General features: G+C 66.3%; 53 protein-coding genes, 1 other RNA gene and 1 pseudogene (1 of these 55 cut by a window edge). 27 read left to right on the top strand and 28 right to left on the bottom strand.

Annotation, left to right across the window (positions count from 1 at the left end; all coding sequences use genetic code 11):
* Positions 1–192: the end of a cobalamin biosynthesis protein gene (locus tag AWC27_RS20165; RefSeq protein WP_085672107.1), read on the top strand. Its footprint begins 741 nt before the window's first position; only the last 192 of its 933 coding nucleotides appear in the window; the start codon falls outside the window, past its left edge; it ends in the stop codon at positions 190–192.
* Here AWC27_RS20165 and AWC27_RS20160 read toward each other — a convergent pair.
* Genes AWC27_RS20160 through AWC27_RS20150 form a run of 3 tightly spaced genes read right to left on the bottom strand, consistent with a single transcriptional unit; the run spans position 174 to position 2153 of the window.
* Entirely contained in the window at positions 174–989 is an 816-nt protein-coding gene (locus AWC27_RS20160; protein ID WP_085672106.1) for an SURF1 family cytochrome oxidase biogenesis protein, read from the bottom strand. The two genes, AWC27_RS20165 and AWC27_RS20160, sit on opposite strands and share 19 nt — an antisense overlap.
* Positions 989–1480 carry a low molecular weight protein-tyrosine-phosphatase gene (locus AWC27_RS20155; protein ID WP_085672105.1) on the bottom strand — a complete coding sequence of 164 codons (492 nt, stop codon included), beginning with the start codon at positions 1478–1480 and terminating at the stop codon, positions 989–991. Before AWC27_RS20155 ends, AWC27_RS20160 begins: the two co-directional genes overlap by 1 nt.
* Complete coding sequence (locus AWC27_RS20150) at positions 1473–2153, bottom strand: HAD-IA family hydrolase (RefSeq protein ID WP_245847332.1); 681 nt, start codon at positions 2151–2153, stop codon at positions 1473–1475. Before AWC27_RS20150 ends, AWC27_RS20155 begins: the two co-directional genes overlap by 8 nt.
* 166 nt (positions 2154–2319) lie before the next feature.
* Here AWC27_RS20150 and cobC point away from each other — a divergent pair, with 166 nt between their 5' ends.
* The 4 genes from cobC to AWC27_RS20130 are packed head-to-tail and all read left to right on the top strand — an operon-like array spanning position 2320 to position 6330.
* On the top strand, positions 2320–3348 hold the full coding sequence (cobC, locus tag AWC27_RS20145; RefSeq protein ID WP_085672104.1) for an Rv2231c family histidinol phosphate aminotransferase CobC: 1029 nt from the start codon (positions 2320–2322) through the stop codon (positions 3346–3348).
* A complete protein-coding gene (locus AWC27_RS20140) occupies positions 3345–4484 on the top strand; it encodes a Nif3-like dinuclear metal center hexameric protein (RefSeq protein WP_085672103.1) in 1140 nt (379 codons plus the stop codon). The genes cobC and AWC27_RS20140 overlap by 4 nt, the downstream gene beginning before the upstream one ends.
* On the top strand, positions 4481–5218 hold the full coding sequence (locus AWC27_RS20135) for a zinc ribbon domain-containing protein (protein ID WP_085672102.1): 738 nt from the start codon (positions 4481–4483) through the stop codon (positions 5216–5218). Before AWC27_RS20140 ends, AWC27_RS20135 begins: the two co-directional genes overlap by 4 nt.
* A complete protein-coding gene (locus AWC27_RS20130) occupies positions 5215–6330 on the top strand; it encodes a bifunctional RNase H/acid phosphatase (RefSeq protein ID WP_085672101.1) in 1116 nt (371 codons plus the stop codon). The genes AWC27_RS20135 and AWC27_RS20130 overlap by 4 nt, the downstream gene beginning before the upstream one ends.
* A 38-nt stretch (positions 6331–6368) precedes the next feature.
* On the opposite strand, the gene AWC27_RS20125 is transcribed toward AWC27_RS20130, so the two are convergent.
* The 4 genes from AWC27_RS20125 to AWC27_RS20110 form a co-directional block, all read right to left on the bottom strand.
* The gene (locus AWC27_RS20125; protein ID WP_245847330.1) at positions 6369–7952 is read right to left on the bottom strand and encodes a phospholipase C; all 1584 of its coding nucleotides are present in this window, start codon (positions 7950–7952) and stop codon (positions 6369–6371) included.
* A gap of 113 nt (positions 7953–8065) precedes the next feature.
* A complete protein-coding gene (locus AWC27_RS20120) occupies positions 8066–8776 on the bottom strand; it encodes a 2OG-Fe(II) oxygenase (protein WP_085672099.1) in 711 nt (236 codons plus the stop codon).
* Complete coding sequence (locus tag AWC27_RS20115; protein ID WP_085672098.1) at positions 8776–8970, bottom strand: ferredoxin; 195 nt, start codon at positions 8968–8970, stop codon at positions 8776–8778. The genes AWC27_RS20120 and AWC27_RS20115 overlap by 1 nt, the downstream gene beginning before the upstream one ends.
* A complete protein-coding gene (locus tag AWC27_RS20110; RefSeq protein WP_085672097.1) occupies positions 8967–10157 on the bottom strand; it encodes a cytochrome P450 in 1191 nt (396 codons plus the stop codon). The genes AWC27_RS20115 and AWC27_RS20110 overlap by 4 nt, the downstream gene beginning before the upstream one ends.
* A 107-nt stretch (positions 10158–10264) precedes the next feature.
* Between AWC27_RS20110 and rnpB the strand changes: the two genes are divergently transcribed.
* Positions 10265–10682, top strand: an RNA gene (gene rnpB / locus AWC27_RS20105) — RNase P RNA component class A.
* A gap of 161 nt (positions 10683–10843) precedes the next feature.
* On the opposite strand, the gene AWC27_RS20100 is transcribed toward rnpB, so the two are convergent.
* On the bottom strand, positions 10844–12358 hold the full coding sequence (locus AWC27_RS20100) for a CYTH and CHAD domain-containing protein (RefSeq protein ID WP_085672126.1): 1515 nt from the start codon (positions 12356–12358) through the stop codon (positions 10844–10846).
* Between the two features lie 208 nt (positions 12359–12566).
* Here AWC27_RS20100 and AWC27_RS20095 point away from each other — a divergent pair, with 208 nt between their 5' ends.
* Positions 12567–12860, top strand: a complete 294-nt coding sequence (locus AWC27_RS20095) for a heme-binding protein (RefSeq protein ID WP_245847335.1) — start codon at positions 12567–12569, stop codon at positions 12858–12860.
* A 2-nt stretch (positions 12861–12862) separates the two neighbouring features.
* Here AWC27_RS20095 and panB read toward each other — a convergent pair whose 3' ends face one another.
* The gene (gene panB / locus AWC27_RS20090) at positions 12863–13717 is read right to left on the bottom strand and encodes a 3-methyl-2-oxobutanoate hydroxymethyltransferase (RefSeq protein ID WP_085672124.1); all 855 of its coding nucleotides are present in this window, start codon (positions 13715–13717) and stop codon (positions 12863–12865) included.
* A gap of 148 nt (positions 13718–13865) precedes the next feature.
* Here panB and AWC27_RS20085 point away from each other — a divergent pair, with 148 nt between their 5' ends.
* From AWC27_RS20085 to AWC27_RS20055, 7 genes are all read left to right on the top strand, one after another.
* Complete coding sequence (locus tag AWC27_RS20085) at positions 13866–15257, top strand: WS/DGAT/MGAT family O-acyltransferase (protein WP_085672096.1); 1392 nt, start codon at positions 13866–13868, stop codon at positions 15255–15257.
* Positions 15258–15305: 48 nt separating this feature from the next.
* Positions 15306–16862, top strand: a complete 1557-nt coding sequence (locus tag AWC27_RS20080) for an alpha/beta hydrolase (RefSeq protein ID WP_085672095.1) — start codon at positions 15306–15308, stop codon at positions 16860–16862.
* 101 nt (positions 16863–16963) lie between these two features.
* On the top strand, positions 16964–18514 hold the full coding sequence (locus AWC27_RS20075) for an alpha/beta hydrolase (protein ID WP_085672094.1): 1551 nt from the start codon (positions 16964–16966) through the stop codon (positions 18512–18514).
* Between the two features lie 95 nt (positions 18515–18609).
* Positions 18610–19950 (top strand): type I glutamate--ammonia ligase, encoded by a 1341-nt coding sequence (gene glnA, locus AWC27_RS20070; protein WP_085672093.1) that lies wholly within the window; start codon positions 18610–18612, stop codon positions 19948–19950.
* 55 nt (positions 19951–20005) lie between these two features.
* Positions 20006–22990 (top strand): bifunctional [glutamine synthetase] adenylyltransferase/[glutamine synthetase]-adenylyl-L-tyrosine phosphorylase, encoded by a 2985-nt coding sequence (locus tag AWC27_RS20065; RefSeq protein ID WP_085672092.1) that lies wholly within the window; start codon positions 20006–20008, stop codon positions 22988–22990.
* 11 nt (positions 22991–23001) lie between these two features.
* Complete coding sequence (locus AWC27_RS20060) at positions 23002–23634, top strand: PaaI family thioesterase (protein WP_085672091.1); 633 nt, start codon at positions 23002–23004, stop codon at positions 23632–23634.
* The gene (locus AWC27_RS20055) at positions 23631–24491 is read left to right on the top strand and encodes a TIGR03619 family F420-dependent LLM class oxidoreductase (RefSeq protein ID WP_085672090.1); all 861 of its coding nucleotides are present in this window, start codon (positions 23631–23633) and stop codon (positions 24489–24491) included. The genes AWC27_RS20060 and AWC27_RS20055 overlap by 4 nt, the downstream gene beginning before the upstream one ends.
* A gap of 112 nt (positions 24492–24603) precedes the next feature.
* Here the strand turns inward: AWC27_RS20055 and glnA (AWC27_RS20050) are convergent, their stop codons facing one another.
* Positions 24604–26040: a type I glutamate--ammonia ligase gene (gene glnA, locus AWC27_RS20050; protein ID WP_083113519.1), complete on the bottom strand. Its 1437-nt coding sequence runs from the start codon at positions 26038–26040 to the stop codon at positions 24604–24606.
* A 196-nt stretch (positions 26041–26236) separates the two neighbouring features.
* On the opposite strand from glnA (AWC27_RS20050), the gene AWC27_RS20045 reads away from it, so the two are divergent.
* Positions 26237–26659 (top strand): RDD family protein, encoded by a 423-nt coding sequence (locus tag AWC27_RS20045; RefSeq protein ID WP_085672123.1) that lies wholly within the window; start codon positions 26237–26239, stop codon positions 26657–26659.
* A gap of 8 nt (positions 26660–26667) precedes the next feature.
* Here AWC27_RS20045 and AWC27_RS20040 read toward each other — a convergent pair whose 3' ends face one another.
* From AWC27_RS20040 to lipB, 3 genes are read right to left on the bottom strand one after another with little or no spacing between them, the layout of a single operon-like run.
* A complete protein-coding gene (locus AWC27_RS20040) occupies positions 26668–27420 on the bottom strand; it encodes a DUF4191 domain-containing protein (protein WP_085672089.1) in 753 nt (250 codons plus the stop codon).
* 5 nt (positions 27421–27425) lie between these two features.
* Positions 27426–28352 (bottom strand): lipoyl synthase, encoded by a 927-nt coding sequence (gene lipA / locus AWC27_RS20035; RefSeq protein ID WP_085672088.1) that lies wholly within the window; start codon positions 28350–28352, stop codon positions 27426–27428.
* Positions 28353–28362: 10 nt separating this feature from the next.
* On the bottom strand, positions 28363–29049 hold the full coding sequence (gene lipB / locus AWC27_RS20030; RefSeq protein WP_085672087.1) for a lipoyl(octanoyl) transferase LipB: 687 nt from the start codon (positions 29047–29049) through the stop codon (positions 28363–28365).
* Positions 29050–29102: 53 nt separating this feature from the next.
* Here lipB and AWC27_RS20025 point away from each other — a divergent pair, with 53 nt between their 5' ends.
* A complete protein-coding gene (locus AWC27_RS20025) occupies positions 29103–29447 on the top strand; it encodes a DUF1622 domain-containing protein (RefSeq protein ID WP_085672086.1) in 345 nt (114 codons plus the stop codon).
* Here the strand turns inward: AWC27_RS20025 and AWC27_RS20020 are convergent.
* The 5 genes from AWC27_RS20020 to sucB all read right to left on the bottom strand — a co-directional run bounded on the left by AWC27_RS20020 (position 29444) and on the right by sucB (position 34917).
* Positions 29444–31120, bottom strand: a complete 1677-nt coding sequence (locus tag AWC27_RS20020) for an acetolactate synthase large subunit (RefSeq protein ID WP_085672085.1) — start codon at positions 31118–31120, stop codon at positions 29444–29446. The two genes, AWC27_RS20025 and AWC27_RS20020, sit on opposite strands and share 4 nt — an antisense overlap.
* Positions 31117–31347, bottom strand: a complete 231-nt coding sequence (locus AWC27_RS20015; protein ID WP_085672084.1) for a hypothetical protein — start codon at positions 31345–31347, stop codon at positions 31117–31119. The genes AWC27_RS20020 and AWC27_RS20015 overlap by 4 nt, the downstream gene beginning before the upstream one ends.
* 3 nt (positions 31348–31350) lie before the next feature.
* The gene (locus tag AWC27_RS20010; RefSeq protein WP_085672083.1) at positions 31351–32103 is read right to left on the bottom strand and encodes a flavodoxin family protein; all 753 of its coding nucleotides are present in this window, start codon (positions 32101–32103) and stop codon (positions 31351–31353) included.
* A gap of 85 nt (positions 32104–32188) precedes the next feature.
* Positions 32189–33100 carry a TIGR01777 family oxidoreductase gene (locus AWC27_RS20005; RefSeq protein ID WP_085672082.1) on the bottom strand — a complete coding sequence of 304 codons (912 nt, stop codon included), beginning with the start codon at positions 33098–33100 and terminating at the stop codon, positions 32189–32191.
* A gap of 35 nt (positions 33101–33135) precedes the next feature.
* Entirely contained in the window at positions 33136–34917 is a 1782-nt protein-coding gene (gene sucB, locus AWC27_RS20000; protein WP_085672081.1) for a 2-oxoglutarate dehydrogenase, E2 component, dihydrolipoamide succinyltransferase, read from the bottom strand.
* Positions 34918–35130: 213 nt separating this feature from the next.
* Between sucB and AWC27_RS19995 the strand changes: the two genes are divergently transcribed.
* Positions 35131–36903 carry an SDR family oxidoreductase gene (locus AWC27_RS19995; RefSeq protein WP_085672080.1) on the top strand — a complete coding sequence of 591 codons (1773 nt, stop codon included), beginning with the start codon at positions 35131–35133 and terminating at the stop codon, positions 36901–36903.
* A 2-nt stretch (positions 36904–36905) separates the two neighbouring features.
* On the opposite strand, the gene AWC27_RS19990 is transcribed toward AWC27_RS19995, so the two are convergent.
* Positions 36906–37250 carry an aminopeptidase gene (locus AWC27_RS19990; protein ID WP_085672079.1) on the bottom strand — a complete coding sequence of 115 codons (345 nt, stop codon included), beginning with the start codon at positions 37248–37250 and terminating at the stop codon, positions 36906–36908.
* 162 nt (positions 37251–37412) lie between these two features.
* On the opposite strand from AWC27_RS19990, the gene AWC27_RS19985 reads away from it, so the two are divergent.
* Positions 37413–37877: an SRPBCC family protein gene (locus tag AWC27_RS19985; RefSeq protein ID WP_085672078.1), complete on the top strand. Its 465-nt coding sequence runs from the start codon at positions 37413–37415 to the stop codon at positions 37875–37877.
* Entirely contained in the window at positions 37820–39466 is a 1647-nt protein-coding gene (locus AWC27_RS19980; RefSeq protein WP_085672077.1) for a phytoene desaturase family protein, read from the top strand. Before AWC27_RS19985 ends, AWC27_RS19980 begins: the two co-directional genes overlap by 58 nt.
* Before the next feature lie 7 nt (positions 39467–39473).
* On the opposite strand, the gene AWC27_RS19975 is transcribed toward AWC27_RS19980, so the two are convergent.
* Positions 39474–41030 (bottom strand): leucyl aminopeptidase, encoded by a 1557-nt coding sequence (locus AWC27_RS19975; RefSeq protein WP_085672076.1) that lies wholly within the window; start codon positions 41028–41030, stop codon positions 39474–39476.
* 30 nt (positions 41031–41060) lie between these two features.
* On the bottom strand, positions 41061–42176 hold the full coding sequence (locus AWC27_RS19970; RefSeq protein ID WP_139837109.1) for an adenylate/guanylate cyclase domain-containing protein: 1116 nt from the start codon (positions 42174–42176) through the stop codon (positions 41061–41063).
* Between the two features lie 153 nt (positions 42177–42329).
* On the opposite strand from AWC27_RS19970, the gene gcvT reads away from it, so the two are divergent.
* The gene (gene gcvT / locus AWC27_RS19965) at positions 42330–43433 is read left to right on the top strand and encodes a glycine cleavage system aminomethyltransferase GcvT (protein WP_085672074.1); all 1104 of its coding nucleotides are present in this window, start codon (positions 42330–42332) and stop codon (positions 43431–43433) included.
* 53 nt (positions 43434–43486) lie between these two features.
* Positions 43487–44593, top strand: coding sequence for a branched-chain amino acid aminotransferase (locus AWC27_RS19960; RefSeq protein WP_085672073.1), 1107 nt, complete (start codon positions 43487–43489; stop codon positions 44591–44593).
* On the opposite strand, the gene AWC27_RS19955 is transcribed toward AWC27_RS19960, so the two are convergent.
* The 5 genes from AWC27_RS19955 to AWC27_RS19935 form a co-directional block, all read right to left on the bottom strand.
* The gene (locus AWC27_RS19955; protein ID WP_245847326.1) at positions 44590–45996 is read right to left on the bottom strand and encodes an MFS transporter; all 1407 of its coding nucleotides are present in this window, start codon (positions 45994–45996) and stop codon (positions 44590–44592) included. The two genes, AWC27_RS19960 and AWC27_RS19955, sit on opposite strands and share 4 nt — an antisense overlap.
* 113 nt (positions 45997–46109) lie before the next feature.
* Positions 46110–46850 carry an adenosylcobinamide-GDP ribazoletransferase gene (locus tag AWC27_RS19950; RefSeq protein WP_085672072.1) on the bottom strand — a complete coding sequence of 247 codons (741 nt, stop codon included), beginning with the start codon at positions 46848–46850 and terminating at the stop codon, positions 46110–46112.
* Positions 46847–47896: a nicotinate-nucleotide--dimethylbenzimidazole phosphoribosyltransferase gene (gene cobT / locus AWC27_RS19945; RefSeq protein ID WP_085672071.1), complete on the bottom strand. Its 1050-nt coding sequence runs from the start codon at positions 47894–47896 to the stop codon at positions 46847–46849. The genes AWC27_RS19950 and cobT overlap by 4 nt, the downstream gene beginning before the upstream one ends.
* The gene (locus AWC27_RS19940) at positions 47893–48429 is read right to left on the bottom strand and encodes a bifunctional adenosylcobinamide kinase/adenosylcobinamide-phosphate guanylyltransferase (protein ID WP_085672070.1); all 537 of its coding nucleotides are present in this window, start codon (positions 48427–48429) and stop codon (positions 47893–47895) included. Before AWC27_RS19940 ends, cobT begins: the two co-directional genes overlap by 4 nt.
* 27 nt (positions 48430–48456) lie before the next feature.
* The gene (locus tag AWC27_RS19935) at positions 48457–49146 is read right to left on the bottom strand and encodes a DUF3043 domain-containing protein (RefSeq protein WP_085672069.1); all 690 of its coding nucleotides are present in this window, start codon (positions 49144–49146) and stop codon (positions 48457–48459) included.
* Between the two features lie 169 nt (positions 49147–49315).
* On the opposite strand from AWC27_RS19935, the gene AWC27_RS19930 reads away from it, so the two are divergent.
* Both AWC27_RS19930 and AWC27_RS19925 read left to right on the top strand, forming a co-directional pair.
* The gene (locus AWC27_RS19930; RefSeq protein WP_139837112.1) at positions 49316–50392 is read left to right on the top strand and encodes a glycerate kinase family protein; all 1077 of its coding nucleotides are present in this window, start codon (positions 49316–49318) and stop codon (positions 50390–50392) included.
* Between the two features lie 91 nt (positions 50393–50483).
* Positions 50484–50840: an iron-sulfur cluster assembly accessory protein gene (locus AWC27_RS19925; protein WP_085672067.1), complete on the top strand. Its 357-nt coding sequence runs from the start codon at positions 50484–50486 to the stop codon at positions 50838–50840.
* Positions 50841–50850: 10 nt separating this feature from the next.
* Here AWC27_RS19925 and AWC27_RS19920 read toward each other — a convergent pair whose 3' ends face one another.
* The gene (locus AWC27_RS19920; RefSeq protein ID WP_085672066.1) at positions 50851–51516 is read right to left on the bottom strand and encodes an Rv0361 family membrane protein; all 666 of its coding nucleotides are present in this window, start codon (positions 51514–51516) and stop codon (positions 50851–50853) included.
* A 208-nt stretch (positions 51517–51724) separates the two neighbouring features.
* On the opposite strand from AWC27_RS19920, the gene AWC27_RS19915 reads away from it, so the two are divergent.
* The gene (locus AWC27_RS19915) at positions 51725–52699 is read left to right on the top strand and encodes a carbohydrate kinase family protein (protein WP_085672122.1); all 975 of its coding nucleotides are present in this window, start codon (positions 51725–51727) and stop codon (positions 52697–52699) included.
* Here the strand turns inward: AWC27_RS19915 and asnB are convergent.
* Entirely contained in the window at positions 52696–54663 is a 1968-nt protein-coding gene (gene asnB / locus AWC27_RS19910; RefSeq protein WP_085672065.1) for an asparagine synthase (glutamine-hydrolyzing), read from the bottom strand. The two genes, AWC27_RS19915 and asnB, sit on opposite strands and share 4 nt — an antisense overlap.
* A gap of 208 nt (positions 54664–54871) precedes the next feature.
* Here asnB and ctaC point away from each other — a divergent pair, with 208 nt between their 5' ends.
* From ctaC to AWC27_RS19895, 3 genes and pseudogenes are all read left to right on the top strand, one after another.
* Positions 54872–55963 carry an aa3-type cytochrome oxidase subunit II gene (gene ctaC / locus AWC27_RS19905; protein ID WP_085672064.1) on the top strand — a complete coding sequence of 364 codons (1092 nt, stop codon included), beginning with the start codon at positions 54872–54874 and terminating at the stop codon, positions 55961–55963.
* 8 nt (positions 55964–55971) lie between these two features.
* Positions 55972–56391, top strand: coding sequence for a cytochrome c oxidase subunit 4 (locus tag AWC27_RS19900; RefSeq protein ID WP_083113496.1), 420 nt, complete (start codon positions 55972–55974; stop codon positions 56389–56391).
* Positions 56392–56557: 166 nt separating this feature from the next.
* Positions 56558–57055, top strand: a pseudogene (locus AWC27_RS19895) (MmpS family transport accessory protein); the annotation flags it as partial.

Here is a 57055-nt window from a genome sequence, read left to right as displayed (position 1 = left end):
TTCGCCGGGGCTTTGGGGGTGCGACTCGGTGGTCCCACCCGCTACCACCATGAGCTGCAAATTCGGCCGAGTCTCGGCGACGGGCGGGTCCCCTCGGTGTCCGATCTGCGCCGGGCGGTGATGTTGTCTCGCTTGGTGCAGCTGGCGGCCGCGGCGCTACTGGGATTGTTCAGTTACCTGCGGCGCCCGTAGCGGTCGGCGAGCTTCTCCTCAACGGTCATGGGCTGGTCAGGCGGCGCGGCCAACTCCTTCTCGCGGCGCCGGACCCGGATCTCGGAATAGACGAAATAGCCCAGCCCGATGGGCGCCAAGATGCCGAACGAGATCCATTGGATGCCGTAGGACAGGAATGGGCCTGCGTCCAGATGCGGGATGCCGAGCACGCCCAGCCCACCCGGCTGGTCTTCGACCAGCTGCAGATACGAGCCGGTCAACGGGATTCCGGTGAGCGCCGAGACTTGTCCGGTGCTGATCGAATACACCTGCTGGACACCGTCTCGGGTAAACGGCTCCTTGTCCGGCAGGGTCGGCTCAGAGTCGCGCAGCCGCGCGGTGATGGTCACCGTTTGATCCGGCGGGCGGGGGATCGGCGGTACATGCGAACCCGGCTCGGGCCGTACGTAGCCACGATCGACCAGGACGGTTGGCCCCCCGTCGACGACGAATGGGGCCAGCACCTCGAACGCCTGGTCTCCTTCGACCGCGCGCAGCCGGGCCACCACCTGTACCTCCGCCAGGTAGTGGCCGGTAGCGTTCACCCGGCGCCACTGTGCTGCGGGTGCCGACGAATCCTGTTGTGGTAGAAGGGTTTTCAGCGGAACCGGGGGAGTGTTGAGCGAGGTTGCGATTTGGTCGTTCTGCCGCGAGGTCCTGCTGTTCTTCCCGAGCTGCCAGGGTGCGAGCACCATGAAGCACAGATAGGTGAACGCGATGACCACCAGGGCCAGCGCCAGCCAGCCTGGCCGCAGCAGGAAGGCCAGTCGCCGCATCAACCACTCCCGTTTTGGGCGAGTCGCTGATCGACCCAGTCGTGCAGGCCGGGCAGGGCCGCCTCGATGACTTCGAAAACCTGCTCGAAGTCGTCGTGCTCGCCGTAGTAGGGGTCCTCGACGTCGAGTGCGTGGGCGCCGGAGCGTGGGTCGAACGAGCGGAGCATGCGGATGCGGTCACTGTCGACGCCGAGCTGTCGCAGCAACCGAACATGGTTGCGGCCCAAGGCTATTACCAGATCGGCCGCCAGGTGGTCGGTGTCGAGCTGAGCGGCGCAGTGGTCGGTGGGATAGCCGTGCGCACGCAAGACCCGCGTTGCGCGTTCGTCGGCGCAGTTGCCGACGTGCCAGTTGCCGGTACCCGCGCTGGTGACCCGCACCGCGCCGGCGAGCCCACGCTCCTGAATCTGGTGGGCGAACATCTTCTCGGCCATCGGCGAACGGCAGATGTTGCCGGTACACACGAACGTCACGTGCAGGGGGTCAGACACCCAGCGTCCCCCTCAGGTCGGCCATCGTCGCGGCAAACGTCACGCCGGCGGCATCGATCAGGTCGGCGAAGTCGGCCTGTCCGTAGCCCCAGCCGACGACCACCGTGTCGATGCCGTGCGCGGCCGCCCCGTCGACGTCGTGGCTGCGGTCGCCGACCATCAGCACCCGCTCGGGCAGGGGCTGGAGCTGATCGAGCGCATGGGCTAGCACCTCGGTCTTGCTCTTCCGCGCACCGTCGGCACTGGCCCCGGCGATCACCTCGAAGTGGTGGTCCAGCCCGAAGTGGTGCAGGATGCGCCGCGCCGTCGTCTCCAATTTCGAGGTCGCCACCGCGAGCCGGACGCCGGAGGCCTCCAGGTCGGCGAGCAGCGGCGCGATGCCGTCGAACAAGGTGTTCATCGCCCAGCCCCGGGCGCCGTATTCGGCGCGGAAAGCCGCGATCGCCTCGTCGGCACGTCCGCCGAGTTCCATCGCGTGGAAGGTGTCGTCCATGGGTGGTCCGACGATCTGTGCCGCCAGGTCGCCCTGCGGCACTTCGGCCCCGATGTGGGTCAGGGCGTGCAGAAAGCAGGCCACGATCCCTTCGGCGGAGTCGGTGAGGGTGCCGTCGAGATCGAAGATCACCAGCTGCGGAGTTGCGGTCAGCGCTGCTGCGCGGATCGAGTCGGTCACCGCTCCATTGTCTCCATAAGCCCTCGTCGCGGCGTCGGGGGGCCGCGCTAGCGGTGAGTTTGGTTCAATCGCCACACAGCCCGCTGCGCATTGCCTTTACTTTGGGCACTGATTCTTGGAGGCTGGGCGATTCATGTCGGTGCCGCGGCCCACTAGTGTTTCACGGATGGCGGGTCTGCAGATGAGCCTTGCGGCGGCGCGCTATCACGGTGATCAAGACGTGGTACCCGGCATGCTGGATTTCGCCGTCAACGTCCGCCATCCGCGGCCGCCGGCGTGGTTGGTGCAGCGCCTGGCCGAGCGATTGCCGGAGCTGGCCCGCTATCCCAGCGTCGAGGACGTCCACCGCGCGCACGCGGCGATCGCGGACCGGCACGGTCGAGCCCACGACGAAGTGCTGCCGCTGGCCGGCGCGGCGGAGGGATTTGCGCTGCTGAGCAACCTGCGGCCCACCCGGGCGGCGATCGTCGCCCCCTCGTTCACCGAGCCGGCGGTGGCCCTGCGGGCGGCCGGCGTCCCGGTGCATCACATCGTGCTGCAGCCACCGTTTCGGCTGGACGGGGTGCAGGTGCCCGACGACGCCGACCTGGTAGTGGTCGGCAATCCGACCAACCCCACCTCGGTGCTGCACACGCGTGCACAGCTGTTGGCGCTGCGCCGGCCCGGCCGGATTCTGGTGGTCGACGAGGCGTTTGCCGATGCCGTCCCCGGGGAGCCGGAGTCGCTGGCCGGAGACCCGCTGCCCGATGTGCTGGTGCTGCGCAGTCTCACCAAGACCTGGTCACTGGCCGGGCTGCGGGTGGGCTATGCGCTGGGCTCGCCGCAGGTGCTGTCCTTGTTGACCGCGCAGCGCGCGCACTGGCCGGTGGGCACCTTGCAATTGACGGCCATCGCCGCTTGCTGCGCTGCGCCCGCCATCGCCGAGGCCGCGGCGGATGCGGTGCGGCTGGCCGCCGTGCGCACCGACATGGTGGCCGGTCTGGAATCGGTGGGTGTCGCGGTGGTCGACGGCCGTGCGCCGTTTGTGTTATTCAGCATGCCCGGAGCAGACCGACTTCGAAACATGCTGCAGTGCAACGGAATCGCGGTACGCCGCTGTGACACGTTCGTCGGGCTGGACGAACGCTACCTGCGGGCGGCGGTGCGCCCGGAATGGACCCAGCTGGTTGACGCGATCGCAGGGGTGCTGTCGTGACTGTGCGGCTGCGCGATGTCATCGAGGTGCTCGACGAGGCCTACCCGCCGCGGCTTGCCGAGTCGTGGGATTCGGTGGGACTGGTCTGTGGCGATCCCGCCGACGTGCTGGAATCGGTGACTATCGCGGTCGACGCGACGCCGGCTGTGGTTGACCAGGTTCCCGAGGCCGGGTTGTTGCTGGCTCACCACCCATTGCTGTTGCGCGGGGTCGACACGGTTGCGGCCAGCACCCCCAAGGGAGCGTTGGTGCACCGGCTGATTCGTACCGGGCGGTCGCTGTTCACCGCCCATACCAACGCCGACTCGGCATCGCCTGGCGTGTCCGACGCCCTGGCGCGTGCGCTTGGCCTGCGGGTGGACGCCGTGCTCGACCCGGCGGCGGGTGCGCCCGATCTGGACAAGTGGGTCGTTTACGTGCCGCGGGAAAACTCAGAAGCGGTGCAGGCAGCCGTTTTTGCGGCCGGCGCCGGACATATCGGCGACTATTCGCACTGCAGCTGGAGCGTCACCGGGACCGGACAGTTCCTGCCGCACGACGGGGCGTCGCCGGCGATCGGCAGCGTCGGCACCGTCGAGCGAGTGGCGGAGGACCGGTTCGAGGTCGTCGCGCCCGCGCGAGCGCGGGGCGCTGTGCTGGCCGCCATGCGCGCCGCCCATCCCTACGAGGAGCCGGCCTTCGACATCTTCGCGCTGGTGCCGCCGCCGGGCGACGTCGGACTGGGCCGCATCGGCACACTTCCGGCACCAGAGCCATTGGGCGCCTTCGTTTCTCGGGTGAGCGCAGCATTGCCGCAGACGTCCTGCGGAGTGCGCGCGGCGGGCGATCCCGACCTGCTGGTGTCGCGGGTCGCGGTCTGCGGAGGCGCCGGGGACTCGTTGCTTGGCGCCGCGGCCGCCGCGGAGGTGCAGGCGTACGTCACCGCCGACCTGCGCCACCATCCGGCCGACGAGCATTGCCGGGCATCGCAGGTGGCCCTGATCGACGTCGCGCACTGGGCAAGCGAATTCCCGTGGTGCGGCCAGGCGGCCGATGTGTTGAAAGCCCGGTTCGGCGCGTCGCTGCCGGTGCATGTATGCACGATCCGCACTGATCCGTGGAACCTCGACAACCAGACGGGGAGTAATCAGTCATGAAAGCCGAAGTAGCACAGCAACGTTCGCTACTGGAACTGGCGAAGTTAGACGCTGAATTGTCCCGGATCGCGCATCGGGCCACCCATCTGCCGCAGCAGGAGGCCTATCAGAAGGTACAGGCCGAGCACGGTGCCGCCAGTGACCGGCTGGCCGCCGTTCGAATCGCGTTGGAGGACTTGGACGCTCAGATCGCCCGCTTCGAATCCGAGATCGACGCGGTGCGCAAGCGCGAAGACCGGGACCGGTCGTTGCTCGCGTCGGGGGCAACAGACGCCAAGCAATTGTCGGATCTGCAGCACGAGCTCGAGACGCTGGAACGGCGGCAGGCCAGCCTGGAAGATTCCTTGCTCGACGTGATGGAGCGCCGCGAGGAGCTGCAAACCCAAGAAAGCACCGAAGCGCGGACCATCGAGGGCCTGCAGGCCGACCTGGTCAGTGCTCAGCAGGAACTCGACGCGGCCCTGGCCGAGATCGGCCAGGCCCGCGCTGAACATTCGGCGCGGCGCGACGAGCTGAGCACGACGCTGGACCCCAATCTTTCGGCGCTCTACGAACGTCTGCGGGCCCGCGGCGGAGCGGGCGCCGGCCCCCTGCAGGGACACCGGTGTGGCGCCTGCCGTATCGAGATAGGCCGCGGCGAGCTGGCTCGCATCACCGCGGCCGCCGAAGACGAAGTCCTGCAGTGCCCGGAATGTGGAGCAATCCTGTTGCGGGTCAAAGGGTTTTCCCAGTGAAGGTTGTCATCGAGGCGGACGGCGGGTCACGGGGAAACCCCGGGCCGGCCGGGTATGGCGCCGTGGTGTGGACCGCGGACCGCTCAACCGTGCTGGCCGAGACCAAGCAGGCCATCGGCCGGGCAACCAACAACGTCGCTGAATACCGCGGCCTGATCGCGGGTTTGGACGACGCGGTGAAGATGGGCGCCACCGAAGTGTCCGTTCTGATGGATTCCAAGCTGGTGGTGGAGCAGATGTCGGGGCGCTGGAAGGTCAAGCACCCCGATCTGGTGGAATTGCACGCCCAAGCTCGGGTGTTGGCGTCGAGGTTTCACCGGATCAGCTACACGTGGGTGCCGCGGGCCCGCAATAGCTACGCCGACCGGTTGGCCAACGAGGCGATGGATGCCGCCGCCCGCGCTAACAGCACGGTGGACAAATCCCCGGTGCCGATCGCCGAACCCGTCAGAGTCCCCCGCGCCGATCCTCCACCGGCACCGGGCTGGACCGGCGCACGCGGCACACCGACCCGGTTACTGTTGTTGCGGCACGGGCAGACCGAGTTATCGGTGCAGCGCCGCTATTCCGGCCGCGGCAACCCGGCTCTCAACGAAGTCGGTTGGCGCCAGGCCGGTTTGGCGGCGCGGTATCTGGCGCAGCGCGGCGGAATCGCCGCGGTGATTTCCTCGCCACTGCAGCGGGCTTACGACACGGCGACCACGGCGGGGCGAGCGCTGGGCCTGGACGTGGCCATCGACGACGACGTGATCGAGACCGACTTCGGTGCCTGGGAGGGACTGACGTTCGCCGAGGCTTCCGAACGCGATCCCGAGCTTCATCGCCGTTGGCTGCGCGACACCAGTACGACGCCACCCGGCGGTGAAAGCTTCGATGCGGTGCTGCGGCGCGCGCACCGGGTGCGCGACCGGGTGATCGCGCGCTACGAAGGCGAGACGGTGCTGGTGGTTTCGCATGTCACGCCGATCAAGATGTTGCTGCGGATGGCATTGGACGTCGGGCCGGGTGTGCTGTACCGGTTGCATCTTGATCTGGCGTCGTTGAGCATCGCCGAGTTCTATCCCGACGGAGCGTCCTCGGTGCGGCTGGTTAACCAGACCGGCTACCTATAACGTCGCCCGGGGCCGCATCGAGGGTAACCGACGCTGATTCAGCACAGACCGCTGGGAATCCCGCGCGCCGGGCCAGTTTCCTGTCCTGGCATCACCTGCGGGTAGGGCACCCGATAGGGAATGGCATACGGCACCTGGGTCACCGGATCGGGATTCAGCCCAGTGGTTCCCAGCAACACGTTGGGTATGCATTGCGGCAGTTTCGGTATCGCGTCGAGCACGGGGTGATCCAACTTGGGGCGCGACGGGTTGGGCGGGGAGGCGAAGTTGAACGTCGAGGTCATATCGCCGACAACGCCGTCGCGCCAAGCAGTTTGGTTGGGCACCGGCACACCGAAGCGCTTGGTGATGAACTTCAGTTGCGAAGTGTGGTCGAGCACGTCGTGGACCATCAGCGGGCCGCGGCTGTACGGCGAGATCACGAAACACGGGACACGGAAGCCCAAACCGACGGGTCCACGTATGCCGCCAGATCCCGACACACTGTCGACGTCGGCGACGGTCAAATATTCACCGGGTGTCCCCGGCGGCGCGGTGGGCGGTGTGACGTGATCGAAGAAGCCGCCGTTTTCGTCATAGGCGACGATCAGCGCGGTCTTCTCCCACACCGCCGGATTGGAAAGCAGGATCTTCAGCAGTTGCACGATGCCGATCGCGCCGACGGCCGGCGGAAATGCCGGATGTTCGGACTCGGGGGTGTTCGGGACGATCCAGGACACCTTCGGCAGCCGGTTGGCTTTGACGTCGGCGGCGAAGTCGTGCGGATAGGTCGGGGCGATGCCGAAGCGAGCCAAGTCCGAGCGCGGGTTCTGGGCTTGCTTGAAGTACATCAGTATTCGGTCGTAGGTGTAGTTCAAGTAGTTGCTACCGATGGCCCCAAGGCCCTTGTTGCGATACAGCTTCCAGCTGACACCCGCGGCGCTGAGATTGTCCGGCATGGTCGCCCAGCTGAACTGACCGATCGGTTCGGAGGCTGGACTGGTGAGTTGCGGCCCACCATTGGTGCCGGCGGGGTCGATCGAGGCGCTGATCCAATACAGCCGGTTGGGCAGGGTGGGGCCGAGAACCGAGCAGAAATACTGGTCGCACATGGTGAACGTGTCGGCCAGCATGTAGTGGATCGGAATGTCTTTGCGCGTGTAGTAGCCCATCACCACGGGGACGTTGCCGTTCACCGGGCTGTTGCCGACCTGCGCGGGCAGCCAGCCGTCGTTGGCGCCGTTGTTCCAGGACTTGTGCATCCCCTTCCAGGAGTGGTCGGGGTCGTTGAGGCATTGGCCGTCAAGGACGAGCCGGGTGGTGTCTAAGCGGAAGGGGATGGTGACGCCGGCGGGGTCGAGCTGCTGCGTCTGCGGATTCCAGCCCTTCTGCTGGAACGCGGGCGACGCGGTGTTGAAGCCGTCGGTGGCCGACAGCGTCCCGAAATAGTGATCGAAGGATCGATTCTCCTGCAGGAACAACACTATGTGCTCGATGTCGGACAAATGACCCGAGCATGGGCCGGCTCCGTAGGCCTTTTCAATAACCGGACCGGCGAACGACATTAGAGCGCCAGTACTCCCGGCGGCGACTTTGGCCAAGAACTCTCGACGAGACATTCCGCCGAATGGGCCTTTGCTCACCCTAATCCTTTCCGCTGCGCATTTGCGCTCACGGTATATTTGCCAGGATGATTATTCGCGACACGCCGACCGGCGTGTCGGTGTGAATTTTAGGTGTCGCAAAGGGACGGCAGTCATGCCGCGTCGTGAAAAATTAACCCCAGGGCATAACGTTCGCCAGAACGGATCATCGAAATGCCGTGCCGCACTGGCGCAGCCGACCAGCCCCGCGCCGAGCGCACCGGCCGCTCACGGGTGGTGAATACATAACCCCGCCCCTGCGTCAATTGCGTTGCCGTGCCACGGGATTGAGCCCGGTAGCGTTGTTCGACGAGGAGAAATTCGCCGCCGGTGTAGTCAACGTCGGGGCGGCTCAAGTTGATCACCACTTGAAGCGGAAACACCAAGTGTCCGTAGAGATCCTGGTGCAGGGCATTCCAATCGTTGGGGCCGTACTTCAGCATCAGGGCAGTCGATTTGGTTTGGCCGGCGGCATGGCACGCGGCCAGCCAGTCGTCGAGGCCGTCCGGCCACAGCGCGTCGCGGCCAAGCTTGGCCCACCAGTCCCGGGCGATGGGCAGCAGTCTGGGATACAGCGCCTGTTTGAGTTTTTCGATCGGCTCGGGATAAGGGGCATGAAAGTAGCGGTATTGTCCGGCGCCATAACGTTTTGGCGCCATATTGACCGTCGAGCGGAACAAGCCCTCGTCGGCGTAAAGCTCGCGCAACCGCAGCGCTTCGCTGGGGCTGATCAATTGCGGCAATAGCGCGCCACCGTATTCATTGAGCTCGGCGGTGATGGCGTCCCAATCACCGGAGTCGACGCGCTTTTTCCAACGCGACATCAGCGCGACAGCGTAATCGCCTGTTCCGGGCAGTTCTGTTCGCCGGCCGCGGCTTGGGCCTCGAGGTCGCCGCTGACGTCCTCGACGAGCACGACGGCGTGGCCGAACTCGTCGGAATCGAAGACGGCGGGGGCCAGGGTGTAACAGCGTCCGTGGCCGACACAGCGGTCCGCGTCCACGAAGACGCGGGTCATCGAGCCGACACCGGGAACATCAGTGGCAGCGCTTCCACCGAGCGCAACGCGGCGGTGTAGGTCAGCTGGGTGCCCGGCTTGATCTCGTACTCCGGTATGCGGCGGTGGAATTCGCGCAGTGCCACCCGCAGCTCCATGCGGGCCAGATGGGAGCCCAGACAGCGGTGCGGACCGCCGCCGAACGCGCGGTGGCGGTTGGGGCTGCGCTGGAAATCCACGAGTTCAGGATCTGGGAACTCCGCCGGGTCGGTGTTTGCCGCGCCGAGCAACGGGCTGACCCGGTCGCCTTTGTGGATTGGGCACCCGGACAGCTCGACGTCTTGCATCGCGACGCGAGCGACCCCGGGCACCGGCGTCTCCCAGCGCAGTAGCTCCTCGACCGCGTGCGGCAGGATGTCAGGCTGCTCGACGAGCTGGCGGCGGTGCTCGGGGTGTCTAGCCAGATACACGAAGAAGCAGTCGAGCGAGTCGGTGACGGTGTCCAGACCCGCGATCAAGAACAGGAAGCAGATATCGAGCAACTCCTCGCGCGATAGGGGCCGGCCTTCACTGGCCACGTTTGCCGCGATCATCGCCGACAGCACGTCGTCGCGGGGACTGGCGATGTGATCGTCGATGGCACGCTCGAAGTAGTCGTAGATCTGGTGCGCTACCGGCGCCGAGGACTCGTGGCGGCGGTCGTAGCCGGAATCGCCCTCGGGGCGGATAACGCCGTCCTTCCATTCCAGGAACTTGTCGAGGTCTTCCAGCGGCAGGCCGAGTAGCTGCAGAAAAACCGTGCAGGGCAGCGGTACGGCGAACTCGGCGTGGAAGTCGCATTCGCCCCGGTGGGCGAATCCGTCGATCATCTCGTTCACCAGCGCGGTGACGCCCGGTTCACGCCGGGCCATCTCGCGCGGCGTGAACAATGGATCGAGGACGCGACGGTACTTCGCGTGCTCGGGTGGGTCGACCTGCAAGGGGATCAGCGGCCTGATGGTGCCGAGATCGACCGCGTCCATGTTCGACGAAAAGAGCTCGGTGTGCTTGAGTGCCATCTCGATGTCGGCCAGGCGGCTGAGCACCACGGCCTGCGGCGAGCGGAAAACCGGGGCCGATTCGCGCAGCGCCTTATACATCGGTTGCGGCTCGGCAAGACCGACGACGGCCTGGTCGACGAATCCTTGGGCTGGCGAGGCTTCGGTCATCTCGTCAGCCTGGCACCAGCGTCGCGGCAGGGCAATAACTTTGCCTGGCTTACTGAGGCTCACCGCTGGCTCCGGCATTGCGCAGCGAGTACCGTGTTCGTCGCGGACGAGTTGGCCGGGCGGCCGCGGCTCGAGTCGGTTCGCGAGAACCGGCGGCGGGTCGAGGAAAGTCCGGACTTCACAGAGCAGGGTGATTGCTAACGGCAATCCGAGGTGACTCGCGGGAAAGTGCCACAGAAAACAGACCGCCACCCTCGCGGTGGTAAGGGTGAAACGGTGCGGTAAGAGCGCACCAGCATCCCGGGTGACCGGGGTGGCTAGGCAAACCCCACCCGAAGCAAGGCCAAGAAGGCCGCGCCAAAAGTGCGGCCGCGCAGGCGTTCGAGGGCTGCTCGCCCGAGCCTGCGGGTAGGCCGCTCGAGGCACCCGGCAACGGTGTGTCCAGATGGATGGTCGCCGCCGTGCCGCCGCTGGTTCAGCCGCGGCGGTGGGGAACAGAATCCGGCTTACAGGCCAACTCGTCCGCCTTCGAAGCCGCATCCGCCATAGCCACTCCAGTCCAGGCGTCGGCGGGCATGTTGCGATCCGAAAGGCGATATCGCATGCGGTATCGCGTTTGCAGTTCGATCCTGGAAAGCCTCGCCGGTGCCACTGTGACCAATGTGACTGAGATTGGCTGAGGACCGTCAGCGCCGCGCTCGGCGCACCGATTTGTCGAGCTTGCGCAGCGCGGCGTCGAGCTGTGCATGGCACTGCTCGGCGAGGTCGGCCTCCTGCTGATACAGCAGACCGTAGGTGAAGGTGTCCTCGCCCGCGGCGTGGGCTGCCTCGACCTGGTGGATCAGGTGTTGGCGGCTGACCACGCTGTCCTGATGGTCACCGAGCAACGTCTGGATGGCCTTGGCCTGCTGGGAAACCTCGTTGGCGCCGGTGGCCGAGGCGGTGTAGCGCAGGCTTTTCGCGCGCTTGCGGATTCGGTGCAGCGCCTCGTCGGCGTCGTTCTCGGCGGCAGCTGCCCGGGCGGCCTTGCGGACGCGCCGGTAGGCCGCGTCAATCGTCAGCGGTGCCCGGTCTTGGCCGACAACGGTGACCGGCTCTTCGGCCACCAGTGAATCGAGGGCGTCGAGCAGCCGGAAGTACCGCTTCGACCGCATGGCGATCAAGGAGCGCCGCAGGCCGGCTTGATAGCGGCGCTGGGCTCCGGCGACCAAACGTTCCCGAACCGGCCCGCGCACCAGGTCCGGTGCCAGCCGGTCCAATTCGCGCTGGTAGCGCTCGCCAAGCACCTCGGCATCGCGCGCTAGACCCAATACCGCGGCGAGCTCACGTAGCTCGTCGATGACCCACGCTCCGTCGGCCAATCCGAACGAATCCTGCGAGTCCTTGAGCAGGCTGCGGATCTTGCGGGTAATAACCCGCATCTGGTGGACCGCGTCGAAGACGTCGGCGCGCACGGCGCGATCCCACACCAGCAACTCCTCGACCTGCTGGGCCACCGCCCGATGTACCGGGTCCGCCGCCGGCGCACGCGGTGCCGGGGATGTCGTCCCCATGACATGTGCGAGTTTCGAGCCGTGTCCGGCCGGGGCTGCGCCGGCGTCGAGGAGCCGGTTGCTCAGTCGGTTCAACAGCTCGTGGTCAGCGCTGCCATTCGCGGCGACCAGCTCGAGTTCCCATTCACGCCATTGCTGTTCGGCCGGGCCCTCGTCGGCTCCTTCCGCACTGGGCGCGCCGTGAGCTGCCCGCCAAGCGGTGACCCGGTCGTTGCTGAACTCCGCCAGGGCAGTGCCGTCGATGCTGTAGAGCACCTGGCTCTGGCGTTCGGTGGTGATTCGCGCAACCGGCTCAATCGGGCGATCGCGCACGATCGCCAGCACCACATCCAGCAGCTCGGCAGGCACGTCGTCCCCGGGGCCGGTGATCGGGGCGTGGATCTCGGTACGCGCGTCGGGTCCTGCCGGCAACTTCAGGTGCCAACCCGCGTCGGCCCCGCCGGTGCGCCGCCGTAGCGTGATCCGGTTGCGCGACAGGTCCTGCGTCGCGGTGTCGAAGTACACCGCGTCTAGCGATTGAGTCGGTGATTTCTCGACGCGCGCTACCGCGGCGATGCCCTCGAACGAGGGTGACACGGTCGATTCGACAACGTCGAACTTGCGCTCGACCTCCAGATGGCGCGCCGCCTTTGGCGCTTTTGCAGGCATTTTCGTCTCCGGTGAGACCGCGCCGCCGCGGTCATGATGGTGATAGGCCTCCATAGAGTGCCATATCAGGGTTACGCGTCCGTCACCTATCCGCTTATCGTGTCCGGTGCGGGATACCGCTGTGGTGACGGCTTTTGGATATCTGATGAAGGAGCTGTGCATGTTGTTCTTCGGTCGTGCCCTGATTGGCGGCGCGGTAAGTGGCGCAATGCTTTTCGGGGCCACTGGGCTGGCCTGGGCGGATGAGGATCCGGTGCCGCCGCCACCGAACTGCACCGCCGCGGACCTGGCCGGAGTGTCGGCCGGCGTTGCCGCAGCGACCTCGGCTTACCTGTTCGCCCATCCGGACGTGAACGATTACTTCACCAGCTTGAAGGGTCAGCCCCGCGACAACATCCGCGACCAGCTGCAGCAATACATGGATGCCAACCCGCAGACCCACTCAGATCTGCAGGGCATCCGGCAACCACTGATGGATTTCCGTGCCCGGTGCGGGCAATAGAGCTAGAAGCAGTGCTCGTCGGCCGGGAACGTCCCGGCGGCCACCTCGGCTGCGTATTGTGTTGCAGCGCGGCGTAATTCAGCTCCGACGTCGGCGAACTGCTTGACGAAGCGCGCGGTCTTGCGCCCGCTCATTCCGGTCATGTCCTGCCAGACCAGGACCTGGCCGTCGCAGTGGGGACCCGCGCCGATCCCGATCGTCGGGATGGTCAGCTTGCCGGTGATCTGGGTGGCCAACTCGGCCGGCACCATTTCCATCACGACGGCGAACGCGCCGGCTTCGGCGACGGCGATCGCGTCGGCAACCGTCTGTTCGGCGGCGTCGCCGCGGCCCTGCACCTTGAAACCACCCAGAGTGTTGACGCTTTGCGGGGTGAAGCCGATATGAGCCATCACCGGAATGCCCGCCGCGGTCAGACACGCGATCTGTTCGGCTACCCGCTCGCCGCCCTCCAGCTTGACGGCATGTGCGCCGCCTTCCTTCATGAAGCGGGTGGCCGAGGCCAGAGCCGCCTGGGGTCCGGCCTCGTAGCTGCCGAAGGGCAGATCGGCGACGACCAGCGCGTGCGGGGCGCCGCGCGCAACGCCGCGCACCAACGGGATCAATTCGTCAATCGAGATCGGTACGGTGGTGTCGTAGCCGTACACGACGTTGGCGGCCGAGTCGCCGATCAACAGCACCGGGATGCCGGCGTCGTCGAAGATTTGGGCCGTCGAATAGTCGTAGGCCGTGAGCATGGCCCACTTATGGCCTTCGGCCTTCCATTTCTGCAAGTGGTGGGTGCGCACCTTGGTGCGCGGCGCCGAACTGTTTCCAGCGCTGATGGGATTAGCCCCATAGACATGCTGTTCAGACATCATTGTCCCTAGTGGTGGTCGGGTCGATCCTCGTGGCCCTCAGGTTTTCGCCTGGACAGGGTCCCCGGGTTCGTCTGACCCCAACAGTCTGCCATCTTGTCGATACAAATGCACCGTGGGGTGTGCCACGGGGGCATACCATCTGCGGATGCAACGGCTCAGTGGCCTCGACGCCAGCTTCCTGTACCTGGAAACCTCCTCCCAGCCGATGCATGTTTGCTCGATCATGGAGCTGGATACCTCGACCATGCCCGGTGGCTACACCTTTGACCGGCTGCGCGATGCAATGTCGCTGCGCGTCAAAGCGATGCCCGAGTTTCGGGAAAAGATTGCCAACAGCCCGTTGAACCTGGACCATCCGGTCTGGGTCGACGACGAGAACTTCGAACTCGACCGCCATCTGCACCGCATCGGGCTGCCGACGCCCGGCGGGCGAGCGGAGATGTCGGAGATCTGCGGCCACATCGCCTCGCTGCCGCTGGATCGCAGGCGGCCGCTGTGGGAGATGTGGGTCATCGAGGGCGTCGCCGGCACCGATTGCCATCACAAGGGCCGCATCGGGGTGATGACCAAGGTGCATCACGCCGGGGTCGACGGGGTGACCGGCGCGAACCTCCTGTCGCAGCTGTGCACCACCGAACCCGACGCGCCGGCGCCGGAGCCCGTCGACGGCGTCGGCGCTGGCAGTGGCTGGCAGATCGCCGCGGGCGGCCTGCTCAGGTTCGCCACCCGGCCGCTGCAGCTGGCCAATGTATTGCCCGAGACGGTGAACTCCGTGGTCGCCACGGTGCTGCGGGCCCGTGACGGCCTGACCATGGCACGCCCGTTCGCCGCGCCGCGAACCGTTTTCAACGCCAGCGTCAGCGGCCGTCGCAACATCGCCTATGCCCAACTGGACCTCGCGGACGTCAAGACGGTGAAGGACCAGTTCGGCGTCAAGGTCAACGACGTGGTGATGGCGCTGGTCTCGGGGGTGCTGCGGCAATACCTGGCCGAGCGGAATTCCCTGCCCGACACGTCGCTGGTGGCCTCGGTCCCGGTGTCGGTGCACGGCAAGTCCGATCGCCCCGGCCGCAATCAGGTTTCGGCGATGTTCGCCAGCCTGCATACCCAGATCGCCGACCCGATACAGCGGCTAAAGACAATCGCTGAAGCGAATTCGGTTGCCAAGCAACACAGTTCGGCCATCGGGGCCACTCTGTTGCAGGACTGGACGCAGTTCGCCGCCCCGGCCGTTTTCGGGATCGCGATGCGGTTCTATGCCAGCACCCGGTTAACCGAGAGCCTGCCGGTGCACAATCTGGTGGTCTCCAATGTGCCGGGGCCGCAGATTCCGCTGTACATGCTGGGTTGCGAGGTCAAGGCGATGTATCCACTGGGGCCGATCTTTCACGGCTCGGGACTCAACATCACCGTGATGTCGCTGAACGGCAAGCTCGATGTCGGGCTCATCTCATGCCCTGACCTGCTGCCCGACCTGTGGGAGATGGCTGACGAGTTCGCCGTCGGAATGGAAGAACTGCTGGCGGCAAGCCACTAATCGGCCGCTCACCAGCATCTTGGGCCTTCTCTGGCACCATAGGTTGCCATGTGCCTGACTCGCCGCGACACATTCGCGCGCACGCTGCTGATCTGGACCGCGATCGCGGCCGTCGCGATGGTTTCCGCGGGCTGCATCCGCGTGGTCGGCGGCCGGGCCCGCATGGCCGAGCCGAGGCTGGGCCAGCCGATCGAATGGACGTTGTGCCGCTCCTCGAATCCGGGAGTGAAGATCCCCGGCGGCGCACTGTGCGGCAAACTCGCCGTGCCCGTCGACTACGCGCATCCCGATGCGGATGTGGCGACGCTGGCGCTCATTCGCTTTCCGGCGACCGGCGACAAGATCGGCTCTTTGGTGATCAATCCGGGCGGCCCCGGGGAATCGGGCATCGAGGCCGCGTTGGGCGTTTTCCAGACACTGCCCAGAAAGGTCCACGAGCGTTTTGACCTGGTCGGGTTCGACCCGCGCGGAGTGGCGGCCTCGCGGCCGGCGATCTGGTGTAATTCCGACGCTGATAACGACCGGTTGCGCGCCGAACCGCAGGTCGACTACAGCCCTGCGGGTGTGGCGCGCATCGAAGACGAGACCAAGCAATTCGTGCAGCGCTGTGTAGACAAGATGGGCAAGAACTTCTTGGCCAACGTCGGCACCGTCAATGTCGCAAAGGACATGGACACCATCCGCGCGGCGTTGGGCGACGAGAAGCTGACCTACCTGGGCTACTCGTACGGCACCCGGATCGGCTCGGCCTATGCCGAGGCCTTCCCGAAGCGGGTGCGGGCAATGATTCTCGACGGCGCTGTGGATCCCAACGCCGATCCCATCGAGGCAGATCTGCGTCAGGCCAAGGGTTTTCAGGACGCGTTCAACGACTATGCCGCCGAATGCGCCAAGGATTCCAGCTGCCCGTTGGGCACCGACCCGGCCAAAGCCGTCGAGGTCTACCACAGCCTGGTCGACCCGCTGGTCGACCCCAACAACCTGTGGGTGAGCCGGCCGGCCAAAACCAATGACCCGCGCGGGCTGAGCTATAGCGACGCCATCGTGGGCACCATCATGGCGCTGTACTCACCGAGCCTGTGGCACCACTTGACCGACGGCCTGTCCGAGCTGGTCGACCATCGCGGCGACACGATGCTGGCCTTGGCCGACATGTATATGCGCCGCGACTCGAAGGGCCATTACAACAACTCCACCGACGCGCGGGTGGCGATCAATTGTGTTGACCAGCCACCGATTACCGACCGCGCGAAGATCATCGACGAGGACCGCCGATCGCGCGAGGTGGCGCCGTTCATGAGTTACGGCAAGTTCACCGGTGATGCTCCGCTGGGGTCCTGCGCCTTCTGGCCGGTGCCGCCGACCAGCAAGCCGCATGTGGTCTCGGCGCCGGGTCTGGCTCCGACCGTCGTCGTGTCCACGACTCACGACCCGGCCACGCCTTATCAGGCCGGGGTGGATCTGGCCAACCAGCTGCACGGCTCCTTGTTGACCTTCAATGGAACCCAGCACACGGTGGTGTTCCAGGGCGAAAGCTGTGTCGACGACTACGCGACGGCTTATCTGATCAACGGCACCACGCCGCCCGCCGGCGCCACCTGTTAGTTCGCCGGGCGCGTCAACACGCTCGGCGAGAGCGAGATGAGATCAAGGCGTGACCGTTTCGCGCCTCCACGCGGTACTGACGGGTGACAAGATCAACGGCCATGTGGCGCCTGAGAACGTTGAGCTCGGCGCTGCTGTCAGTTGGTCTGACGCTCGCTGGGCAATCGGGGGGACTGCCGTCGGCCGGCGCGACTCCGGAAGCCGACACCGGTCAGACGCAGAGTCCAGCGGCCCCAGTCGCGGTGCCGCAACAGAATTGGGGCTCCTGCCGCAGCTTCGTTGATGACGTCGCCGATATTCCCACCGCTCAGTGCGCGACGGTGTCGGTTCCGGTCAACTACGACAAACCCGGTGGGGCACAGGCCAAGCTGGCGGTGATCCGCATCCCGGCGACGGGCCAGCGGATCGGGTCGCTGTTCGTCAATCCGGGCGGCCCGGGGGCGTCCGCGGTCGACATGGTGGCCGGGATGGCACCCGAGCTCAAGGACACCGAAATCGCCCGCAACTTCGATCTGGTGGGCTTCGACCCCAGAGGCGTCGGCCACTCGACGCCGACGTTGCGGTGTCGCACCGATGCCGAATTCGACGCCTACCGGCGCGACCCGATGGTCGACTACAGCCCGGCCGGGGTGGCCCACATCGAGCAGGTCTACCAGGAATTGGCCCAGCATTGCGTCGACCGGATCGGCCAGGAGTTCCTGGCCAACGTCGGCACCGCGTCTACCGCCCGCGATATGGACATGGTCCGCCAGGCGCTGGGCGACGAGCAGCTCAACTACCTCGGCTACAGCTACGGCACCGAGCTGGGTACGGCCTACATCGAGCGGTTCAGTGCGCACGTGCGGTCGATGGTCCTCGACGGCGCCATCGACCCGACCGTCGGGCCGATCGATGAAACCATCAACCAGATGGCAGGATTCCAAACGGTTTTCAACGACTACGCCGCGGACTGCGCCAAGTCGGCGGCCTGCCCGCTGGGCACCGACCCGGCTCAGTGGGTCGCCCGGTACCACGCTCTGGTCGACCCGCTGGTCGCCAAGCCGGGCAAGACGTCTGATCCGCGCGGCCTCAGCTACGCCGACGCAACCACCGGCACCATCAACGCTCTGTACACCCCGAGTCATTGGAAGTACCTGACCAGCGGACTGGTCGGATTGCAGCGCGGCACCAACGCCGGCGACCTGCTGCTGCTCGCCGACGATTACCAGGGTCGGGACCGCCAGGGACACTATGACAACGACCAGGACGCCTTCAACGCGATCCGTTGCGTCGACGCGCCGACGCCAACCGATCCGGCGCCCTGGGTCGCGGCCGACCGCAAGATTCGTGAGGTGGCTCCGTTCCTGTCCTACGGTCAGTTCACCGGCGCGGCCCCGCGCGATCTGTGCGCGATGTGGCCGGTGCCGGCCACCTCCACGCCGCACCCCGCGACACCGGCGGCGCCGGGCAAGGTTGTCGTGGTCTCCACCACCCACGACCCCGCCACCCCCTATCAGGCCGGCGTGGACCTGGCCCGCCAGCTGGGCGCCCCGCTGATCACCTTCGACGGGACACAGCACACCGTGGTGTTCAACGGCAACCAGTGTGTGGACACCGCTGCGGTGCGCTACTTCCTCGACCTGACGCCGCCTGCGGCCAACGTGCGGTGCTGACACGCGGAACGCAAATCCGGTGTCCTAGCAGCTTGCAACGCGTCTGACCGGGCGCCCGTAACACCGAATTAACACAACGTGCCTACTGTTCGGGTATGGACCGACAGAAGGAATTCGTCCTCCGCACCCTGGAAGAACGGGACATCCGCTTCGTCCGGCTCTGGTTCACAGACGTGCTCGGTTACCTCAAGTCGGTTGCGATCGCACCCGCGGAGCTCGAAGGCGCGTTCGAGGAGGGCATCGGCTTCGACGGATCGTCGATCGAGGGCTTTGCGCGGGTGTCCGAATCCGACACCGTGGCACACCCGGATCCGTCGACCTTCCAGGTGTTGCCCTGGGCCACCGCTTCCGGCCACCATCACTCGGCGCGGATGTTCTGCGACATCACCATGCCGGACGGCTCGCCCTCCTGGGCGGACCCGCGTCATGTGCTGCGGCGCCAGCTCACCAAGGCCAACGAGCTCGGTTTCTCCTGCTACGTGCATCCAGAAATCGAGTTCTTTTTGTTGAAGTCCGGACCGGACGACGGCTCGGTGCCCGTTCCGGTGGACAACGCCGGCTACTTCGACCAAGCCGTGCACGACTCGGCCTCGAACTTTCGCCGGCACGCGATCGATGCGCTGGAGTTCATGGGCATCTCGGTGGAGTTCAGCCACCACGAGGGCGCGCCCGGCCAGCAGGAGATCGACCTGCGCTTCGCCGACGCGCTGTCGATGGCCGACAACGTGATGACGTTCCGTTACGTCATCAAGGAGGTCGCACTCGAGGAGGGTGCGCGGGCGTCGTTCATGCCCAAGCCGTTCGGGCAGCACCCGGGCTCGGCGATGCACACCCACATGAGCCTGTTCGAGGGCGACGTCAACGCCTTCCACAGCGACGACGATCCGCTGCAGCTGTCCGAAGTCGGCAAGTCCTTCATTGCTGGGATCCTCGAGCACGCATCGGAGATAAGCGCGGTCACCAACCAATGGGTCAACTCCTACAAGCGGCTGGTGCAGGGCGGCGAGGCGCCCACCGCGGCGTCGTGGGGGGCGGCCAACCGGTCCGCCTTGGTACGGGTGCCGATGTACACGCCGCACAAGACCTCGTCGCGGCGGATCGAGGTACGCAGTCCCGACTCGGCGTGCAACCCGTACTTGACGTTTGCCGTCTTATTGGCGGCCGGTCTGCGCGGCGTGGAGAAGGGGTACGTGCTGGGGCCGCAGGCCGAGGACAACGTCTGGGATCTGACCCCCGAGGAACGCCGCGCCATGGGTTACCGGGAGCTGCCGTCCAGCCTGGACAGTGCGCTGCGCGCCATGGAAGCTTCCGAACTCGTCGCGGAGGCGTTGGGGGAGCACGTTTTTGATTTCTTCTTGCGTAACAAGCGCACCGAGTGGGCCAACTACCGCAGCCACGTCACGCCCTACGAGCTGAGCACTTACCTGTCGCTGTAGCCGGTCGCAGCCCGCATTCCATTTTGGAGGGGCAGCGACGCCGTGCGCTACCGTCATGGTCGTGACCAAACCGGCGACGCAGCGACCGAAGTTGCCCAGCGTCGGGCGGCTTGGCTTGGTCGATGCCCAGGCCGAAGCCCGGCTGGCGCAACTGGGCTGGACCGAGCGCGACGACCAAGCCCATATCGACCTGCTGTGGTCGCTGTCGCGGGCCGCCGATGCCGATGCCGCGCTGCGCGCCATGGTCCGGCTGGCCGAGAACCCGGACACCGGATGGGACGAGCTGAACGCGGCCCTACTCAGCGAACGCAGTCTGCGCGGACGGCTGTTCGCCGTGCTGGGTGCATCGCTGGCGTTGGGGGACCACCTGGTGGCCAACCCGCAGTCGTGGAAGTTGTTGCGCGGCAAGGTGAATCTGCCCAGCGGCGATCAGCTGCGCCAGTCGTTCACCGACTGTATCGAGGAATCGGCGGAGGAGCCGAACTCGCTGCTGCACCGGTTGCGCGCCCGCTACCGCGACCACCTGCTGGTGCTGGCCGCACTCGACCTGGCCGCGACGGTCGAGGACGAGCCGGTGCTGCCGTTCACCACAGTCGCCGCGCAGCTGGCCGACACCGCGGACGCCGCCCTGATGGCGGCGCTGCGGGTGGCCGAAGACACCGTGTGTGGGGACCGTGCACGGCCGCGTCTAGCCGTCATCGCGATGGGCAAATGCGGTGCGCGAGAACTGAATTACGTCAGCGACGTCGACGTGATCTTCGTTGCCGAGCGCGCAGACGCACAGAGCATCCGTGTCGCCGGTGAGATGATGCGGGTGGCCTCGACCGCGTTCTTCGAGGTGGATGCCGCGCTGCGCCCGGAAGGCCGCAGTGGCGAGCTCGTCCGCACGCTGGAATCACACGTCGCCTACTACCAGCGCTGGGCAAAGACCTGGGAGTTCCAGGCGTTGCTGAAAGCCCGCCCGGCGGCCGGTGACCCGGAACTCGGTGAGCGCTACGTGGCGGCGCTCATGCCGATGGTCTGGACGGCATGCGAGCGGGAAGATTTCGTGGTCGAGGTGCAGGCGATGCGGCGCCGCGTCGAGCAGTTGGTGCCCGCCGAGGTTCGCGGCCGGGAACTCAAACTCGGTAGTGGCGGGCTGCGCGATGTCGAGTTCGCCGTGCAGCTGCTGCAGCTGGTACACGGCCGGCGCGACGAGTCCCTGCACGTGGCGTCGACGGTGGACGCGATGGCGGCGTTGAGCGAAGGCGGGTACATCGGACGCGAGGACGCGGCGAACCTGACCGCCTCCTACGAGTTCCTCCGGCTGCTCGAGCACCGGCTGCAGCTGCAACGGCTCAAACGCACACACCTGCTGCCCGAGCCGGACGACGAAGAGGCGGTGCGGTGGCTGGCGCGTGCCGCCCACATCCGGCCCGACGGCCGCCACGACGCGGCCGGGGTGTTGCGGGAGGAACTCAAGCACCAGAACGTGCGGGTGTCCCGGCTGCACGCCAAGCTCTTCTATCAGCCGCTGTTGGAATCGGTCGGGGCCGCCGGTCTGGAGATCGCCCATGGCATGACGTCGGAGGCCGCCGAACGCCAGCTGGCTGCCTTGGGCTACGTGGGTCCGCAGACCGCGCTGAAACACATGTCGGCGCTGGTCAATCAGAGCGGACGGCGCGGGCGGGTGCAGTCGGTGCTGCTGCCCAGGTTGCTGGACTGGATGTCATATGCGCCGGATCCCGACGGCGGGCTGCTGGCCTACCGGCGACTCAGCGAAAGCCTGGCCACTCAGAGCTGGTACCTGGCGACCCTGCGCGACCGGCCGGCGGTAGCCAGGCGGCTCATGCACGTGCTCGGTACCTCCGCGTATGTGCCGGACTTGTTGATGCGCGCACCGGAGGTAATCCAGATATACGGCGACGGGCCGTCGGGACCGAAGTTGCTCGAGACCGAACCCGAGGCGGTGGCCAGAGCGCTGATCGCCTCGGCCGGCCGTCACCCCGAGGCAGATCGCGCGATCGCAGCCGCGCGCACGCTGCGCCGTCGAGAACTGGCGCGCATCGGTTCGGCGGATTTGCTGGGACTGCTCGAGGTCACCGACGTCTGCCGCGCGCTCACCTCGGTGTGGGTGGCGGTACTGCAAGCTGCCCTGGATGCGGTGATCCGGAACAACCTTCCCGCAGACGGCCGGGCACCGGCGGCTATTTCGGTCATCGGCATGGGCCGGCTGGGTGGCGCCGAGCTGGGCTACGGGTCGGACGCCGACGTGATGTTCGTCTGCGAGCCGGCCGCCGGCGTGGATGACTCGCAGGCGGTGAAGTGGTCGACATCGATCGCCGAGCAGGTTCGAGCGCAGTTGGGAACACCCAGCGTCGACCCGCCGCTGGAGGTGGACGCCAATCTGCGTCCGGAGGGGCGCAACGGTCCGCTGGTGCGCACTCTGGCTTCGTATGCGGCCTATTACGAGAATTGGGCGCAGCCCTGGGAGATCCAGGCGCTGCTGCGTGCGCATGCGGTCGCCGGCGACGCGGAGCTGGGGCAGCGGTTCCTGCTGCTGGCCGACAAGACGCGCTACCCGCCGGGCGGCGTGTCGGCCGAGGCGGTGCGCGAGATTCGCCGTATCAAGGCACGTGTCGAGTCCGAGCGGTTGCCGCGTGGCGCCGACCCCAACACGCACACCAAGCTGGGTCGTGGCGGCCTGGCGGACATTGAATGGACCGTGCAGCTCATGCAGTTGCGCTACGCGCATGAGATCCCGGCTCTGCACAACACATCGACGCTGCAGTCTCTGGATGCGATCGCCGCCGCCGGCCTGGTGCCCGAGGACGAGGTGGAGCTGCTGCGCCAGGCCTGGCTGACCGCCACCCGAGCCCGCAACGCGCTGGTGCTGGTGCGCGGCCGACCCACCGACCAGCTGCCCGGGCCCGGGCGCCAGCTCAACGCGGTCGCGGTCGCGGCGGGCTGGCCAAACGATGACGGCGGTGAATTCCTGGACAACTATCTGCGGGTCACCCGGCGGGCAAAAGCGGTGGTGCGCAAGGTGTTCGGGACTTGAAATCGGAGAGGATGGTCGGGTTGGACGCCACGTTTGAGGTCCTGAACGACGACGAGCTGGAGCGGGTGACCGCCGTGTATGCCCCGCTGGCCGACGCTGTCCGGGAGCTCATCGACGCCACCATCTGGACCCTGGCCGAGGACGAGGTGATCGACGAAGCGCGCAGCGCAATAGAGGCGGTGACCCGGTCCCTGCGTCAACGGACCCGGCCCTTTCGAATGAGCTATGTCGTCGACGGCCGTCCGTTGCCACTGGGCAACGCGGCGATCGGTCTGTGCAATCCGGTTGCACCGCCGCTGGTCGTTCAGCACGAGGGCGGCGGGCGGTGCTGGAGTGAGTTCGTGCTGGGATCGGCCTACGAGGGTCCGCCCAGTCTGGTGCACGGCGGTGTCTCTGCCCTGGTCCTCGACCACATGCTCGGCGAGGCGGCCAGCCAGGGCATGACCAAACCGCTGTACACCGGAACCATCACGTTGAAGTATCTGCGCGGTACTCCACTGGGACCGCTGCGCTCCGAAGCCTGGATTGACCGCGTGGAGGGCGTGAAAGCCTTTGCGCGCGGCTTCATTTCGGACGATTCCGGGGTGACTGTGGAAGCCGAAGGGGTTTTCATCAAGCCCGCATGGGCCCGTGATGCCGAATGAAGTTCTACGTCAGCAGCGCCTTCCTCGACACCGTCGAGATCATCGAAATAGCCAAGGCCGCAGACGAACTCGGCTACGACGGCATCGGGATCCCGGACCACGTCGTCAATCTGGAGGCGCTGGACACCCCGTATCCGTACACCAAAGACGGGCAACGGCGGTGGCAGCCCTTCACCGACTGGCCCGATCCTTGGGTTCTCGTCGGGGCGCTCGCCCAAGTCACATCCCGGCTGCGGTTCGTCACCACGGTCTACATTCCCGCGATGCGCAATCCATATTCGGCGGCCAAAGCCATTGGTACCGCGGCAGTTCTGGCGTCGGGCCGGGTGGAGCTGGGCATCGGCGTCGGCTGGTGCCGCGAGGAGTTCGCGTTGATGGGCGAGCAATTCGAGGCCCGTGGCAAGCGCACCGACGAAATGCTCGCCTTGATGCGGGAGCTGTGGTCTGCGGGCTGGAGCGAATTCGACGGCGAGTTTTACCAGACACCGCGGCTCGAGATGCAGCCGACCCCGCCGCCGATACCGGTCTACGTAGGTGGGCTTAGTGAGGTCGCGTTGCGCCGCGCCGCCCGTCATGACGGCTGGATCGGGGATTTGATCAAGACCGATCGCGCCATCGAAGCGGTAGGGCGGCTGCGGGAGCTTCGCAGTGAAAACGGTCTATCGCTAGACGATTTCACGATTCTGACGCCTTTGACTGACGCCTTCACGGTGGCCGACTATCGGCGGGCCGAGGATGCCGGCATCACCGGCATCATCACCATGCCGTGGATGTTCTACGCCGGGCCGGAAGCCACCTTGGCCGAGAAGATCGACGGCATGGCGCGCTTCCGCAAAGACCTCGCGCTCGACGCGTAGTGGCGTACACAACACGCCGCGGGCTCGCTGGTTATCTCTGCGCGACGGGGAAGCTCGGAAAGAAACAACCCGCCTGGCGCGTGCGCCAGGCGGGTTGTCTGTATTCGGTGACTTAAACGTCGTAGTACAGCGCGAACTCGTACGGGTGCGGCCGGATGTTGACCGGCTCGATCTCGTTCTCGCGCTTGAAGCTGATCCACGTCTCGATCAGGTCGGACGTGAAAACGCCGCCCTCGGTGAGGTATTCGTGGTCGGCCTCGAGCCGGTCGATCACCGCGGCCAGCTGGGTGGGAGCCTGCGGAATATTCGCAGCCTCCTCCGGCGGCAGCTCGTAGAGGTCCTTGTCCACCGGTGCCTGCGGCTCGATCTTGTTCCGGATGCCGTCCAGGCCGGCCATCAGCATCGCCGAGAACGCCAGGTACGGGTTGCCCGACGAGTCAGGGCAACGGAACTCCAGCCGCTTGGCCTTCGGGTTGCTGCCGGTGATCGGGATACGCACACACGCCGAGCGGTTGCGCTGGCTGTACACCAGGTTGATCGGCGCCTCGTAGCCAGGTACCAGTCGCTTGTAGGAGTTCACCGTCGGGTTGGTGAACGCCAGCAAGGACGGCGCGTGGTGCAGCAGGCCGCCGATGTAGTGGCGCGCGGTGTCCGACAGACCGGCGTAGCCCGTCTCGTCGTACATCAGCGGGCTGCCGTCCTTCCACAGCGACTGGTGGGTGTGCATACCCGAGCCGTTGTCGCCGAACAGCGGCTTGGGCATGAACGTCACGGTCTTGCCGGCCTGCCACGCGGTGTTCTTGACGATGTACTTGTACAGCTGCATGTCGTCAGCGGCGTGCAGCAGCGTATTGAACTTGTAGTTGATCTCGGCCTGACCGCCGGTGCCCACCTCGTGGTGGCCCTTCTCCAGGCTGAAGCCGGCGTTGATCAGGTTGGTCAGCATGGTGTCGCGCAGGTCGACGTAGTGGTCGACCGGGGCCACCGGGAAGTAGCCGCCCTTGGGGCGCACCTTGTATCCGCGGTTGGGGCTGCCGTCTTCCTCGGTCGGCGAGCCGGTGTTCCACCACCCAGAGATCGCGTCCACCTCGTAGAACGAGCCGTTGGTGCGCGAGTCAAAGCTCACCGAGTCGAAGATGTAGAACTCGGCCTCGGCGCCGAAGTACGCGGTGTCGGCGATGCCGGTGCTGACCAAGTAGTTCTCCGCCTTGCGAGCCACGTTGCGCGGATCACGCGAGTACGGCTCGAGCGTGAACGGGTCATGCACGAAGAAGTTGAGGTTCAGCGTCTTGGCGGCACGGAACGGGTCGATCTTTGCGGTCACCGGGTCGGGAAGCAGCAACATGTCGGACTCGTGGATCGACTGGAACCCGCGAATCGACGAGCCGTCAAAGGCCAAGCCGTCTTCGAATACGCTCTCGTCGAAGAACGAAATCGGGATCGTGAAGTGCTGCATGGTGCCGGGCAGGTCACAGAACCGGACGTCGACAAATTCGACGTTCTCGTCCTTGGCGAGTTTGAAGACGTCGTCGGGCGTCTTATCCGTCACAGAGTGCTCCTTTACTTGGTGATTCGCGGCCGACGCTAGGGAGCGGTTGTTGCCCGTCAGTCAACCCCGTGTTGCGCAGACGTTACGTGACCACGACGCCCACAAGAGAAATCCGGGTGGCCCCGGGGCCCTATTGTGAAGCCATGGCCGACGAGATCGTATCTGGTGCGCTATGGCGGCTGCGCGGGCTGTGCCGATGACAGCGGAATCGCCTCCCGGATACCCCGGCGAAACGCTCGGCCTGCCGCGAACGGGACCGGGTTCACTGGCTCCGACGGGCCGCCGATTGGTCGCGTTACTGATCGACTGGCTGATCGCCTATGGCCTGGCCGCGCTGGGTTTAGCGGTAGGCGCCGGCTCCCAGGCGACCTTGTCGACCGCGGTGCTGGTCATCTGGCTGGTGCTGGGTGCGGTATCGGTGCGCCTGTTCGGTTTCACGCCGGGCCAGTTGGCGCTAGGTCTGACAGTGGCGTCGGTGGACGGGCGGCTTCCGGTGGGGATCGGCCGGCTGGTGGCCCGAGGGCTGTTGATTGCCCTGGTGGTGCCGCCGCTTTTCACCGATGCCGACGGGCGGGGCCTGCAGGACCGCATTACCGGCACGGCGGTGGTTAGGCGCTGAGAAGCGGGTTACTTGCGGCGCACAGTGCGCTGGACGCCGCGCATCTTGGCGTTGGTGGGCATCGGGCCCTTCGGCATGACTCCGGCGCCGGTACGTGAACCGAGCGCACCGAGTCGCGACTCCAGGGTGTCGATCTGCTTGACGCTGATGTTGGCCGGTAGGCGCGTCAGATGGCGTTCCAGCTTGGCCAGCGGAACCTCGCCGTCGCCGTTGCCGACGATGATGTCGTAGATCGGCACGTCGCCGACCAGGCGCGCGGTGCGCTTCTTCTCCTGGGCCAGCAGCGGTTTGACCCGGGCCGCCGAGCCCTCGGCGACAAAGATGACGCCGGGCCGGCCGATCACCCGATGCACGGCGTCGAAGTGGCCGGTGGCTGCCACCCCGGGGGCCACCCGCCACTTGCCGCGCATGTTATCGAGCGCCCAGGCGGCCGCGCCGGTTTGGCCTTCGGCTTTGCTGTAGACCGATTTCTGGGCCCGGCGGCCGAAGATGATGAACGCCACCAGCGCACCAAGGAGCACGCCCAGCGGGATCATCGTGATCATGGTCAACCCGCCCGACCACACCCCGACGCCCACCGACACGCCCACGATCAGCACGAAGGCGCCGATCATGTACGGCAGCAGCCGCTTGTCCTCCTTGCGCTGGATGTTGAAGGCCTGCCACAGCTGACTGCGGCGCTGCCGAGCGGCGGCCTTGCTGGCAGCCTTTGCCTGCTGCTTGGCGGCTTTGTTCTCGGCGGCATTACGGGGTTTCGCCATAGTTTTCAAGAATACGTACGGGTGCGAGCCTGCTGGTAAAGCCGTCCGGCCCGGTAAGACGATCGCACCAGCGGGCCGGCCAGAACTCCGGCGAAGCCCAGACCTTCGGCGTACTGCGCGTGCTCGACGAACTCCTCGGGCCGGACCCAGCGCTCAACCGGATGGTGGCGTGCCGATGGCCGCAGGTATTGGGTGATGGTGACGATGTCGCAGCCGGCCTTGTGCAGGTCGGCCAGCGCGGTGCGCACTTCCTCGGGGGTTTCACCCAGACCGAGGATGAGGTTGCTCTTGGAGACCAGACCGGACGCGCGCGCCGCGGTGATCACGTCCAGGCTGCGCTGATAGCTGAACGCGGGCCGGACTCTCTTGAAGATGCGCGGCACGGTTTCGACGTTGTGCGCCAACACTTCTGGACGGGCTTCGAAGACCTCCTGCAGCAGGCTGGGCTCGCCGCGGAAATCGGGGATCAGCAGTTCGACGCCGGTCTGGGGGTTGAGCGCTTTGATGGCGCGCACGGTTTCCGCATAGAGCCAGGCTCCGCCGTCGGGCAAATCGTCGCGGGCGACGCCGGTGACGGTGGCGTAGCGCAGTCCCATCGTCTGCACGCTCTCGGCGACCCGCCGCGGCTCGTCGCGATCCAGTTCAGCGGGCTTGCCCGTGTCGATCTGGCAGAAATCGCACCGGCGAGTGCATTGGTCGCCGCCGATCAGGAAGGTCGCCTCCCGGTCCTCCCAGCATTCGAAGATGTTGGGGCAACCGGCCTCTTCGCAGACCGTGTGCAAGCCCTCGCGGCGGACCAGGCTCTTGAGCTCGGTGTATTCGGGTCCCATCCGCACCCGCGTCTTGATCCACGGCGGTTTGCGCTCGATCGGGGTGGCAGCGTTGCGCACTTCGAGGCGCAGCAGTTTGCGTCCTTCGGGTGCGACAGTCACGAGGACCAGTTTAAGCCGAAGCTGCGCGCGTGGCGGGGTGAGCACGCACCGGCAGCGCACCATCCAGCGCCGCGCAGACCGCGTCGGCGACGGCCGGGCGGACTTCGTCGACGGTAACCCTGCGTCCCAGTTCGGCCGACAACGATGTCACCCCGGCGTCGGGGATGCCGCACGGCACGATCGTGGTGAACGCGCCCAAGTCACAATCGCAGTTGAGCGCAAACCCGTGCAGCGTGGTCGCGCGTGCGACCCGCACACCGATCGCGGCGATCTTGCGTGCGGGCCGGCCGGGCAGCCAGACACCGGAGCGCCCGTCGACGCGGCCAGCATCCAGGCCCAGTTCGGTGCACACCTGGATCAGCGATTCCTCTAGGCGCCGAACGTAATTGACCACGTCGAGAGGTTCGGCAAGCCCGATGATCGGATAGCCGACCAGTTGCCCTGGGCCGTGCCAGGTGATCTTGCCGCCGCGGTCGGTGTCTACGACAGGAGTGCCGTCCCGCGGGCGTTCGTGCGGCTCCGTACGCCGTCCGGCGGTGTAGACAGCGGGGTGTTCCAGCAGCAGCAGGACGTCGGGGCCGCCGGCGATGCGGGCATCGGCCAGCTCACGTTGCAACTGCCAGGCTTCCCGGTAGTCGACTGCTCCCAGCTGGCGCACCTCGATCGGGGCGGCGCCGGAGCGGATGGAAGCCGTCACACCCGCGAGGTTACTCGGCAACTGTCGAGGGTTGCGCCGTTAATCTGCCTCCAATGAACTTCATCGAAACCGTGGACGTGCTTGGCGCGGTCGTCGACGGCGTGGGCGTCGCCGTGATCATCGTCGGTGCGCTGGTCGCCGGCGCGCGCTTCCTCTGTCGTGTGCTGCGCAAGGCTGACGGAGCTTACCGAATGCTCCGCACAAATCTGGGTCGCTCGATTCTGATCGGACTGGAGTTCCTGGTCGCCGGCGACATCATCAAGACGATCGTCGTCACACCTGATGGCCGCAACGTCGCCGCATTAGCCGGCATTGTGGCAATCCGGACATTCCTGAGTGTCTCGCTCACCGTCGAGATGACTGGCCGGTGGCCCTGGCAGCGCGACCAGCCGTCTTAGCGTCCCGTAGATAGCAGCCGACTGCAGTCCACCGAACGCATTTCGGCCATGAGTGACAAATTCTGCTGTGGGTCAACCGGAGCGTCGATTATGTGCACCCCGCCAGCTCGTGCCGCGTGGTCGAGTATTTCGCGAAACTGGGCCGGGTGGGCCAGACGATGGCCGGTGGCGCCATAGCTGTGGGCGAAGGCCACGAAATCGGGGTTCGCGAAGTCCACGCCGTACCTGGGATAGCCATCGGCGGCTTGCTTCATCGCGATCATGCCCAGGCCGTTGTCGTTGAAGACCACGACGATGAGGTCAAGGCCGAGACGGACAGCGGTCTCGATGTCCTGGCTGTTCATCGCGAAACCGCCGTCGCCGGTGAGCACCACGACTTTGCGCTCAGGATGCACCAGTTTGGCGGCGATCGCCGCCGGCAGACTGATACCCATGGATCCGAGCGCGTGATCGATGAGCATGGTGTTGGGCCTGCGGGCATTGAAATTCCGGGTGGCCCACATCATATGAACGCCGTTATCCAGCGACAGGATGTCTTCGTCGGCCATGAAGTCGCGCAGAGTGGCGATCAGATGACCCTGCTTGGCGGGGAACGAGGTGTCCGAACTCGCGCGCTTGATGCTGTCCCGCATGGCTTTCGCGATTTCGCGGAAACCGTCATGATCCCAACCCGGGTTCTTGTCGAGTTGTTCGGTCAGGCGCTGCACAGCGTCGGCCATGTCACCGACAAGCTGTACCTGAGGGAAGTAGCTGTTATCGCCCAGCGCGGCGAACGGATTGAGGTGAATGACCGTGCGGCCGTCATCGACCTTCATGAACAGGGTGGGTTTTTCCATCACATCGTGGCCGACGTTGACGATCACGTCCGCCGCTTGGATGGCGCAGTTCGGATAGTCGCCGGGCAGGATCGAACATCCGAGGTAGTTCGGATGGTCCTCGTTGGCCACACCTTTGCCCATCATGGTTGTGACGAAGGGTATTTGAGTCTTCTCTATCAGTCCCCGTACGGCCGCGGCGACTTCGGGACGATTGGCGCGGGTGCCGCCGCCTACCATGATCAGGGGCCGCCTGGCCTTCCGGATCAGTTGTGCCGCAACGACGATGCTCGCCTGGGTCGTCACCGGGATGTCGCCCTGCCGGCACGGAACCGATGGACCAAGCTCGGTTTCACGTGCCACGTCGTCGGGCAATTCAAGATGCGCCGGGCCCTGACGTCCGCCTAGCGCCGACATCATTGCCTGCCGCAGCAGGGAACCGGCCATCTTGCCCGACGGTATGCTGGCGGCGAACTTGGTGATCGGTCGCATCACGTCGACGACGTCGACCAGCTGGTATTGGCCCATGGGATTGTCGTGCACGGCCTTTTGGCCGGTGATGACCAGCATCGGCATGGCCGCGAGGTACGCGTGAGCGACCGGAGTGGTCAGATTCATCGCGCCGGCGCCCAGCGTCGACATGGCAACAGCAAGCTTGCCTGTCAAGCGTCCATAGGCCGCAGCCGCGAAGCCCGCGGCCTGTTCGTGACGAAACAAGATGAATCTGATGCGCCCGTCGTTGCGCAGCGCCTCCATGAAATGCAGGTTCTCATCGCCCGGGATGCCGAAGACGTATTCGACACCTTCGGCGGCCAGCGCGCGGACCATCTGCTCGCTGGTGTTGGCCGGCGCGCTCATCGTTCGTTCCGACGTTTCTTGACCTGACCGGTGTTTCGCGCAACGTCGTGCTCGGGGTTGTCTTGGCGCGCCGTGACATCGCGGGTGCAACTGGCGACCCGGTAAAGGTTCAGTTCTTCCTGGTCTCGCACCGGGCCGTCGGCGGGAATGGCTGCTCTGCGGATGTATTCGACTATCCACGCGGGATCGATGGTTGTCCGGGAGGGGGCCCGGTCGGTCAATTGCATGATTCAGTCCGGCATGTTCTCGCGCATGTAGTCGATCGCCAGCTTCATTGCAGTCATCTTGATCTTGTTGCGCTCCATCATTTTTGCGTTGTGTTCTTTGATATTGATGGAGTAGGGGTTTTCCTGAAGCAGCTTTGCGGCGAATAGTAGGTTGAGCGCGGTCAGCTCGGCATTGCGGCGCACGTAGGGCGAGAGCTCGCCGCCCGCCTCGATATAGCTGGCTCCCGGCCCGGCATCGCCGACCCAATAGAGATCGGTATTGGGCGGCACTGTGACGCCGAAGTGCAGCAGGTTTGCGAAGGTATTTGCCACGCAATCATGACTGCCGTCTTCGTTGCCGGTAACCACGCAGCCGGCGACGGTGCCATAAAGCGGAAATTGCCCGGTGCGTTCGCACATTACTGTCTTCGTTGTGCCGTCGAGCCGCTCGATGACCCGCTGCATCACAGAGGAGCGCACTCCCATCCAGATCGGCATCGCGGGCACAATGATGTTGCAGCGCTTCACTTTTTCCAGAATCTGCGGCCATTCGTCGCCGTCGCCCTCGTCGTTTCCGATCCCGGGCGCCACGTTGTAGTCGACTACTCGGACTATCTCGGTTTCTATGTCCGGCTCATGGGCTTTGAGTCGTTCGATGAGCAGATTGCATAGCGCTTCGGTGTTGGAAACTGCCGGCCCTTTTTTCAGGGTGCAGTTCAGAAAGAGCGCGTAAAGCGGCCCTTCCTTTTTCATGTCATGGAAGATCGAGTACGCCACGCGTCTCTCCAGGTGTGTTGGTCGGCCGTCTTACCGGAAGCGAAGATTACACGACACGCCATGTAGTCGACGGGTATTTCGCCGACTAGTCGTGGTCGCGTCGAGCGGTTACGTAACTGAGCGCCTCGCCAATTGTGTTGTGGTGGAATTGAAAACCAGCCTGCTCCAAGGCCCCGGGAATGGCGCGCTGACCAGTGAGCAGACCTTCGTCGGCAAACTCGCCGAGCGCGGCGCGTACCGCGAATCCGGGCAGCGCCAATGGAGTCGGGCGGTTGAGTGCCCGGCCGAGCGCGGTGGTGAACTCGGCATTGGTGACCGGGGCGGGACCCGTCATGTTCACCGGCCCGGACAGCGTGGGGTGCGCGATGGCGAACAGCAGCGCGCGTACTTCGTCTTCGAGGCTGATCCACGACATGTACTGGCGGCCGTTGCCCAGCCGGGCCCCCAGGCCCACCGAGAACACCGGTCGCATCATCCGCAGCGCGCCACCCGCGGGGGCCAGCACCAGCCCGGTGCGGGCCAGGACGACACGGGTGCCGTCGTACTGGGCCGGCAGCGTCGCGGCTTCCCAGTCCACGCACAACTGCGCCAGGAAACCGCTTCCCGCAGAGTGGTTTTCGTCTACGACGCGGTCTCGGGTGTTGCCGTAATAGCCCACCGCACTGGCATTGATGAGGGTTCCGACGCCGGCATCGGCGACCGCGGCGGCGAGTACTTCGGTAGGCGCGATCCGACTGTCGCGCAAGCTCTGTTTGAACGCGCCGGACCACCGGCGCTGGCCGATGTTGACGCCGCACAGGTTGACGACGACGTCGACGTCGGTGAGTGCGTCGGGATCGAACTCACCGCTCTCGGGATTCCAGTGCAGTTCTTCGGAATTGGCCGGCGTTCGGCGCACGATGCGCAGCACCGGATGGTCGGCGGCGCGCAGAGCCGCGGTCAAAGCTGAGCCGATCATGCCAGACGAGCCTGCTATGGCGATAACGGCTTTGGCCACGTCGCGGAGCCCTTCCTAAGCCTTTTAAAGCCCTCTTAAAGCCCTAGATCGGCCTCGAAAGCTCCCTCTTCGAGTCGGTGCTTGACAGTGGTGAGGAAGCGTCCGGCATCTGCGCCGTCGATGAGCCGATGGTCGTAGGTCAGCGGGAGATAGCAGATCGACCGGACCCCGATCGACTCGTTGCCGACCTCATCGACAACCACCCGCGGCCGCTTGACGATGGCTCCGGTACCCAGCATCGCCGCCTGCGGCGGAACCAGGATCGGGGTATCGAACAAGGCGCCCTGGCTGCCGATGTTGGTGATGGTGAAGGTACCCCCGGACAACTCGTCGGGTTTCAGGTTGCCCGACCGGGCGCGCGCGGCGATATCGACTATCGCGCGGGCCAGGCCGGCCAGCGACAGGTCGCCGGCATTGTGGATGACGGGGGAGAGCAGACCCTGATCGGTGTCGACAGCGAAGCCGAGGTGCTCGGCGTCGTAGTAGGTGATCTCCTTGGTGTCCTCGTTGTAGCTGGCGTTGATGTTCGGGTGAGTCTTGAGGGCGTCGATCACCGCTCTGGCGATGAAAGGCAGGAAGGTCAGGTTGACTCCCTCGCGCTCGGCGAAGGCGTTCTTGGCCTTGGCCCGCAACGCCACGATCTTGGTCATGTCGACCTCGTGGGTCTGCGTGAGCTGGGCGGTGGCCTGCAGAGATTCCCGAGTCTTGTTAGCCGTGATCTGACGGATCCGGCTGGCCTTCTGCGTAGTGCCGCGCAAATGGGCCAGCGCCGGTGCCGGGGTGGGCGCCTTCGCCGCCGGCGCAGCCGCAGGAGCTTGGGCCGCCGGGGCCGACTTGGCGGGTTCCCTCTTTTGTTCGGCCCTTTGTTCGACGGCCGCCAGCACGTCCTGCTTGCGGATGCGACCGCCCACACCGGTGCCCTTGACTGCGGCGAGGTCGATGTTGTTCTCGCTGGCCAACTTTCGCACCAGCGGCGTCACATACGGGGAACCGTCGGATTCGGCGGCCGGCTCAGCAGGTGCCGGTTCGGCCTTGGGCTCAGGCGCCGGTTCCGGTTTGGGCTCGGGCTTTGGCTCGGCCTTCGGTTCCGGCTTGGATTCGGGCTCGGGCTTGGGCTCGGGCTTGGGTTCCGGCTTGGGTTCCGGTTTGGGTTCGGCTTTCGGAGCCGGTGCGGCGCCGCCCGATTCGGAACCGGAGCCGATCCGCGCCAGTTCACCGCCGACCTGGACGACGTCGTCCTCCTCGGCGGTGATGGTGACCAGAACGCCGGCCACCGGTGACGGGATTTCGGTGTCGACCTTGTCGGTGGACACCTCCACCAGCGGCTCGTCGACCTGGACCGAATCGCCTACCTTCTTCAGCCAGCGAGTCACCGTACCCTCGGTCACCGACTCACCCAGTTCGGGCATCAGCACGGGTTTGGTCTCGCCGCTGGGCGGAGGTTCGGATTTGGCTTGAGCCGGCGCCTCTTGGGGCTCCGGCTTTGCGTCTTCCTTGGGTGCGGGCTCGGGTTCCGGTTCGGGCGCGGCTTCCTGCGCGGGTTGCTCGGCCGCCTGGCCGTCACCTGCAGAGCCGTCCGCGGCGTCGCCGATGACGGCGAGCTCGCCGCCGACCTCGACCGTGTCGTCCTCCTGGGCGACGATCTTGGTCAGTACACCGGCGGCCGGCGATGGAATTTCGGTGTCGACCTTGTCGGTCGAGACTTCGACCAAAGGCTCGTCGATTTCGACCGTGTCGCCTTCCTGCTTGAGCCAGCGGGTGACGGTCCCTTCGGTGACGCTTTCACCAAGTGCCGGCATCTGGACTGAGAAGGCCATCTCTATTGACTCCTGGATCGTCGTCGGTCGGCACAGGTCGATCTCTGGCTTACCACACCGTCGCGAACCGGGTGCGGAACCCAACTAGATGTCGAAACTATCCTGTCACTGCGCCTTTGTCGGCGCACAGTCAGGGCCGGATGACTGTCGGGAGCCCTTGCTACGGTGTGGCGACCACAAGATAAGTGCAAGTCGCGGGTGGGCGGAGGTCCGATGTCGGCAACTAAACAGGCACCCCAGCAGTTCGTCGACAGCGCCGACGGCACTCGGATCGCGGTGTACGAGGAGGGCAATCCCGAGGGGCCGACAGTGGTGCTGGTGCACGGCTTTCCGGACTCGCACGTGTTGTGGGACGGTGTCGTTCCGCTGTTGGCACAGCGGTTCCGGATCATCCGCTACGACAACCGGGGGGTTGGGCTGTCGTCGGCGCCCAAGCCCGTTTCCGCCTACACCATGGCCCGTTTCGCCGATGATCTCGGCGCGGTCATCGGTGAGCTGAGCCCCGGTCAGCCGGTCCACGTGCTGGGGCACGACTGGGGTTCGGTCGGCGTATGGGAGTACCTGCACCGGCCCGGTGCCGGCGATAGGGTCGCCTCGTTCACGTCGGTGTCGGGCCCGAGTCAGGACCAGCTGGTCAACTATGTGTTGGGCGGTCTGCGACGGCCGTGGCGCCCGCGTACCTTCGCCCGGGCGATCAGCCAGGCCCTGCGGTTGAGCTACATGGTGCTGTTCTCGATACCTGTGCTGGCGCCGCTTGTCCTGCGGGTGATGCTGTCGAGCGCTGCCGCCAGACGCAAGATGGTCGACAACATCCCCGACGACCAGATCCATCATTCCGACAGACTGGCCAGCGATGCCGCCCACTCGGTCAAGACGTATCCCGCCAACTATTTCCGATCGTTCTCCGGCAACCGCAGGGTGCAGGTCGTCGATGTGCCGGTGCAGCTCATCGTCAACACCAGGGATCCATATGTGCGGCCCTACGGGTATGACGAGACCGCGCGCTGGGTGCCGCGGCTGTGGCGGCGCGATATCAGGGCCGGTCACTTCTCGCCGATGTCGCACCCGCAGGTGATGGCGGCCGCGTTGCACGACTTCGCCGACCTGGCCGAAGGCAAGCCGCCAGGCCGCGCCTTACTGCGTGCCCAGGTGGGCCGCCCACGCGAGAGCTTCGGCGACACGCTGGTGTCGGTCACCGGGGCAGGCAGCGGAATCGGCCGAGAGACCGCGCTGGCGTTTGCGCGCGAGGGTGCCGAGGTTGTCGTCAGCGATATCGATGAGGCCACTGTGAAGGAAACGGCCGCGCAAATCGCCGCGCGCGGCGGCATCGCGCATGCCTATGTGCTGGACGTATCGGATGCCGATGCGGTCGAGGCGTTTGCCGAGCGAGTCAGCGCCGAGCACGGCGTCCCCGACATAGTGGTCAACAACGCCGGCATCGGGCAGGCAGGAGCCTTCCTGGACACGCCCGCCGAGCAATTCGACCGCGTTCTGGACATCAACCTGGGCGGTGTGGTGAACGGTTGCCGGGCCTTCGGGCAGCGCCTGGTTGCACGGGGGACCGGCGGGCACATAGTCAACGTGTCGTCGATGGCCGCATACGCGCCGCTGCAATCGCTCAGCGCTTACTGCACGTCCAAGGCGGCGACGTACATGTTCTCGGACTGCCTGCGTGCCGAACTCGACGCCGCCGGCGTGGGGCTGACCACGATCTGCCCCGGGGTCATCAACACCAACATCATCCAAGCCACCCGCTTCGACGCGCGGATCGACAAGAGCGAGCAGGTCGATGACCGGCGCGGGCAGCTGGAGAAGATGTTCGGGTTGCGCAGCTACGGACCGGACAAGGTTGCCAATGCGATCGTCTCCGCGGTGAAGAAGAACAAGCCGATTCGCCCGGTCACCTTCGAGGCATATGCGCTGTACGGCCTTTCCAGGGTGCTGCCGCAGGCGCTGCGCAGTTCCGCCCGGATGCGGGTGATCTGACCTCAGACGCCCGTCGTTGCGCCTTCGTTGCGCCGGACCAGCAGCGCTCCCGCTATCCCGACGACCCCGATAACCGCCAACGGGATGGTCCACATGCGCCGGCCCGATATGGCCGACTCACATTGGGCAACGAAATCGGTGTGCGGGACGATCTGGTTGAGAATCGGGATGTTGGCCCCGTTCTGATCGTTGGCCGCCCTCGCCCCTGAAAGATCCGCCGCAATCCCGTTTCCGCAGGAAACGGAGCCGCCGTTGCTGTTGGACACCGTCACCGGCACTAAAAGCCCAATTACGCCGGCCACCAGGAGCACGGCGCTTACCGCGATGATCAACCGTCGTACAGTCACAATCCGGCCTTCCCGTGGGTTGTTTGTCGTGCGTTAAGTAGCCGCACCGCCCCGCGGCTAAACCTGAAAAGTTTGCCAGCGAATTGAACCGCCCAGTTTCGTAGTACTTCCCCGGCGGCTGGGTATCCCCCCGGAGATCGTGTTGGCTACCGGGAGGATTTGATGACAGCGACTCAAGAACTGGCCGCCATCCGCGAGGTGGAGGCGTCCCGCCAGGCCGTGTGGGATGTGCTGGCCAACGGCTGGACCTACTCGCAATGGGTGGTGGGCAACAGCCGGACCCGCGCCGTCGACTCGCAGTGGCCCGAGCCGGGGTCGGCCATCCGGCACTCGATCGGAGTGTGGCCGTTGGTGATAAACGACCAAACCGTCGTCGAGAGTTGCACCCCCGGAGAGGAATTGGTGCTGCACGCTGGACTCGGCTTGTTCGGCGCCGCACGGATAACGATGCGCCTGAGCGAAATCCCAGGTGGATGCCGAGTGGCGATGATCGAGGTGCCGGTGGAAGGGGCGATCGGCCTTATTCCCGACCGGTTGGCCCTGGTTGGCATCTACCCACGCAACCGTGAATGCCTGCTGCGCCTTGCGGCCATGGCCGAACGTTTCGAGCCCAGTCAGGTCCGGTAACTGTGGAAACGGCTGACGCGGTCGTGATCGGTGCCGGACATCACGGCCTGGTGGCGGCGTCGATGCTGGCCGATGCCGGCTGGGACGTGCTGGTGCTGGAAGCCCAGCCCGATGCGGGCGGTGCGGTGCGCAGCGCCGAAGTGACCCCCGGTTACGTCACCGATTTGTTCAGCTCCTTTTATCCGATGACCGTGGCCTCACCGGCAATGGCGGCGCTGCAGTTGGAGGACCACGGCCTGAAATGGTCGCATGCCCCTGCGGTGGTGGGGCATCCGCGCAGCGCAACCGATGATGACCCGCCCGTGCTCTACCGCGATCCGGCCCGTACCGCGGCGGAATTCGAGCGTCGCGATCATGCCGACGGTGAAAACTGGTGGCGCGTGGTCGCTTTGTGGAACAAGATCAAGTCGCCGCTGCTGGACGCGATGCTGTCGCCGTTTCCGCCGGTGCGGGCGACCATCCAGTTGCTCCGGCGGCTCGGCACCGCCGAGGCTGTTCGGCTTGCACATCTGCTGGTGCAGCCGGCCAACACCATGGTGGATCGGCTGTTCGTCGGTGAGGCACCACGAATGCTGTTGCTGGGCAACGCAATGCACGCCGACATCCCGCCGGATGCGCCGGGCAGCGGGGTAATGGGTTTCTTGATGACCATGCTCGGCCAGGACTGCGGCTGGCCGGTCCCGGTCGGCGGGTCCGGACAATTGACGGCAGCCCTGGTGAACCGCGCGTGCTCGGCCGGCGCCAAAATCGAATACCACCAAAACGTTTCCCGCATCCAGGTACGAGGCGGGCGCGCGGTCGCGGTGACGACGAGTGCGGGGCGGACGGTTCGTGCGCGCAGGGCGATCGTGGCCAACGTCACGGCGCCGCGACTGTTCTGCGACATGCTGCCCGCTGACGCGGTACCGCGTTCCCTGCGTGGCGAACTCGAGCACTATGTCTGGGATCCGCCGGTGGTGAAAGTCAACTATGCACTCGACGGGCCCATTCCCTGGCGATCGAATAGCTTGCACAGCGTCGGCACGGTACATCTCGGGGCCGACGCGGACGGGTTGGTCCGCTGGATGGCTGATCTCAATACCCGTGTCGTGCCTGAACATCCGTTCATGCTGCTGGGCCAGACCACCACAGCCGATTCGACCCGATCGCCGAAAGGGACCGAAAGTGTATGGGCCTACACGCATTTGCCGCGCAACATCGCTGACGACGCGGCGGCCGAGCGGCTGGCCAAATCGGTAGATCACGTCATCGAAGAACATGCGCCGGGTTTCGGTGCCCGGGTGATACACCGCTTCGTACAGCGCCCGTCGGACTTGGAAGCCAGTGATGCCAACTTGCATCTGGGTGCGCTCAACGGCGGAACCGCGCAACTGCAACAAATGCTGATCTTCCGCCCGGCCGCCGGCATGGGCCGAGCCGAGACTCCGGTCGAGCGGCTTTACCTGGGCAGCGCATCGGCGACCCCCGGAGGTTCGGTGCACGGTGCATGCGGACGCAACGCTGCCCAAGCCGCCCTGTCCGCCGACGGTGTGACCGGCTGGCCGCGCCGCACCATGCGCCGAGCGGTGACGTCGCTGCTGACCAAGTGAGGGCCGGCTAGCCGTTCTGGGCGATGTCCTCGAGCACCGCGAACATCGTCCGCGCCGGCACACCCGTGGCGCCCTTGGGGGTGTAACCCCACGCGCCGCCGGTGTTGTAGGCCGGTCCGGCCACGTCGATGTGCACCCACTGCACCGAATCGGCGACAAACTCCCGCAGGAATACCCCCGCCACCAGCATTCCGGCGTAGCGCTGCCCGCTCACGTTGGCCAAGTCGGCCACGGTCGACTTCAGGTCGTCCTTGAGTTCATCGGGCAGCGGCATCGGCCAACCGTTTTCGCCTACTCGCTGCGAGATGGTCGCGACCCGGTCGCGGAATGCTTCGCTGCCCATCACCCCGGGTATCCGCGCGCCCAGCGCCACCGTCTGCGCCCCGGTCAGGGTGGACGTCTCGATGAGGTAGTCCGGACCGTCCTCGCAGGCGCGAACGATCGCGTCGGCCAGGATCAGCCGGCCCTCGGCGTCGGTATTGAGAACTTCCACCGTGGTTCCGCCGTACTGCGTCAGGACGTCACCGGGGCGCTGTGCGGTCGCCGAGGGCATGTTCTCCGCCATTGGCACGGTGGCGATCACGTCGATGGGCAGCTCCAGCTGCGCGGCCAGCGTCACGGTCGCGATAACCGCGGCCGCCCCACCCATATCCGAGGTCATGTGGTGCATGGACGCCGCGGGCTTGATCGAAATCCCACCCGTATCGAACGTGATTCCCTTGCCCACCAACGCCACTCGCTTGGCCTTCTTCGCGCTCTTGGCCAGCCGCGACCCCCGATAGCTCAGCCGCACCAGCCGCGGCGGCCGCGACGAGCCCTGGCCCACCCCGATTACGCCGCCATAGCCCGCCTTGGCCAGTGCCTTTTCGTCGAGCACCTCAACTTCCAGGCCCACCGATTCGCCCAAAGCCATTGCACGCTTGGCGAATTCGGCCGGGAACAAGTGGCTCGGGGGAGTATTGACGAAATCGCGAGCGGTGCCGACGGCTGTCGCGACGGCCGCGCCGTGCGCACTCTGTTTCTTGGCGTCCTTGCCGTTCTGGGCCGTAGACAGCACCGTGATCTTGCTCAGCCCAGCGTCTTTGGGTGCGGTCTTGGCGCTGCGGAAGGCGCTGAACCGGTAGCTGCCCAGGATCAACCCCTCCACGGCGGCAGAGCAGACGTCTTCGCCGGGCAGCTCGCCCAGCGTGGTGATCACCGCTTCGGCGCTGCCCAGCGACCGCGCGGCCACCCCGGCAGCGCGACGGATCGTATCGGCGGGCCACTCGGGGCGGGCTTTGCCCAGGCCGATGGTCAGCACGCTGCCTACCGGCAGCGAGGACACCACCAATCGATGTACCTGTTCGCTGCTGCCGGTGGCGCCCAGCGCCCGCAGCCCGGCCTCGATTTCGGCCACCGCAGCCGCGGACAGAAACGGCTCGCCCGAAGCTAGGACTGCGCCGGGTCGGTCGTCATCGCCGGCCGATATGACGGGGACGAGCAAGACCGCCGATGCCGTACCACGTTTGGGTAGCGACGTGGCGACGTTGACAGCAGGGGATCGGTAGCCCGGTTCGTTGGTCACGGGCAACCACCCTAGTCACCGGGTAGGTGATTAGCTCGGCAGCGTCGTCTGCGCCGGGTTGCCGAGCAGTTCGAAGGCGGGAACTGGGGCGTCGAAACCCTTGAGTGTCAATGGGCCACGGGCGGCCGCGGGCCAATCCGGCAGTTGCTCATGCAGCGCTGCGTCGGTCAAGACCTGCCCCGGGGCCGCGGATGCCACCAAACGCGCGGCCAGGTTGACCGGGTTGCCGAAGTAATCGCCGTTGATGGCCAGCGCGGTGCCATAGGCAAGTCCGGCCCGCACCTGCAGCCCTTCCTCACGAGCCCGCGGATGGCTGACCAGATCCACCGCCGCTCGCGCGAGCCGCTCCGGAGACGAGCTCACCCACATCACCGCGTCGCCGATGAACTTCACCACCCTGCCGCCGTCGGCGTGCACGACGTCGGCGACGGTGGCGCCGAACTCGTTGAGCAGCGCCTGTAACTCCGTGGGCGTCAGTGCCTGGGTCAAAACGGTGAAGCTGGACAGATCGGCGAATCCCACGCCGCAGCGCACGCTGGCCGAGGCGTCGCGCACGACGTCCTCGAAGTGGGTCCGCGCGCTGGTCAGATGATGTCGGTGCACGATGTCGATCAGGGCCCCGATCCGGGGCACGAACTCCGCGACCGAGCGGTAGGCCTGCGCCGTTGCCAGCTCATCGCGGGTGTAGGTCATCTGGATGTCCGGGGTTCCGGCGCGGATCATCGTCGACTCGGCTTCGGCCAGCCGGGCCATGGCGGCGCCCAGAACGCGCAGCAGGCCGAACGCGCCGTCCTCGCCGACCACCGACTTGAGCGCCACCCACGTCGCCAGGGCGTCGACGTCGGCCTGGCTGAGCACCGGAACGTCGGGACCGGCGGCGGTCAGGCCCAGCAGCGCCCAGGCATGCGCAACGTCGTCGGCGGACAAGCCGAGTTGCTCCGCTGCCGACTGCAAGGTGTGGACCGGGCGTCCCGACCACTGCAGGACGTCACCTGCCAGCCCGAACAGCCGGCCTCGGCTTTCGGCCTCGGCCATCTCGTCGAGCGTGAAACCAAGGTCGTCCAGATACTTGATCAGATCGGATCGCTCGCGCGGGTTAGCGATTCCCGCTGCTTCCAGCGCTTCGAAGTCCAGTGGCGATCGCAAGGGCGGCGACGCCGGGCGCCGCGGGTCGCCACCATCGGCCAGTGGCGATCGCAAGGGCGGCGACGCCGGGCGCCGCGGGTCGCCACCATCGGCCAGGGAATCGGACATCTACCAAAGTGTGCCAGCCGCGGTACTCGATTAGGGTGGGACGCCGTGAGCGCTGCGCCAGAACTGTTACAGGGACCGCTGCAAGACCGCCACCGCGAACTGGGCGCAAGTTTCGCCGAATTCAGCGGCTGGTCGATGCCGGTGTCGTATGCCGGCACCGTCAGTGAGCACAACGCCACCCGAAATGCCGTCGGCCTGTTCGACGTCAGCCATCTCGGCAAGGCGCTGGTGAAAGGACCCGGTGCCGCGCAATTCGTCAACTCCGCACTGACCAACGACCTGACCCGCATCGGTGCGGGCAAGGCGCAATACACGTTGTGCTGCACGGATTCCGGCGGCGTCATCGACGACCTGATCGCCTATTACGTCGCCGACGACGAAATCTTCTTGGTGCCCAATGCCGCCAACACCGCAGCGGTCGTCGATGCGTTGCAGGCCGCCGCGCCGGACACTTTGACCATCACCAACCTGCACCGGTCCTATGCGGTGCTGGCGGTACAGGGGCCACGGTCGACCGACGTGCTTGGCGCGCTGGGACTGCCGACCGGCATGGACTACATGGGCTACGCCGACGCCACGTATTCGGGCGTGCCGGTGCGGGTCTGCCGCACCGGATACACCGGCGAGCACGGCTACGAACTGCTGCCGCCGTGGGAGTCCGCGGGCGTGGTGTTCGACGCCCTGGTGGCCGCGGTGACGGACGCCGGCGGTGAGCCCGCCGGTCTGGGCGCCCGCGACACCTTGCGCACCGAGATGGGCTATCCGCTGCACGGTCACGAACTTTCGCTCGACATCTCGCCCCTACAGGCCCGATGCGGTTGGGCGATCGGCTGGAAGAAGGCGGCATTCTTTGGCCGTGATGCGCTGCTGGCCGAGAAGGAAGCGGGGCCGCGGCGGCTGTTGCGGGGACTGCGCATGGTTGGTCGCGGTGTGCTGCGGCCCGGGTTGACGGTGCTCCAAGGCGAGCGCGCAATCGGCGTCACCACGTCCGGAACGTTTTCTCCGACATTGCAAGTGGGCATCGCGCTGGCGTTGATCGACACCGACGCGGAAGTGAATGACGGCCAGCGAATCACCGTCGACGTCCGCGGACGTGCCGTGGAGTGCGAAGTGGTGCGTCCGCCGTTCGTCGAGCTGAAAACGCGCTAGCGGCCGGCTCGCATGGCAAAAACCCGTTGGCGCACGGATATAGAATCAGCGCCATGACCAGCGGTTCCCTTGAGTTCACGGTTTCGCGCTCGCAAAGTCCGGCCACCGAGGACCAGCGGGTATCGATCCTGGCTGACCCTGGCTTCGGCAAATACCACACCGACCACATGGTTTCGATCGACTACAGCGTGGGCAGTGGTTGGCACAACGCGCGCGTCATCGCGTACGGTCCCATCGAGTTGGACCCGTCGGCCATCGTGCTGCACTACGCGCAGGAAGTGTTCGAAGGGCTCAAGGCCTACCGCTGGGCGGACGGCTCCATCGTGTCGTTTCGCGCCGACGCCAACGCCGCCCGGTTGCGCTCGTCGGCCCGGCGGCTTGCAATTCCGGAACTGCCCGACGAGCTGTTCATCGAATCCCTGCGCCAGCTGATCGCGGTCGACGAGGCCTGGGTACCCAGAGCCGGTGGCGAAGAGGCCCTGTATCTGCGGCCGTTCATCATCGCCACCGAGCCCGGACTGGGCGTGCGGCCGGCCAAGGAATACCGCTATCTGCTGATCGCCTCGCCGGCCGGCGCGTACTTCAAAGGCGGCATCAGCCCCGTATGCGTCTGGGTGTCAACGGAATACGTGCGGGCCAGTCCCGGCGGTACCGGCGCGGCCAAGTTCGGCGGCAACTACGCGGCCTCGCTGCTGGCGCAGGCCCAAGCCGCCGAAAACGGTTGCGACCAAGTGGTGTGGCTGGACGGCGTCGAGCGCCGGTACGTCGAAGAGATGGGCGGCATGAACCTCTTCTTCGTGCTGGGCAGCGGTGGTTCAGCGCGGCTGGTCACCCCGGAACTGTCCGGCTCGCTGCTGCCCGGTATCACCCGTGATTCGCTGCTGCAGTTGGCGATTGACGGCGGATTCTCGGTCGAGGAGCGCAAGATCGACATCGCCGAATGGCAGAAGAAAGCCGCCTCGGGCGAGATCACCGAGGTGTTCGCCTGCGGTACCGCCGCCGTCATCACGCCGGTCGCCCGGGTGAAATACGGCGACAGCGAATTCACCGTCGCCGACGGCCAACCTGGTGAAGTGACAATGGCTTTGCGTGACACCCTCACCGGGATCCAGCGCGGCACTTTCGCCGACACCCACGGGTGGATGTCGCGGCTGGGTTAGGCGACTGCAGCGGCCGTTTGGACAGGCCGGGCCGGCTCTGGATGCCAGCTGGCCCAGGCGTGCCGGATCTGACCGCGATGGACGCGGCCGACGAGATCGGTGGTTTCGGGCACGACCAGCTTTGAGACGCGCCGCTGGACCCGCCATGACCGGCTGCGTGACGTTTCGCCGATCGGACCGGGTGCACGCAGCGCGGCGATGCCGGCGATGACGGCCAGTACCAGCACCAGGACCACCGGCAAGACCGTGGAGCGGGCTTGTGCGAGTCCGCCCAGTCCGGCTCCCAGCACGGCGGATTCGATGGCAACCAGTGTCATGCTGAAGCCGATGAGCGTCCCGCGGTGCTCTTCTGCGGCGAACACGCTGATCCAGGAAACCGCGGCGGCGACGACGGGCTGACCCGAAACGGTCGCCAGCAGGAACACCGTGCCGTAGGCCCACATGTGGTACCACTGGCCGGAGGTCTCCGCCACGATGCTCAGCACCGCGCCGGCCGAGCTCAGCGATGCACTGCCGAGCAACATCCCGCGTACTCCGAACCGGGTGTAGACCTTGCGCCACGCGACCGACCCGACCACCAAGCCGATGCTGGACAGGATGATCAGCACGTGCAGAGTGCCGTTGTGCTTTGCCGCACGCAGGCTGTAGAAGCTGGTGCCCAGGCTGATCGGCGCGAACAACAGATACGTCAGTGCGTACTGGCGGAACCAGCGCTGCGATCCCGCGGCCGCGAAGCCCTGCCGGTACGTTTCCCGCAGCGAGGGCCGCCGGGTGGTGCCGACCGAGGGCATCGGACCGACGAGCAGGGCCGCGATGGCGGATGAGTACAGCGCCGCGGCACCCAGCCACAGCAGGTAGTGGTACGCGGCTGTCTGGTTGCCGTTGCCCAGCATCGGCACGACCAGCAGGGTGAAAAATGTGGCCAGCGTCGACCCGGCCGCGCCTTGGGTGAGGAACAGTTGGCCCCGTCGTGCCGCCGCCAGCTTGCTGGCGATCATGTCGGTGTAGGCGACGCTCGAGAGCGCGACGACGATTCCGCCCAGCGCCGAGGTCAGCATGAACACCGGCCCGACCAACTTGCTGGTCCAGGGGATTATCGCGTCACACACGAGCAAGGTCGCCGCGCTGGCGGCGATCAGGGCAAGCAGGACATGGCGCCGGTGGCCGGTCCGCTGCAGGATCGCCGGCGATAGCGAGTTTCCGGTGATCGAACCGATGCTGTAGGCCGGGAACAACAGTGCTGCGGTCCAGGTCATGCCCAGGTGTGCGCACACGAACGGCAGGACCACCGACACGTTGCTCAGCTGCATTCCCGCGGTGTAGCAGGTGCCCTGGGTAAGCAGCCGCCCGTACGGGTTGCGCGGCGCGTCGGTCGCCGGGCTGCTCAGCCGTGATGCGGGCATAACGAAGACGTTAAGGCGCCTGAGCGGGCAAAACAATCCTCCGATCGGCGACGATCGGACCAAATTGTGTCCCCCAATTGGGGGACGCTGCAGTGCGCCGGGTCAGAAGCAGGCTAAAACCGGATCAGCGCTGCCAACAGAGTAGCGCTCATCGTCGTTGTTAGCTCGATGGCGCAGCCCAGCACGTCACCGGTGATGCCGCCGAATCGGCGCACGCAATGTGCCACCAGGACCGCACCGCAGCCCACAGCCAGTAGCACCGCGACCGGCCCCTGCCACAACCGTGGGCCTGCTACCAGCGAAGCCGCCAGCACCACGGCTAGCCAGGCCGCCACCGCCGCCACCGGCTGGGAACCTGCGACACGGGCCCCCAAGGCGCTGCCTTCGGCAGCCGGCACCGATCGGCGACAGGCCAGTACGGCGGTGACCCGGCCGGCGAAGACGGCCACCGCAATGCCGGTCATGCCGAGGGTCGAGAAGGCCAGCCCTTGGGCGACGATGACCAGGACAATGGCGGCCACCCCGAACGGGCCCGTTGACCCGTCCCGCATGACCGCAAGGGCGCGCTGCGGCGGTCCATAGCAGCCCAGCCCGTCGGCCGTATCGGCCACGCCGTCGATGTGCAGGCCACGGGTTGCGATCAGCAGCGCCGCCACGGCGAGCAGTCCCGACAGCGGGCTGGACGGGCCGAACGCCTGCGTGCCCGCCCAAGTGACGGCCGCGGCCAGGCCGCCCAACGCGGCGCCTACCACCGGCAGCGCGGTCATGGCGCCGCGCCCGATGGGCGCGGCGGTTGCAGCGCGGACGGGAAACACCGTTGCGAATGCGAAAGCTGTTGCCAGCGATCGCATCACGAGAGCGGCGGGGTCGATACGCCGGCTTCGCTGAAGGTCGACATCGAGGACAGCGTGGCCACCGCGGCGCGCAGCACCGACACCGCCAGCGCGGCGCCGGTCCCTTCGCCCAGTCGCATTCGCATATCCAGGATGGGATCCAACTGCAAGGCCGCCAGGGCCAGCGCGTGACCGGGTTCGGTGGAGCGATGGCCGGCCTGCCACCACAACCGTGCGCCGGGCGCCAGGCGCTCGGCGACCAGCGCCGCGGCCGTCACCGCCATTCCGTCGAGCAGCAGTGGGGTACGCCGGACCGCGGCCTGCGCGCAGAAGCCGGCCATCGCAGCCAGGTCCGCGCCACCGCAGCAGCGCAGCAGCCCGACCGGGTTCGGCAACACCCGGCGCGCCCGAAACAGCGCATCGCGCACAGCTGCCGTCTTGCGCGTCCAGCCGGCGTCGTCGATGCCCGTCCCGAAACCGACCACGGCGACCGGTTCGGCCTCCGTCAGCGCGGCCACCAACACGGCCGCCGCGGTGGTGTTCCCGATGCCCATGTCGCCGGCGATGAGCAGATCGGCGCCGGCGTCGACCTCCTCGTCGGCGATCTGCTGGCCGGCCGCGATCGCGGCGGCGGTCTCGTCCTCGGTCAAGGCGTCCTCGATGGCGATGTCGCCGCAGCCGCGTCGCACCTTGTGCACCCCGATCTGCTCGGTCAGCGCTTCGGCATCCACACCCAGGTCGGCAACCCGAACGGTCGCGCCGGCAACCTCGGCCAGCGCGTTGATCGCCGCGCCGCCGGCGGCGATGTTGGCCACCATCTGAGCGGTCACTTCCGATGGGTAGGCCGACACCCCCGATCGGGCCACACCATGGTCACCGGCGAACACCACCACCCGGGCTCGCTCGAACTGCCGCGGCGGGCACCGATTCTGGCAGGACGCCAACCAGACCGACAGGTCCTCGAGGCGACCCAGCGCATCGCGCGGCTTGGTCAGCGTGTCCTGACGGGCGCGGGCTGCTGCGGCCGCGTCCGCATCGGGAGCCGCTACCGGCATGAAATCGGTCATGTCGCCTGCGGCTTGATGGGTACGGCCTGTCCGGCCACCACCAGCACCACTTGGTCGCACAGCGCCGCCAGCTGCTGATTGAGGCTTCCCAACTCATCGGCGAAGCGGCGCCCGGATGGGGTGGCCGGCACGACGGTCAACCCGACTTCCGGACTGACCAGCACCAGTGTCGAGCCGAACGTGCTGATTGCGGCGAGTATGTCCCTAACGGGAGCCGCGACCGATCCTTCCTCCCAGGCCTGGTGGCGATCCAGCGTGCCCGTCAGCCAGCTGCCGAGATCGTCGACCAGCGTCGGGATGTCCGGTGACTGCCGCAACTGAGCGGTGATGTCATCGGTTTCGACCGTCGACCAGTGGCCGGGCCGGCGGTCGCGATGCTGGGCGATCCGCTGCGCCCACTCCGGGTCGGCCTCGCCGCACCGCCCCGAAGCCAGATAGCGGACCGGCTGGCCGGGTGCCAGTGAGTTGGTGATGGCCGCCTCCGCCCATCGGGACTTGCCCGACCTGATGCCGCCGAGTACCAGGGTGCGCACCGCGCTCAGACTGCTTTCCGGGGCGGGCTAGCCGACACTGCTGCCGCGCTCGACTTGAGGTCGGGGCGCCCGCATCCGGCGCATCTGTGATGCCCGGCCGGCAGCGTAAATGCCTAATTTCCAATGACTTTCGGTGTTAGTCGGAAACTTCGCGTCTACTAGCCGGCCAACCTTGCGGCCCAAGATGATTCCGTCGAGCATCATCACGGCCATCAGCACCAGCATTGCCGGGGACATGTAGTACTGGACCTGCGGGACGGCGAACATGACGAACAACAAAGCCAGCGCCGACGGCATGAACAGTCCGAGCACGTTGCGCCGCGCGTCGACGATGTCGCGGACGTAGCGCTTCACCGGGCCCTGGTCGCGGGGCAGCAGGTAGGCCTCGTCACCGGCCATCATGCGTTCCCGCCGATCGGTCATCCGGGCCCGGCTGGCAGTTCTCTCGGCCCGGCGTTCCTCTCGGCTGAGTTTGGGGCCTTTCAGCGTCTTGCGACGCGCCCGCGCCTCGGAGGCCGTCATCGGCGCGGGGACGACAGGACCCTTCCTCGGGTTGCGCCTGGCCTCGTTGCGCTTGGGCGTGGGCCGGCCCTTGGGGCCGGTTTTCGGCGCCCCTCGAGACCCTCCGGACGCTTCTGCGAGATCGGAATCGCCCGCGGGGGTGCTCGGCGAATCGTCACCTTCGTCATGGCCCTTTTTGCGGCCCAACAGCTTCACAGTCGTCAGGTTACTTCCCGGGGTGGCGCTCGCCGGAACTATGCCCACGGGTTGAGTGGGTTACGCGACGGTGGCGCCCACGTTAGCCCTACTCTTGCTTGTAATGGACGGCTCGCTCGCCTCGGATGCTGCCGATGGCCTCGCGCCCGGCCGATTACAGCTACCCGCGATGCGGGTGCTGGTTGCCCCGGATTGCTACGGCGACAGTTTGTCGGCGGTGGAGGCCGCGGCCGTCATCGCGACCGGCTGGACCCGGTCACGCCCTGGCGACAGCTTCATCGTCGCCCCTCAGTCCGACGGCGGTCCAGGCTTCGTCGAGGTACTCAGCAACCGGATCGGCGGGCTGCGCAAGCTGCGGGTGTGCGGGCCGCTGGACAAAGACGTCGACGCGCATTGGGTGTTCGACGCGAGTTCTGGGACCGCCTTCCTCGAGGTCGCCCAGGCGTGCGGTTTGTCGCTGCTCGGCGGTCCACCCACACCCGAGACGGCATTGGCGGCCCATAGTAGGGGAGTCGGCCAGCTGATTGCCGCGGCGCTTCAGCTGGGTGCCGCGCGCATCGTGGTCGGGTTGGGGGGCAGTGCCTGCACCGACGGTGGTCGCGGAATGATCAACGAGCTGGGTGGCCTGGACGTGGCGCGTGAGCAGTTGGCCGCTGTCGACCTGATCGCCGCCTCGGACGTCGAGTACCCGTTGCTCGGCCCCTGGGGGGCGGCGCGGGTGTTCGCGCCGCAGAAGGGCGCCGACACGGCCACCGTCGCCAAACTTGAGGTCCGCCTGGAAACCTGGGCGATGGAACTGGACGCGGCCGCTGGCCGGGCGGTGAGCGCCGAGCCCGGCGCCGGCGCCGCCGGCGGCATCGGAGCCGGACTGTTCGCACTGGGCGGCCGGTGCGAATCGGGCGCGGCGATCATCGCCGAGCTCACCCACCTGGCCGATGACCTCGCCGAAGCGGAGCTGGTAGTCACCGGAGAGGGGAAACTGGACGAGCAGTCGCTGCACGGCAAGGTGGTCGGCGAAATCGCGGAGGCGGCCAGCGAACTGGGTATTCCGGTGATTGTGCTGGCCGGGCAGGTGGTTCTGGACAAATCCGCGTCGCGCTCGGCGGGCATCATGTCCGCGCTGTCGATCGCCGACTACGCGGGTTCGGTGGGGCTGGCGCTGGCCGACGCGGCCAACCAACTCATGGGTTTGGCATCTGAGGTCGCCGCGCGACTCGGGAATCGTGGCGGTGCAGGGTACCGTTGATACGAGTGGGTTTTCCCAAGAGCACATCCCCCGCCCATATTCGGCCCCAGCCAGGCGGGCCCACCCAACCATCAGGCATGTAGGAGAAGCAATGACGGTGCAGAACGACTCGACCGCCAAGACCCACGGCGTGATCCTGACCGAGGCCGCTGCCACCAAGGCCAAGGCCCTGCTGGACCAGGAGGGACGCGACGATCTGTCGCTTCGGATCGCGGTTCAGCCAGGCGGCTGCGCGGGGTTGCGCTACAACCTCTTCTTCGACGACCGGACGCTGGACGGAGATCTGACCGCGGAGTTCGGCGGTGTGACGTTGACGGTCGACCGGATGAGCGCTCCCTACGTTGAGGGCGCGTCGATCGATTTCGTCGACACGATCGAGAAGCAGGGCTTCACCATCGACAACCCCAACGCCACCGGATCCTGCGCCTGCGGCGATTCGTTCAACTGACCCAGCCTGATCAGTACTGTCCCGCGGTGCGCAGCACGTAGGAGCACACCAGGATCTGGCCGCGCTGGAAAAGCAACTGCGCGACGCCTTGCACCTCACCCTTCGGCGGGCCGCCGGTGGCGGGTGTCACTCGCATGGTGAACAACACCTGAGCCTGGTACTGCGACCAGTACACGATCTTGTCGATCGAGGTCACCTCGACCTGGGAAAACTGTTTGCGGAACGCGTCGCTGCTGAGCTTGGCCAGGGCCTGGTCGGAACGCTTGTCCTTGACCCCGTCGTAGATGCCGCACAGCGCGTTGCGGACGATGGTGTCGGTGTCTTTGTGCACCAGGGCGTTCAGGTAGCCCTGAATCGACGTCTTGGCCGTCTTCTCCGAAAAGGTGGCACCGGTATTGGCGCCGTTGGTGCGGACTCCGTAAACGATGGCCGCGGTCAGGCCGGAGACCAGCATGATGGCCAGCAGAGTCCCGATGAGTAGCCGTTTGGGGCGACGCCTGGGATAGGGGCCCGGTGACGGCGGCGGCGGACCGGGATAGGGGACTGCGGCGTCGGTGGGAAAGTCCAGGGTTTCTGGGTGCTGGGCCGGTCCGTGGGGACCGGTTACCGGGTAGTGCCGCATGTCTTGAGGTCCGTCGGCGCCGACAGCGGGGTTCGGCGGGTGCGGACCGGCCATCGTTTTTCTCCTACGCTGGTGTATTGAGACGACTAAGCGGGCGACGAGCGGTTGCCGTTCCAGCAGGGGAATTGCGGCAACCCAGGTGAGTTCTCTAGGCAGGCTAGCGCAATAGCTGCGCACGGCCTGTGAATGCGCGGCAGCGTTGGTCGCCAGGTCGCGATTCATGAGAAGCTAGACGACCTTAGGAATGAAGGGCGGATATTTAGTGACGATCGCGGTTACTGGTTCTATTGCGACAGACCACCTGATGCGGTTCCCCGGCCGATTCTCCGAGCAGCTGCTGGCCGATCACCTGCACAAGGTATCGCTCAGTTTCCTGGTGGACGACCTGGTGGTGCATCGCGGCGGCGTGGCCGGCAACATCGCTTTCGCCATCGGTGTGCTCGGCGGTGATGCAGCGCTGATCGGTGCGGCCGGCGCGGACTTCGCCGATTACGGCGCCTGGTTGCAGGCGCACGGCGTCAACTGCGACCACGTGTTGATCTCGAAGAACGCGCACACGGCGCGATTCGTGTGCACTACCGACACCGAGATGGCCCAGATCGCCTCGTTCTACCCGGGCGCCATGTCGGAGGCTCGCGACATTTCGCTCGCCGAGGTCGCAAAGGCGATCGGAACTCCGGAGTTGGTGATCATCGGGGCCAACGACCCGGCGGCCATGATCGTGCACACCGAGGAGTGCCGCAAGCTGGGTCTGCCCTTCGCCGCTGACCCTTCCCAGCAGTTGGCCAGGCTGTCGGGCGACGAGATCCGTCAGCTCGTCGACGGCGCCGACATCTTGTTCACCAATGACTACGAATGGGACCTGCTGCTGTCCAAGACCGGTTGGTCGGAAGCCGATGTTGCGGCCCAGGTGGGGTTGCGCGTGACCACGCTGGGCGCCAAGGGCGTCGACATCGTCGATCGCGACGGCAGCAGCATCCATGTCGGTGTGGTGCCCGAGACCAGCCAGACCGACCCAACCGGTGTCGGCGATGCGTTCCGGGCCGGATTCTTGACCGGGCGCAGCGCCGGCCTGAGTCTCGAGCGCTCGGCGCAGCTGGGCTCGCTGGTGGCTGTGCTCGTGCTGGAGTCGACCGGAACCCAGGAATGGAAATGGGACCATTCGGTTGCGGAGACCAGGCTGGCCGGTGCCTACGGCGAGGACGCGGCCGCCGAGATCGCTGCGGTGTTGGCCTAGACCTCGACCGGGTACTGCGGCTCGTTGATCTGCGGTACCACGCTGTGCTCGACGAATATCGCGTGCCAGAGCATGAAGATCAGCACCGTCCACAGCCGGCGGCTGTGATCGCTGACCCCGGTCCGGTGTTCGTCGAGCATGCGGCGTACCGCGGCCAGCTCGATGAGGTGACCCGCCTGCGATGAGTCGACCATCGCGTACGCCCACTCCAGCAGCTCACCGGCGCGCAGCCAATGCCGGATAGGCACGGGGAAGCCCAGTTTCGGCCGGTGCAGCACGTGTGCGGGCACGATGGGCTCCAGTGCGCGCCGCAACGCGTACTTGGTTGTGGTGCGAGTGATCTTGGCCTGCAGCGGCAACCGGGAAGCCACCGCGAATACCTCGGGGTCCAGGAACGGCACCCGCAGTTCCAGCGAATTGGCCATCGTCATCTTGTCGGCCTTGACCAGGATGTCGCCGCGCAGCCATGTGAACAGGTCGATGTGCTGCATCCGCGCCACCGGGTCCCAGGCAGCGGATTCCGCATACAGCGGGGCCGTGACGTCGGTATGGGTCCACTGCGGACGGAACCCGGGCAGCACGTCGCGTAGCTGCACATCGGAGAAGCTGCGGGCATTGCCGTAGTAGCGCTCCTCGAGCGTCAACGACCCACGGTGCAGCAGGCTCTTGCCGCGCATGCCGTCCGGCAGCGGCTTGGACACCTTTGCCATCGACCGCCGCAGAGACCGGGGCAGGTAGTCGAAAGGCTTCAACGACAAGGGTTCCCGGTAGATCGTGTAGCCGCCGAACAATTCGTCGGCCCCTTCGCCGGAGAGCACCACCTTGACGTGTTTGCGCGCCTCGCGGGCGACGAAGAACAGCGGCACCAGCGCCGGGTCGGCGACCGGCTCGTCGAGGTACCAGACAATCTCGGGCAGGGCGGCGACGAATTCGTCGGCGCTGACCACCTTGGCGATATGGCGCGCGCCGATCGCCTCGGCCGAGGCCACGGCGACGTCGATCTCGGAGAAACCCTCGCGCTCGAAACCGGTAGTGAAGGTGATCAGCCGCGGGTTGTGCCGGATGGCCAGCGCTGCGATGGCTGTGGAGTCGATACCTCCGGACAAGAAGGCGCCGACCGTGACGTCGGCGCGCATGTGCTTGGCCACCGAGTCCTCGAGCACCGCGGTGATCTCGTCGTAGCGGGCCTGTTCGGTATTGCCGGTGAACGGCACCGCCGCAAACCGGGGTACGAAGTAGCGGGTGACCACCGGGTCCGATCCGGGCCGCACCCGCGCGTAACAGCCCGATTCCAGCCGCCGCACGCCGCGATGGAGCGTCTCAGGCTCGGGCACGTACTGCAGCACGACGTAGTGCTGCACCGCGCGCTCGTCGATCGCGGTGTCAAAACCGACCAAGTCGGCCAGGTCCAGCAGGCACTTCTTTTCGCTGGCCACCGCTGTCCCGCCGGTGCCGGTAGCCATGAACAGCGGCTTGATGCCGAATGGGTCGCGGGCGCAGAGCAATTCGCGGGTGACAGTGTCCCATAGTGCGAACGCGAACATGCCGCGCAGCCGCTTGAGGACGTCGGTGCCCCAGTGGTGGTAGCCGGCGACGATCGCCTCGCCGTCGCCATCGGTGGCGAAGGCCGCGCCGTGGGCGGTGGCCAGTTCCTCGCGCAATTCCAGGTAGTTGTAGATCTCGCCGTTGAACACCAGGACGTAGCGGGCTGGCGCTTCCGGCGGCCCCCACCGCAGCGGCTGATGCGAATGCGCGATGTCGATGATGGACAGGCGATTGAAGCCGAACACCACCGACCCGTCGGCGTCGGGGTCGGCCCAGGTGCCGGGTTCGTCAGGCCCCCGATGCCGCATCAGGTGCGATGCTCGAGCAATGGCGCCGTCGGCCTCGGCCGCGGCCGCCTCGGGGCCCTGCGCGCTACCGGGGTCGGGGGGGGCCGCGACGAAGGCGAGCAGTCCACACACGGCGCCCCAGTATGCCGCACTCGGGCCGGTTGTGGGCGTCGGCGCGGCCCATTGTGGCTCTTTGGTGGACCAGTTTCGGCACGCATCGTCGCCCGGGAAAGCCGCGTGGTCTACGCTGCGTAGTATTCGACATCCGAGTTCGCCGACGGTTCCCGCCCGAAGCGGCGCGACCCCAGTCGGCCCAGCTTGTGATACAGGAGGCGCCAAGGTGACACCTCGCGAGCCAAGTCGTTCGCACAGCTTGTCGCAGCGCAGGTCTCAGCGCCGTTCCGGCGGTCTGTCTCGCCGTCTCCGGCCGCTGGCACTAGCCGCGACCGTGGGCGCGCTCGCCCTCACGCTGAGCGGCTGCAGCTGGTCTGAAGCACTCGGCATGGGTTGGCCGGAGGGCATCACGCCAGAGGCTCACCTGAACCGGGAGCTGTGGGTCGGTGCGGTGATCGCTTCCCTGGTCGTCGGCGTCATTGTCTGGGGTCTGATCTTCTGGACGGCGGTCTTCCACCGCAAGAAGAAGGGCGACACCGAGCTGCCGCGCCAGTTCGGCTACAACATGCCGCTTGAGCTGGTACTGACCGTCACGCCGTTCCTGATCATCTCGGTGCTGTTCTATTTCACCGTCGTTGTGCAGGAGAAGATTCTGCACATCGCTAAGGACCCCGAGGTTGTGGTCGACATCACGTCCTTCCAGTGGAATTGGAAGTTCGGCTACCAGCGGGTGAACTTCAAAGACGGCACCCTGACCTACGATGGCGCCGACCCGGCGCGCAAGAAGGCCATGGTGTCCAAGCCGGAGGGCAAGGACAAGCACGGCGAGGAACTGGTCGGGCCCATCCGCGGGCTCAACACCGAGGATCGCAGCTACCTGAACTTCGACAAGGTTGAGATCCTGGGAACGAGCAGCGAGATTCCCGTCCTGGTGCTGCCTGCCGGCAAGCGCATCGAATTCCAAATGGCTTCGGCCGACGTGGTCCATGCCTTTTGGGTGCCCGAGTTCTTGTTCAAGCGGGACGTGATGCCCAATCCGGTGGCCAACAATTCCGTCAACGTCTGGCAGGTCGAGCAGATCACCAAGACCGGGGCCTTCGTTGGCCACTGCGCCGAGATGTGCGGCACCTACCACTCGATGATGAACTTCGAGGTTCGGGTGGTGGCTCCCAACGACTTCAAGGCCTACTTGCAGCAACGTATCGACGGCAAGACCAACGCCGAGGCGTTGCAAGCGATTAACCAGGCGCCGCTGGCGGTCACCACCCATCCGTTCGATGCCCGCCGCGGCGAATTGGCCCCGAGCCCAGTAGGTTAGGACACTCGATGCATATCGAAGCCAGGCTGTTTGAGTTTGTCGCGGCGTTCTTCCTCGTCGTGACGGTGCTTTACGGTGTGCTGACGGCGATGTTCGCCACCGGTGGCGTCGAGTGGGCCGGCACCACGGCGCTGGCGCTGACCGCCGGACTCGCGCTGATCGTGGCCACCTTCTTCAGGTTCGTGGCACGCAGGCTGGACACCCGCCCGGAAGACTATGAAGGCGCTGAGATCAGCGACGGCGCAGGGGAATTGGGTTTCTTCAGCCCGCACAGCTGGTGGCCGATCATGGTTGCATTGTCGGGTTCGGTGGCGGCCGTCGGAATTGCGTTGTGGCTGCCATGGTTGATCGTCGCCGGCGTCGTCTTCATCCTTTCCTCGGCGGCCGGACTGGTCTTCGAGTACTACGTAGGCCCCGAGAAACACTGATCGGATCCGAGAAGGTCACAATCCGGGCATCAGTTGTTCGGTGGCAAGTTCGCCACGACTTCTCTGCGCCGCTCGGTTGGGTAGTGTTTGCGAGGCACAGGAGAATTCACCCGGCGCGGGTGCCAGAACGCAGCGCTGGTGAAGCAGTTGGACAGGGTAGGCGAACATGAGCGGGCCGGATACCCCGGGTTGGGAACCTGACAATCCCGACTCCGGCAGCGAGCCCGGCGCCGACCTCGAACCCCTCAGCGATGGTCCGGAGCCCGACGAGCACGGCGGGGAGCTGGAACCCCTCGGCGAGAGCGGCGCGGTCGAACTCGGCGACCATACCGGCGCGACCGACGCATATTCGCAGGCCTATTCGGCGCCGGAGTCCGAACAGTTCCTGAGTGCCCGGTATCTGCCCGCCGATCTCAGCCTCTACGACTACGACAGCTACGACGATTCGGCCGATGACGAAGAGCATGCCGCGCCCCGCTGGCCCTGGGTGGTGGGCGTTGCGGCCATCCTGGCCGCCATTTCACTGGTGGTTTCGGTGTCGCTGCTCGTTACCCGCACCGGCTCGAACAAACTCGCCACTCCCGCCACTACCTCGTCGGTGCCGCCGGTCCAGGATGAGATCACCACCACCACGGTCCCGCCCCCGTCGTCTTCGCCACCCCCG

Source organism: Mycobacterium szulgai (assembly GCF_002116635.1).
GTDB classification, from domain to species: Bacteria; Actinomycetota; Actinomycetes; order Mycobacteriales; family Mycobacteriaceae; genus Mycobacterium; species Mycobacterium szulgai.
The sequence above is the reverse complement of the archived record's forward strand: the minus strand, read 5'-3'. Positions and strand labels throughout refer to the sequence as shown.

Bases quoted from the DNA above. Each gene is read 5' to 3' on its own strand.
- AWC27_RS20160 (WP_085672106.1), bottom strand. From the start codon at position 989: ATGCGGCGACTGGCCTTCCTGCTGCGGCCAGGCTGGCTGGCGCTGGCC.
- cobC (WP_085672104.1), top strand. From the start codon at position 2,320: ATGGCGGGTCTGCAGATGAGCCTTGCGGCGGCGCGCTATCACGGTGAT.
- AWC27_RS20135 (WP_085672102.1), top strand. From the start codon at position 4,481: ATGAAAGCCGAAGTAGCACAGCAACGTTCGCTACTGGAACTGGCGAAG.
- AWC27_RS20120 (WP_085672099.1), bottom strand. From the start codon at position 8,776: ATGTCGCGTTGGAAAAAGCGCGTCGACTCCGGTGATTGGGACGCCATC.
- AWC27_RS20115 (WP_085672098.1), bottom strand. From the start codon at position 8,970: ATGACCCGCGTCTTCGTGGACGCGGACCGCTGTGTCGGCCACGGACGC.
- AWC27_RS20110 (WP_085672097.1), bottom strand. From the start codon at position 10,157: ATGACCGAAGCCTCGCCAGCCCAAGGATTCGTCGACCAGGCCGTCGTC.
- AWC27_RS20100 (WP_085672126.1), bottom strand. From the start codon at position 12,358: ATGCCTGCAAAAGCGCCAAAGGCGGCGCGCCATCTGGAGGTCGAGCGC.
- AWC27_RS20095 (WP_245847335.1), top strand. From the start codon at position 12,567: ATGCTTTTCGGGGCCACTGGGCTGGCCTGGGCGGATGAGGATCCGGTG.
- panB (WP_085672124.1), bottom strand. From the start codon at position 13,717: ATGTCTGAACAGCATGTCTATGGGGCTAATCCCATCAGCGCTGGAAAC.
- AWC27_RS20085 (WP_085672096.1), top strand. From the start codon at position 13,866: ATGCAACGGCTCAGTGGCCTCGACGCCAGCTTCCTGTACCTGGAAACC.
- AWC27_RS20080 (WP_085672095.1), top strand. From the start codon at position 15,306: ATGTGCCTGACTCGCCGCGACACATTCGCGCGCACGCTGCTGATCTGG.
- AWC27_RS20075 (WP_085672094.1), top strand. From the start codon at position 16,964: ATGTGGCGCCTGAGAACGTTGAGCTCGGCGCTGCTGTCAGTTGGTCTG.
- glnA (WP_085672093.1), top strand. From the start codon at position 18,610: ATGGACCGACAGAAGGAATTCGTCCTCCGCACCCTGGAAGAACGGGAC.
- AWC27_RS20065 (WP_085672092.1), top strand. From the start codon at position 20,006: ATGGTCGTGACCAAACCGGCGACGCAGCGACCGAAGTTGCCCAGCGTC.
- AWC27_RS20060 (WP_085672091.1), top strand. From the start codon at position 23,002: ATGGTCGGGTTGGACGCCACGTTTGAGGTCCTGAACGACGACGAGCTG.
- AWC27_RS20055 (WP_085672090.1), top strand. From the start codon at position 23,631: ATGAAGTTCTACGTCAGCAGCGCCTTCCTCGACACCGTCGAGATCATC.
- AWC27_RS20045 (WP_085672123.1), top strand. From the start codon at position 26,237: ATGACAGCGGAATCGCCTCCCGGATACCCCGGCGAAACGCTCGGCCTG.
- AWC27_RS20040 (WP_085672089.1), bottom strand. From the start codon at position 27,420: ATGGCGAAACCCCGTAATGCCGCCGAGAACAAAGCCGCCAAGCAGCAG.
- AWC27_RS20025 (WP_085672086.1), top strand. From the start codon at position 29,103: ATGAACTTCATCGAAACCGTGGACGTGCTTGGCGCGGTCGTCGACGGC.
- AWC27_RS20020 (WP_085672085.1), bottom strand. From the start codon at position 31,120: ATGAGCGCGCCGGCCAACACCAGCGAGCAGATGGTCCGCGCGCTGGCC.
- AWC27_RS20015 (WP_085672084.1), bottom strand. From the start codon at position 31,347: ATGCAATTGACCGACCGGGCCCCCTCCCGGACAACCATCGATCCCGCG.
- sucB (WP_085672081.1), bottom strand. From the start codon at position 34,917: ATGGCCTTCTCAGTCCAGATGCCGGCACTTGGTGAAAGCGTCACCGAA.
- AWC27_RS19995 (WP_085672080.1), top strand. From the start codon at position 35,131: ATGTCGGCAACTAAACAGGCACCCCAGCAGTTCGTCGACAGCGCCGAC.
- AWC27_RS19985 (WP_085672078.1), top strand. From the start codon at position 37,413: ATGACAGCGACTCAAGAACTGGCCGCCATCCGCGAGGTGGAGGCGTCC.
- AWC27_RS19980 (WP_085672077.1), top strand. From the start codon at position 37,820: ATGCCTGCTGCGCCTTGCGGCCATGGCCGAACGTTTCGAGCCCAGTCA.
- AWC27_RS19960 (WP_085672073.1), top strand. From the start codon at position 43,487: ATGACCAGCGGTTCCCTTGAGTTCACGGTTTCGCGCTCGCAAAGTCCG.
- AWC27_RS19955 (WP_245847326.1), bottom strand. From the start codon at position 45,996: ATGCCCGCATCACGGCTGAGCAGCCCGGCGACCGACGCGCCGCGCAAC.
- cobT (WP_085672071.1), bottom strand. From the start codon at position 47,896: ATGACCGATTTCATGCCGGTAGCGGCTCCCGATGCGGACGCGGCCGCA.
- AWC27_RS19930 (WP_139837112.1), top strand. From the start codon at position 49,316: ATGCGGGTGCTGGTTGCCCCGGATTGCTACGGCGACAGTTTGTCGGCG.
- AWC27_RS19925 (WP_085672067.1), top strand. From the start codon at position 50,484: ATGACGGTGCAGAACGACTCGACCGCCAAGACCCACGGCGTGATCCTG.
- AWC27_RS19920 (WP_085672066.1), bottom strand. From the start codon at position 51,516: ATGGCCGGTCCGCACCCGCCGAACCCCGCTGTCGGCGCCGACGGACCT.
- AWC27_RS19900 (WP_083113496.1), top strand. From the start codon at position 55,972: ATGCATATCGAAGCCAGGCTGTTTGAGTTTGTCGCGGCGTTCTTCCTC.